55 protein-coding genes and 1 riboswitch (2 of these 56 cut by a window edge) are annotated in these 57,671 nt (G+C 50.1%); of the genes, 33 read left to right on the forward strand and 22 right to left on the reverse strand.

The window, feature by feature from the left end:
• The 3 genes from araD to araB form a co-directional block, all read right to left on the reverse strand.
• Positions 1–670 carry the 5' portion of an L-ribulose-5-phosphate 4-epimerase gene (gene araD, locus GC128_RS03630; protein ID WP_151993135.1) on the reverse strand. The gene continues 26 nt to the left of window position 1, outside the view, so only the first 670 of its 696 coding nucleotides appear in the window; it begins with the start codon at positions 668–670; its stop codon lies off the left edge, out of view.
• A gap of 101 nt (positions 671–771) precedes the next feature.
• A complete protein-coding gene (araA, locus tag GC128_RS03635) occupies positions 772–2,274 on the reverse strand; it encodes an L-arabinose isomerase (RefSeq protein ID WP_151993136.1) in 1,503 nt (500 codons plus the stop codon).
• Positions 2,275–2,284: 10 nt separating this feature from the next.
• Positions 2,285–3,991, reverse strand: a complete 1,707-nt coding sequence (gene araB / locus GC128_RS03640; RefSeq protein ID WP_151993137.1) for a ribulokinase — start codon at positions 3,989–3,991, stop codon at positions 2,285–2,287.
• A gap of 339 nt (positions 3,992–4,330) precedes the next feature.
• Between araB and araC the strand changes: the two genes are divergently transcribed.
• Both araC and GC128_RS03650 read left to right on the forward strand, forming a co-directional pair.
• Entirely contained in the window at positions 4,331–5,176 is an 846-nt protein-coding gene (araC, locus tag GC128_RS03645; protein ID WP_151993138.1) for an arabinose operon transcriptional regulator AraC, read from the forward strand.
• A 216-nt stretch (positions 5,177–5,392) separates the two neighbouring features.
• Complete coding sequence (locus tag GC128_RS03650; protein WP_151993139.1) at positions 5,393–6,166, forward strand: DedA family protein; 774 nt, start codon at positions 5,393–5,395, stop codon at positions 6,164–6,166.
• On the opposite strand, the gene thiQ is transcribed toward GC128_RS03650, so the two are convergent.
• The 4 genes from thiQ to sgrR form a co-directional block, all read right to left on the reverse strand.
• The gene (gene thiQ / locus GC128_RS03655) at positions 6,150–6,854 is read right to left on the reverse strand and encodes a thiamine ABC transporter ATP-binding protein ThiQ (protein WP_151993140.1); all 705 of its coding nucleotides are present in this window, start codon (positions 6,852–6,854) and stop codon (positions 6,150–6,152) included. The two genes, GC128_RS03650 and thiQ, sit on opposite strands and share 17 nt — an antisense overlap.
• 65 nt (positions 6,855–6,919) lie before the next feature.
• On the reverse strand, positions 6,920–8,557 hold the full coding sequence (gene thiP / locus GC128_RS03660; RefSeq protein ID WP_151993141.1) for a thiamine/thiamine pyrophosphate ABC transporter permease ThiP: 1,638 nt from the start codon (positions 8,555–8,557) through the stop codon (positions 6,920–6,922).
• Entirely contained in the window at positions 8,533–9,516 is a 984-nt protein-coding gene (gene thiB, locus GC128_RS03665) for a thiamine ABC transporter substrate binding subunit (protein ID WP_151993142.1), read from the reverse strand. Before thiB ends, thiP begins: the two co-directional genes overlap by 25 nt.
• 36 nt (positions 9,517–9,552) lie before the next feature.
• Positions 9,553–9,652: riboswitch (TPP riboswitch) on the reverse strand.
• 25 nt (positions 9,653–9,677) lie between these two features.
• Positions 9,678–11,366, reverse strand: a complete 1,689-nt coding sequence (gene sgrR / locus GC128_RS03670) for an HTH-type transcriptional regulator SgrR (RefSeq protein ID WP_151993143.1) — start codon at positions 11,364–11,366, stop codon at positions 9,678–9,680.
• Between the two features lie 88 nt (positions 11,367–11,454).
• Here sgrR and sgrT point away from each other — a divergent pair, with 88 nt between their 5' ends.
• Both sgrT and GC128_RS03680 read left to right on the forward strand, forming a co-directional pair.
• Entirely contained in the window at positions 11,455–11,616 is a 162-nt protein-coding gene (gene sgrT / locus GC128_RS03675; protein WP_151993144.1) for a glucose uptake inhibitor SgrT, read from the forward strand.
• A 141-nt stretch (positions 11,617–11,757) separates the two neighbouring features.
• Positions 11,758–12,936, forward strand: coding sequence for a sugar efflux transporter (locus tag GC128_RS03680; RefSeq protein ID WP_151993145.1), 1,179 nt, complete (start codon positions 11,758–11,760; stop codon positions 12,934–12,936).
• 44 nt (positions 12,937–12,980) lie between these two features.
• Here GC128_RS03680 and hemW read toward each other — a convergent pair whose 3' ends face one another.
• From hemW to GC128_RS03705, 5 genes are read right to left on the reverse strand one after another with little or no spacing between them, the layout of a single operon-like run.
• The gene (gene hemW / locus GC128_RS03685) at positions 12,981–14,117 is read right to left on the reverse strand and encodes a radical SAM family heme chaperone HemW (protein WP_151993146.1); all 1,137 of its coding nucleotides are present in this window, start codon (positions 14,115–14,117) and stop codon (positions 12,981–12,983) included.
• On the reverse strand, positions 14,110–14,703 hold the full coding sequence (locus GC128_RS03690) for an XTP/dITP diphosphatase (protein WP_151993147.1): 594 nt from the start codon (positions 14,701–14,703) through the stop codon (positions 14,110–14,112). Before GC128_RS03690 ends, hemW begins: the two co-directional genes overlap by 8 nt.
• A 28-nt stretch (positions 14,704–14,731) precedes the next feature.
• Complete coding sequence (gene yggU, locus GC128_RS03695) at positions 14,732–15,022, reverse strand: DUF167 family protein YggU (RefSeq protein ID WP_064513708.1); 291 nt, start codon at positions 15,020–15,022, stop codon at positions 14,732–14,734.
• Positions 15,019–15,573 carry a YggT family protein gene (locus tag GC128_RS03700; protein ID WP_151993148.1) on the reverse strand — a complete coding sequence of 185 codons (555 nt, stop codon included), beginning with the start codon at positions 15,571–15,573 and terminating at the stop codon, positions 15,019–15,021. Before GC128_RS03700 ends, yggU begins: the two co-directional genes overlap by 4 nt.
• Positions 15,574–15,598: 25 nt before the next feature.
• Entirely contained in the window at positions 15,599–16,303 is a 705-nt protein-coding gene (locus tag GC128_RS03705) for a YggS family pyridoxal phosphate-dependent enzyme (protein ID WP_151993286.1), read from the reverse strand.
• 15 nt (positions 16,304–16,318) lie between these two features.
• On the opposite strand from GC128_RS03705, the gene GC128_RS03710 reads away from it, so the two are divergent.
• From GC128_RS03710 to GC128_RS03720, 3 genes are read left to right on the forward strand one after another with little or no spacing between them, the layout of a single operon-like run.
• Complete coding sequence (locus GC128_RS03710; RefSeq protein WP_151993149.1) at positions 16,319–17,323, forward strand: type IV pilus twitching motility protein PilT; 1,005 nt, start codon at positions 16,319–16,321, stop codon at positions 17,321–17,323.
• 54 nt (positions 17,324–17,377) lie between these two features.
• A complete protein-coding gene (locus tag GC128_RS03715; RefSeq protein ID WP_151993150.1) occupies positions 17,378–17,560 on the forward strand; it encodes a type II toxin-antitoxin system HicA family toxin in 183 nt (60 codons plus the stop codon).
• A 23-nt stretch (positions 17,561–17,583) separates the two neighbouring features.
• Positions 17,584–18,045, forward strand: a complete 462-nt coding sequence (locus GC128_RS03720) for a type II toxin-antitoxin system HicB family antitoxin (RefSeq protein ID WP_151993151.1) — start codon at positions 17,584–17,586, stop codon at positions 18,043–18,045.
• On the opposite strand, the gene ruvX is transcribed toward GC128_RS03720, so the two are convergent.
• The 8 genes from ruvX to metK form a co-directional block, all read right to left on the reverse strand.
• The gene (ruvX, locus tag GC128_RS03725; protein ID WP_034457792.1) at positions 18,042–18,461 is read right to left on the reverse strand and encodes a Holliday junction resolvase RuvX; all 420 of its coding nucleotides are present in this window, start codon (positions 18,459–18,461) and stop codon (positions 18,042–18,044) included. The genes GC128_RS03720 and ruvX overlap by 4 nt on opposite strands.
• Positions 18,461–19,024 (reverse strand): YqgE/AlgH family protein, encoded by a 564-nt coding sequence (locus GC128_RS03730; protein ID WP_151993152.1) that lies wholly within the window; start codon positions 19,022–19,024, stop codon positions 18,461–18,463. Before GC128_RS03730 ends, ruvX begins: the two co-directional genes overlap by 1 nt.
• A 78-nt stretch (positions 19,025–19,102) precedes the next feature.
• Positions 19,103–20,050, reverse strand: a complete 948-nt coding sequence (gene gshB / locus GC128_RS03735; protein WP_151993153.1) for a glutathione synthase — start codon at positions 20,048–20,050, stop codon at positions 19,103–19,105.
• Positions 20,051–20,202: 152 nt separating this feature from the next.
• Positions 20,203–20,934 carry a 16S rRNA (uracil(1498)-N(3))-methyltransferase gene (rsmE, locus tag GC128_RS03740; protein WP_151993154.1) on the reverse strand — a complete coding sequence of 244 codons (732 nt, stop codon included), beginning with the start codon at positions 20,932–20,934 and terminating at the stop codon, positions 20,203–20,205.
• 53 nt (positions 20,935–20,987) lie between these two features.
• Positions 20,988–21,695, reverse strand: coding sequence for a deoxyribonuclease I (gene endA / locus GC128_RS03745; protein ID WP_151993155.1), 708 nt, complete (start codon positions 21,693–21,695; stop codon positions 20,988–20,990).
• 92 nt (positions 21,696–21,787) lie between these two features.
• Entirely contained in the window at positions 21,788–22,303 is a 516-nt protein-coding gene (locus tag GC128_RS03750; protein ID WP_151993156.1) for a SprT family zinc-dependent metalloprotease, read from the reverse strand.
• A gap of 72 nt (positions 22,304–22,375) precedes the next feature.
• Positions 22,376–23,770 carry a sugar porter family MFS transporter gene (locus GC128_RS03755; protein ID WP_151993157.1) on the reverse strand — a complete coding sequence of 465 codons (1,395 nt, stop codon included), beginning with the start codon at positions 23,768–23,770 and terminating at the stop codon, positions 22,376–22,378.
• A 407-nt stretch (positions 23,771–24,177) separates the two neighbouring features.
• On the reverse strand, positions 24,178–25,332 hold the full coding sequence (gene metK / locus GC128_RS03760) for a methionine adenosyltransferase (RefSeq protein WP_034457781.1): 1,155 nt from the start codon (positions 25,330–25,332) through the stop codon (positions 24,178–24,180).
• A gap of 471 nt (positions 25,333–25,803) precedes the next feature.
• Between metK and GC128_RS23340 the strand changes: the two genes are divergently transcribed.
• The 4 genes from GC128_RS23340 to speB all read left to right on the forward strand — a co-directional run bounded on the left by GC128_RS23340 (position 25,804) and on the right by speB (position 29,260).
• Positions 25,804–25,899 (forward strand): hypothetical protein, encoded by a 96-nt coding sequence (locus GC128_RS23340; protein ID WP_420535598.1) that lies wholly within the window; start codon positions 25,804–25,806, stop codon positions 25,897–25,899.
• 103 nt (positions 25,900–26,002) lie between these two features.
• Complete coding sequence (yqgB, locus tag GC128_RS03765; protein ID WP_147295624.1) at positions 26,003–26,149, forward strand: acid stress response protein YqgB; 147 nt, start codon at positions 26,003–26,005, stop codon at positions 26,147–26,149.
• Positions 26,142–28,118 carry a biosynthetic arginine decarboxylase gene (speA, locus tag GC128_RS03770; protein ID WP_151993158.1) on the forward strand — a complete coding sequence of 659 codons (1,977 nt, stop codon included), beginning with the start codon at positions 26,142–26,144 and terminating at the stop codon, positions 28,116–28,118. The genes yqgB and speA overlap by 8 nt, the downstream gene beginning before the upstream one ends.
• A gap of 221 nt (positions 28,119–28,339) precedes the next feature.
• Positions 28,340–29,260 (forward strand): agmatinase, encoded by a 921-nt coding sequence (gene speB / locus GC128_RS03775; RefSeq protein WP_034457777.1) that lies wholly within the window; start codon positions 28,340–28,342, stop codon positions 29,258–29,260.
• A 142-nt stretch (positions 29,261–29,402) separates the two neighbouring features.
• Here speB and loiP read toward each other — a convergent pair whose 3' ends face one another.
• Positions 29,403–30,161, reverse strand: a complete 759-nt coding sequence (gene loiP / locus GC128_RS03780; protein WP_151993159.1) for a metalloprotease LoiP — start codon at positions 30,159–30,161, stop codon at positions 29,403–29,405.
• 265 nt (positions 30,162–30,426) lie between these two features.
• Here loiP and tkt point away from each other — a divergent pair, with 265 nt between their 5' ends.
• The 20 genes from tkt (at position 30,427) to GC128_RS03880 (ending at position 55,231) form a co-directional block, all read left to right on the forward strand.
• Entirely contained in the window at positions 30,427–32,418 is a 1,992-nt protein-coding gene (gene tkt / locus GC128_RS03785) for a transketolase (protein WP_151993160.1), read from the forward strand.
• Between the two features lie 118 nt (positions 32,419–32,536).
• Complete coding sequence (yncE, locus tag GC128_RS03790; protein ID WP_151993161.1) at positions 32,537–33,607, forward strand: 7-bladed beta-propeller protein YncE; 1,071 nt, start codon at positions 32,537–32,539, stop codon at positions 33,605–33,607.
• Positions 33,608–33,695: 88 nt separating this feature from the next.
• A complete protein-coding gene (locus tag GC128_RS03795) occupies positions 33,696–35,699 on the forward strand; it encodes a TonB-dependent receptor domain-containing protein (RefSeq protein ID WP_151993162.1) in 2,004 nt (667 codons plus the stop codon).
• Between the two features lie 355 nt (positions 35,700–36,054).
• A complete protein-coding gene (cmtB, locus tag GC128_RS03800) occupies positions 36,055–36,498 on the forward strand; it encodes a PTS mannitol transporter subunit IIA (RefSeq protein ID WP_151993163.1) in 444 nt (147 codons plus the stop codon).
• A gap of 22 nt (positions 36,499–36,520) precedes the next feature.
• Positions 36,521–37,903, forward strand: a complete 1,383-nt coding sequence (locus GC128_RS03805; RefSeq protein ID WP_151993164.1) for a PTS mannitol transporter subunit IICB — start codon at positions 36,521–36,523, stop codon at positions 37,901–37,903.
• 14 nt (positions 37,904–37,917) lie between these two features.
• Positions 37,918–39,192, forward strand: coding sequence for a zinc-binding dehydrogenase (locus GC128_RS03810; RefSeq protein ID WP_151993165.1), 1,275 nt, complete (start codon positions 37,918–37,920; stop codon positions 39,190–39,192).
• Between the two features lie 2 nt (positions 39,193–39,194).
• Entirely contained in the window at positions 39,195–40,166 is a 972-nt protein-coding gene (gene glpX / locus GC128_RS03815; RefSeq protein WP_151993166.1) for a class II fructose-bisphosphatase, read from the forward strand.
• A 15-nt stretch (positions 40,167–40,181) separates the two neighbouring features.
• On the forward strand, positions 40,182–40,691 hold the full coding sequence (locus tag GC128_RS03820; protein WP_151993167.1) for an MltR family transcriptional regulator: 510 nt from the start codon (positions 40,182–40,184) through the stop codon (positions 40,689–40,691).
• Positions 40,688–41,395, forward strand: coding sequence for a nucleoside/nucleotide kinase family protein (locus tag GC128_RS03825; RefSeq protein ID WP_151993168.1), 708 nt, complete (start codon positions 40,688–40,690; stop codon positions 41,393–41,395). Before GC128_RS03820 ends, GC128_RS03825 begins: the two co-directional genes overlap by 4 nt.
• Positions 41,396–41,710: 315 nt before the next feature.
• Positions 41,711–42,730 (forward strand): erythrose-4-phosphate dehydrogenase, encoded by a 1,020-nt coding sequence (gene epd / locus GC128_RS03830; RefSeq protein WP_151993169.1) that lies wholly within the window; start codon positions 41,711–41,713, stop codon positions 42,728–42,730.
• Between the two features lie 48 nt (positions 42,731–42,778).
• On the forward strand, positions 42,779–43,942 hold the full coding sequence (gene pgk, locus GC128_RS03835) for a phosphoglycerate kinase (protein WP_151993170.1): 1,164 nt from the start codon (positions 42,779–42,781) through the stop codon (positions 43,940–43,942).
• A gap of 101 nt (positions 43,943–44,043) precedes the next feature.
• Positions 44,044–45,123 carry a class II fructose-bisphosphate aldolase gene (gene fbaA / locus GC128_RS03840; RefSeq protein ID WP_064513655.1) on the forward strand — a complete coding sequence of 360 codons (1,080 nt, stop codon included), beginning with the start codon at positions 44,044–44,046 and terminating at the stop codon, positions 45,121–45,123.
• Positions 45,124–45,588: 465 nt separating this feature from the next.
• Positions 45,589–46,527 carry a transcriptional regulator TdcA gene (gene tdcA / locus GC128_RS03845; RefSeq protein ID WP_151993171.1) on the forward strand — a complete coding sequence of 313 codons (939 nt, stop codon included), beginning with the start codon at positions 45,589–45,591 and terminating at the stop codon, positions 46,525–46,527.
• A gap of 100 nt (positions 46,528–46,627) precedes the next feature.
• Complete coding sequence (gene tdcB / locus GC128_RS03850) at positions 46,628–47,617, forward strand: bifunctional threonine ammonia-lyase/L-serine ammonia-lyase TdcB (protein WP_064513651.1); 990 nt, start codon at positions 46,628–46,630, stop codon at positions 47,615–47,617.
• An 86-nt stretch (positions 47,618–47,703) separates the two neighbouring features.
• Positions 47,704–49,035 carry a threonine/serine transporter TdcC gene (tdcC, locus tag GC128_RS03855; RefSeq protein ID WP_151993172.1) on the forward strand — a complete coding sequence of 444 codons (1,332 nt, stop codon included), beginning with the start codon at positions 47,704–47,706 and terminating at the stop codon, positions 49,033–49,035.
• Positions 49,036–49,065: 30 nt separating this feature from the next.
• A complete protein-coding gene (gene tdcD, locus GC128_RS03860) occupies positions 49,066–50,274 on the forward strand; it encodes a propionate kinase (RefSeq protein ID WP_151993173.1) in 1,209 nt (402 codons plus the stop codon).
• A gap of 30 nt (positions 50,275–50,304) precedes the next feature.
• A complete protein-coding gene (pflB, locus tag GC128_RS03865; RefSeq protein WP_151993174.1) occupies positions 50,305–52,599 on the forward strand; it encodes a formate C-acetyltransferase in 2,295 nt (764 codons plus the stop codon).
• Positions 52,600–52,757: 158 nt separating this feature from the next.
• On the forward strand, positions 52,758–53,612 hold the full coding sequence (gene mscS, locus GC128_RS03870) for a small-conductance mechanosensitive channel MscS (RefSeq protein ID WP_151993175.1): 855 nt from the start codon (positions 52,758–52,760) through the stop codon (positions 53,610–53,612).
• A gap of 140 nt (positions 53,613–53,752) precedes the next feature.
• On the forward strand, positions 53,753–54,388 hold the full coding sequence (argO, locus tag GC128_RS03875; RefSeq protein ID WP_151993176.1) for an arginine exporter ArgO: 636 nt from the start codon (positions 53,753–53,755) through the stop codon (positions 54,386–54,388).
• A gap of 108 nt (positions 54,389–54,496) precedes the next feature.
• Entirely contained in the window at positions 54,497–55,231 is a 735-nt protein-coding gene (locus GC128_RS03880) for an oxidative stress defense protein (RefSeq protein ID WP_151993177.1), read from the forward strand.
• A gap of 113 nt (positions 55,232–55,344) precedes the next feature.
• Here GC128_RS03880 and argP read toward each other — a convergent pair whose 3' ends face one another.
• On the reverse strand, positions 55,345–56,244 hold the full coding sequence (gene argP, locus GC128_RS03885; RefSeq protein WP_064513636.1) for a DNA-binding transcriptional regulator ArgP: 900 nt from the start codon (positions 56,242–56,244) through the stop codon (positions 55,345–55,347).
• Positions 56,245–56,412: 168 nt separating this feature from the next.
• On the opposite strand from argP, the gene rpiA reads away from it, so the two are divergent.
• Both rpiA and serA read left to right on the forward strand, forming a co-directional pair.
• Entirely contained in the window at positions 56,413–57,072 is a 660-nt protein-coding gene (rpiA, locus tag GC128_RS03890) for a ribose-5-phosphate isomerase RpiA (RefSeq protein WP_134184591.1), read from the forward strand.
• 280 nt (positions 57,073–57,352) lie between these two features.
• Positions 57,353–57,671, forward strand: partial view of a phosphoglycerate dehydrogenase gene (serA, locus tag GC128_RS03895; RefSeq protein ID WP_151993178.1) — the 5' portion only. It continues 920 nt past the right edge of the window; only the first 319 of its 1,239 coding nucleotides appear in the window; its start codon is at positions 57,353–57,355; its stop codon lies off the right edge, out of view.

The following is a 57,671-nucleotide window of genomic DNA, read 5'->3' on the forward strand; positions in this document are numbered from 1 at the left end:
CATGCTTACGCAAATAATGTTTATCCAACAGTGTCTGTTGCATATCCGGTAATTCAGGCGAAAGTTGGCGGCAGAATATGCCCATATAGGCCACTTCTTCCAACACGATAGCATTGTGTACCGCATCGACCGGGTCTTTTCCCCAGGCGAACGGACCGTGGGAATGCACCAGTACACCGGGCATTTGTGCGGCGTCGATTCCACGTTCAGCAAAAGTTTTCACAATTACTTCGCCGGTTTGCCATTCGTAATCGCCATTGATCTCTTCATTGGTCATTTTGCGGGTGCAAGGAATGGTGCCGTAGAAGTAATCCGCTTGGGTGGTGCCCGTTGCGGGAATGGATTTCCCGGCCTGCGCCCAAATGGTCGCGTGGCGCGAGTGGGTATGGACGATACCGCCGATGTGCGGAAATTGCAGGTACAGCAGGCGGTGGGTTGGTGTGTCGGACGAAGGTTTTTTATTGCCTTCAACCACTTCACCGGTTTCGAGGCTCACGACGACCATATCTTCTGCCATCATCACGCTGTAATCGACACCGGACGGTTTGATGATCAGCACACCGCGCTCGCGATCCACCGCGCTGACGTTCCCCCAGGTTAGGGTGACCAGATTATGTTTCGGCAGCGCGAGATTCGCTTCGAGTACCTGACGTTTGAGATCTTCTAACATATTAAGTCCCGGTCAAATTAGTGTCGAATGGCGCGTGCGCTTATCCGACCGACTTGAAGTTGTAGGGTGGATAACGCACGCGCCATCCACCGTTCTCCTGACTAACGTTTGTAGCTGTAATAAACCTCGTTCCAGCGCAGCGAATCTTTAAACGCCGGCAGACGAGTGTCGTTATCAATAACCGCCAGTTCGATACCGTGCAGTTCGCTGAACAGGCGCATATCGTCAAGCGTCAGAGACTGGCTGAACACGGTATGGTGCGCACCACCTGCCAGGATCCATGCTTCAGAAGCGGTTGGCAGATCCGGCTGCGCTTTCCACAGTGCATTCGCCACAGGAAGTTTCGGCAACTGGTGCGGTGCTTCAACGGTATCAACGCAGTTCACCAGCAGACGGAAACGATCGCCCAGATCAATAAGGCTCGCGTTAAGTGCCGGACCAGTTTGGGTGGAGAAGATCAAACGTGCAGGATCGTCCTTGCCACCTATCCCCAAGTGTTGAACATCGAGGATTGGTTTTTCGGCAAGAGCAATGGATGGGCAAACTTCCAGCATATGGGAACCGAGCACCATATCGTTGCCGTTTTCAAAGTGATAGGTGTAGTCCTCCATGAAAGAGGTGCCGCCCTGCAGACCGGTTGACATCACCTTCATGATGCGAAGCAGAGCGGCGGTTTTCCAGTCGCCTTCGCCCGCAAAGCCGTAGCCTTGCTGCATCAGGCGTTGCACTGCCAGGCCCGGAAGTTGTTTCAGGCCGTGCAGGTCTTCAAAGGTGGTGGTAAAGGCGTTGAAACCGCCATATTCGAGGAACTGTTTCATCCCTAATTCGATGCGTGCAGCATCAATGACGTTTTGGCGTTTATCGCCGTTGATTTGCGCGGCGGCTGTCAGGCGATAGCTGCTTTCGTATTCGTCGACCAGCGCATTGACGTCACCGTCGCTAACAGCATTCACGACCTGAACCAGGTCGCCAACGGCGTATGTATTGACTGAGAAACCGAATTTCATCTGCGCGGCAACTTTGTCGCCATCGGTCACCGCCACTTCACGCATGTTGTCGCCAAAACGCACCACTTTTAGCTGACGAGTATCTTGTTTTGACACCGCCTGGCGCATCCAGGAACCAATGCGTTGATGGGCTTGCGGATCTTGCCAGTGGCCGGTCACCACTGTGTGCTGCTGGCGCATACGCGCGCCGATGAAACCGAACTCGCGACCGCCATGCGCGGTCTGGTTCAGGTTCATAAAGTCCATATCAATGCTGCCCCATGGGATTTGCGCATTGAACTGGGTATGGAATTGCAGCAGCGGCTTGGTCAGGATGCTCAAGCCATTGATCCACATTTTTGCCGGCGAGAAGGTGTGCAGCCACACCACCATCCCTGCGCACTTATCGCTGTAGCTGGCATCGCGGCAGATAGCGGTAATTTCATCCGGCGACGTGCCCAATGGTTTTAACACCAGTTTGCACGGCAGTTTGGCTTCTTTGTTGAGCGCATTCACAACCTGCTCGGCGTGTTGATTCACCTGACGCAACGTTTCCGCACCGTAGAGATGCTGGCTGCCAATTACAAACCACACTTCATATTGTTCAAAAATGTTCATCGTCATGTCCTTAATGGGTCACAGTGGCCTGAGCTACACGAGTAACCGCAGCTGGGGCAGAAGGGAGATAGTGTTGTTCCGCGCTAATCGCCCATTGCTGGTAACGGCGATAGAGCTGTTCAAAGCGCTCGGCGCGTTGAGAATCGGGTTGCAGTGTGCTTTCAATCTGGCTGGCCATGGCGAGTTGGGCACGGGAAATATCTGCGTGAATACCCGCGGCAACAGCGGCAAAAATGGCCGCGCCTAATGCACAGCACTGGTCAGAAGCGACAATCTGTAGCGGGCGATTCAGTACATCAGCGCAGACCTGCATGATGACCGGGGATTTTCGTGCAATTCCGCCAAGTGCCATCACGTTAGTGACGGGAATTCCTTGCTCGGTGAAGCATTCCATAATCGCCCGGGCACCAAACGCGGTCGCGGCAATGAGCCCGCCGAATAGCGCTGGTGCGTCTGTTGCCAGGTTTAAATCGGTGATTACACCTTTCAGGCGCTGGTTGGCATTCGGGGTGCGACGGCCGTTAAACCAGTCGAGCACTACCGGCAGATGTTCAAGGGAAGGATTCTTCGCCCAGGCTTCAGTAAGCGCTGGCAGCAACTGCTTCTTGCTGGCGTTGATTTGCTCGCGCAGTTCCGGATGCGCAAGCGCCAGTTGTTCCAGCGGCCAGCCCAGGACACGGCCAAACCAGGCGTAGATATCGCCGAACGCCGATTGCCCGGCTTCGAGGCCGATAAAATCAGGAATCACGCTACCATCAACTTGCCCACAAATACCTTTTACTGCGCGGTCGCCAACGGTGGATTTGTCGGCAATCAAAATGTCGCAAGTAGAAGTGCCGATAACTTTCACCAGCGTGTTCGGCTGTGCACCAGCCCCAACGGCACCCATATGGCAGTCAAACGCACCACCGGAAACTACCACGCTTTGTGGCAAACCAAGGCGCTCAGACCATTCGGCGGAAAGGTTGCCCACCGGAATATCCGCAGTCCATGTTTCGGTAAACATCGGGTAAGCCAGATTCTGGTTAATCACCGGATCCAACTCATCAAAGAAACTCGCCGGAGGCAGACCGCCCCAGCTTTCATGCCACAAGGATTTATGCCCGGCGCTACAGCGACCACGGCGAATATCCTGTGGTTGTGTGGTACCGGAAAGCAGCGCCGGGACCCAGTCACACAATTCAATCCAAGACACAGCAGCTTGCGCTACTTTTTGGTCGGCACGGGTAACGTGCAGGATTTTTGCCCAGAACCATTCGCTGGAGTAAATGCCGCCGATATAACGGGAATAGTCATTTTTCCCAGGCTGGTGGCACAAGCGGGTAATCGCTTCGGCTTCTTCAACCGCAGTATGATCTTTCCACAACACGAACATGGCGTTCGGGTTGTCGGCAAATTCTGGGGTGAGTGCCAGCACATTCCCGTTAGCGTCAATTGGCGCGGGAGTTGAACCGGTACTGTCAACGCCAATACCACAAACCCGGGCGCGCTGTTCAGCCGTCAGTTCGGCGAGAACGGTTTTAACCGCGCGTTCCATGGACTCAATATAGTCTCGTGGGTGATGGCGAAACTGGTTATTTGGGGCGTCGCAGTATTGGCCTTCTTGCCAGCGCGGATACCACTCCACACTGGTCGCAAGCTCTGCACCATTTTCACAATCAACGGCTAAAGCGCGAACGGAATCACTACCAAAATCGAGGCCCAGCGCAATCGACATTTTTAAACTCCCTGACCTGTTATCTATGGAAATGACATTAGTTTTTATGCAGAAAAACAGTCAGGTCGTATTCGCTGTAGTTATGGAGAAATGTGCTGTTCCGTTGAGAAGTGTGACGCCCCGCAAATAATCGATGTGGATATTTCTGCTACTTTTATAAACACTTTGGTTATCTTCACAAAACCCCCAGGTTGTCAGATAAAAAGCATAGGTGCAGGTAAATTGCGGCTTTATGATGAGAATCGGACGGTTTACGGTTCAGACAGTGTTGCCCTGGCAAGGAATAGCACGGATATGGACAAATTGTTTCTACACCCTTCTTGAATAGCGAGCTTGTAGATGGCTGAAATGCAAAATGACCCACTGTTGCCGGGGTACTCTTTTAATGCCCATTTAGTCGCGGGATTAACGCCGATTGAAGCCGAAGGGCCGCTGGATTTTTTCATCGACCGCCCGTTAGGAATGAAAGGTTACATCCTGAATTTAACGGTGAAGGGTGAAGGAGTTATCAATAATCAGGGTAAAAACTACGTTTGCCGCCCTGGCGATATTCTATTGTTCCCTCCGGGTGAGGTGCATCACTATGGCCGCGCTCCGGATAGCAAAGAGTGGTATCACCAGTGGGTTTACTTCCGCCCGCGTGCGTATTGGCAGGAGTGGCTAAACTGGGACCCTATCTTTGCGCATACCGGTTTCTTCCGTCCTGATGACGCCCATCAGCAGAATTTTTCACAGTTGTTTGGCCAGATAATTGAATCCGGGCAGGCAGAAGGGCGCTACGCCGAATTACTGGCGATTAACCTATTAGAGCAGCTGTTGTTGCGGCGTATGGAAGTGCTGAGCGCATCCCTCAATCCACCGCTTGATAACCGCGTTCGCGATGCCTGCCAGTACATCAGCGACCATCTGGCCGATAACCATTTTGATATTGCAGGTGTGGCGCAGCATGTTTGTTTATCGCCTTCACGTCTGTCGCATCTGTTCCGCCAGCAGCTTGGTGTCAGTGTTTTAAGCTGGCGCGAAGACCAACGCATCTTGCAGGCAAAACTGTTGTTGAGCACGACCCGCATGCCGATTGCCAGCGTCGGGCGCAATGTCGGCTTTGAAGACCAGCTCTATTTTTCTCGCGTCTTTAAGAAATGTACCGGTGCCAGTCCGAGTGAATTCCGTGCAGGCTGTGAGTAGGTACTACTATTTATCTATCCCCAAAATAATTCTCGTTGTGGAAAGGCTACCAGACTGTAAGTCCTCAGGAGCATAGCAAACTATGTGACTGGGGCGAGCGGGTGCAGTCAACGCATCTACAGCGTGAAGAATGAAGGGGATATTCATACAATTGATGTCTTGACGGTTGTCTCATCACTCAGGAGAATCGCCCACTCGTTTCTCGACGGATGCTTTATGGAAGCTTTGCTGGAACACTTTATTACTCAGTCAGTGGCGTATTCACTTTTCGCGGTGATGCTGGTGGCCTTTCTGGAATCACTTGCGCTGGTCGGGCTAATCCTTCCTGGTACAGTCATGATGGCAGGGCTTGGCGCGCTGATTGGTGGCGGTCAGGTGGGCTTTTATCACGCCTGGGCTGCCGGAATTGTCGGTTGCCTGTTGGGCGACTGGATTTCGTTCTGGCTGGGAGGCCGCTTTAAAGGGCCACTGCATCGCTGGTCGTTTATGAAAAAGAACAAAGCGCTGCTGGATAAAACCGAGCATGCGCTGCATCAGCACAGCATGTTTACCATCCTGGTCGGCCGTTTTGTTGGCCCGACACGCCCGCTGGTGCCGATGGTCGCAGGCATGCTAGACCTCCCGGTTTCTAAATTTATCATCCCGAACATTATTGGCTGCATTTTCTGGCCACCCATCTACTTCTTGCCGGGGATTCTGGCGGGTGCCGCGATTGATATTCCTGCGGATATGCAAAGTAGCAGCTTTAAATGGCTCTTGCTGCTAGTAGCACTGGGGCTGTGGCTGGCGGGATGGTTGTGTTGGCGCTGGTGGCGCAGTGGTAAAGCAAGTACTGACCGTTTAACTCAGTACTTGCCGCGATCTCGTTTGCATTGGTTAGCACCAACAATGACGGTGCTGGCTGTGGGGAGCTTTGTTGCAATCCAGATGCACCCGATGATGCCGATTTACCGCAGTATTCTTTGGAAAGTGCTCACCGGGCACCACTAATGCCCAACAGTGCTGATGCGCTGGCTTCTCCACTCAGTAAGGTTGCCGTGTCGCCATCCCAGGCGATACGGCCATCGACCACCACAAGACTTCTTTCAGCGATTCGCGCTGCATCTTCAATACTGTGTGACACCATCAATAGCGTCAGTTGCTGCTGGCGGCATAGGTTATCAAGCAGTTGCAGCATCTCCTGGCGTAGTGCCGGGTCGAGTGCTGAAAATGGCTCATCGAGCAGCAAAATCGGTTGTTCACGTACCAGACAGCGGGCGAGGGCGACACGCTGGCGCTGGCCGCCAGAAAGTTGCGCTGGCAGCCTGTCGAGTAAATCGCTTATCGCCATTTGGTTGGCAATTGTTACCAGACGTTCGAGCTGTGCGGCATTAAGCTTCAGGCCAGGATTTAACCCCAGCCCAATGTTCTGGCGCACAGTCAGGTGGTTAAAAAGATTGTTCTCCTGGAACAGCATCGACACCGGGCGCTGTGCGGGTGCCGTCGCCGTATGGTCATTGCCATTAAGCATAATCTGCCCGCTGGCAGGCGTGAGAAAACCGGCAATCAAACTCAGCAGCGTACTTTTCCCCGCCCCGCTAGGCCCCAACACCGCAACGCGCTCTCCGACATTAATTTGCATCGAAAAGCGCATCGGTAAATGGTGATAGAGCCAGGTTATATCAGTTAGCGTTAGCATTCCCTTCATCCTTCAAGTTGCAGGTGTGTTGGCTGCTTTCTTTCATCCAGGTATGTTCCCTTGCTTCATTCACTTGCCGCCTTCCTGCAACCTGAATCATTTTGGGAATGGCGTCCCGGAAGTTTTTCAATCAATGTGAATAAAGCAAAGCACAGTATCAGCAGGATTAGCGCGGTAGCGGCACCATCCTGGCTGCGATATGAACCAATTTGCTGATATAGGTAGAACGGTAGCGTGCGGAAATCTTCATTACCAAACAGCGCCACTACGCCAAAATCACCAATCGACAGCACGCAGGCAAATGCCAGCGCTTGCGCAAGTGGGCGCTTCAGGGCGCGCAACTCGATATAACGCAGGCGGTTTAAGCCGCTGATATTCAGCGACTGGCACAGCTTGTTGTAGCGTTCAGCCACGTCCAACATAGGGTTTTCCAGCACTTTCAGGGCGTAGGGAACCGCCATTAATGCATTGGTGAAAATCACAATGCCATCGGCGGATTGCGGCAAACCTACAGTGTTATTGAGCAGCAGGAAAAAGCCCGTCGCCAGCACGATACCCGGCATCGCGAGGATTAACATGCCGCTCAATTCCAGCGTTTGCCCGGCAAATGCGCGGTTGCGCAGGCGTAATTCTCGTGAACTCCATAGCAGCATTACCGTGATAACTACGCTTATCAATCCCGCGCCGACTGCAATTCTTAACGAGGTGAATAATGCCTGCCAGAGAATCGGCTGTGACAGCACGCTGTTAAAACCGCTGTTGATGCCATCAATGATGACCGCCAGCAGCGGAGGCAACAGCAGCAACAGTGCGAGTGAAATTAACAATCCGTCGCACAGTTTCCGGCGCAGGTTATCTTGTGGGTCACGCCAGCCCTGCATTTGGCTGATACCCACAGGAATGGCTTTACTGAGTCGTTGGCTCATCAGCACCAGGCCAAGACAGCAAACCATTTGTACTATTGCGAGCAGTGCCGCACGAGCAGGGTCGTAGTCATAACTGAGTGCCTGGAAGATGGCCAGTTCAATGGTGGTTGCCTGCGGCCCGCCGCCGAGCGAAAGCACGGTGGCAAAACTGGCGAAGCAGAGCATAAAAATAAGCGCGGCGGCGGGGAGAATCTGGCGGCGTAGCCACGGCCATTCGACAAAACGGAAGAAGTTCCAACCCTGCATGCCAAGCTGTGCGGCGACCTGTCGTTGTTCGCTGGGGATATTTTCCAGCGCCTGAAGCAGCAGGCGTGTAGCCATTGGCAGGTTGAAAAAGACGTGGGCCAGCAAAATGCCTTTCAGGCCATAGGGTGAGAACCCCCATTCGATGCCAAGCCAGGCGCACAGTGAGGCCAGCCAGCCTTCACGGCCATACACCGTCAGAATACCGAACACTGCCACCAACACTGGCAAAACCAGCGTCATGGCGCACAGACGTAACAGTGCTAATCGCCCAGGGAAACGGCGTCGGTAAAGCGCACGGGCAAGAAAAATGGCCGGGAACACCGAAAGGGTGGCTGAAAGAAATGCCTGCCAGAAGGAAAAGCGAAGTACGTGCCACAAATAGCTATCCTGCACCAACGCGCGGATATCGGTTTGCGGCGCGTTAAACCACAGCGCCAGAAAAGCCGCCAGGGCTACGGCTACCACGAGAGTGGCGGCGCATAGCCCTGGAATCAGCCAGACGGGAATTAGCGGCTGACGGAGCGTTGCCATTCACTGATCCAGCTGGCGCGATGGGAAGAGACGTCTTGCGGGCTAAATTCCAGCGTGGTCTGCGGTTTTACCAGACCATTAAAGCCTTCTGGCAATTTCACGTCTGTGACCGGGTACATCCAGTTGCCGATTGGAATGGTGTTCTGGAACTCAGGCGTGGTAATGAACTTCATGAATTTCGCTGCCAACTCTGGCTGCTTGCTTGAAGCCAGGCGACCCGCAACTTCCACCTGCAAGTAATGCCCTTCGCTGAAATTGGCTGCCGCGTAGTTATCTTTTTTCTCTTCGATGATGTGATATGCCGGAGAGGTGGTGTAGCTCATCACCAGGTCGCTTTCGCCTTTAAGGAACAGACCGTAGGCTTCAGACCAGCCCTTGGTGACGGTAACGGTTTTTTTGGCCAGTTTCGCCCAGGCTTCAGGCGTTTTGTCGCCATATACTTTTTGCATCCATAACAGCAGGCCGAGACCTGGGGTGCTGGTGCGTGGATCCTGGTAAATCACTTTCCATTTTTGGTCACTTTCGACCAGTTCTTTCAGGCTTTTCGGCGGGTTTTTGAGTTTGTTTTTGTCATACACAAAAGCGAAATAGCCGTAATCGAACGGCACAAACGTATTGTTATTCCAGCCACCTGGGATTTTTAGTGAACCAGTGTCAATGTTGCTCGGCGCGAACAGTTTGGTTTGCGCAGCCGCTTCCAGCAGATTGTTATCCAGCCCCAGAACCACGTCGGCTTTGCTGTTTTTACCTTCCATGCGCAGTCGGTTAAGCAGTGACACGCCATCTTCGAGTGCGACGAATTTCAGCTCGCAATTGCAGTCTGCTTCAAAGGCTTTTTTTACCGCAGGGCCTGGGCCCCAGTCGGCAGCGAAAGAGTCGTAGGTGTAAACAGTCAGCAGGGGTTTGGCGAAAACAGGGGCGGCGACGAGCGCCAGTAACGGCAGGAATTTTTTGAACACTTTGCACCTCTTTAAATTAGGGGTGGCAAAGGACTTTGAGAATTGAGCCTCAAATCCCTTCGCCGGCGTTATCCGGATCAGGTTCGACGGGTATCATCTCAGCCAGACTTTCGTCTTAGCACCCCGTTGAGAACGCGTGCATTGTAATGATTTTGTGAAACTTACGAAAGCTCTTTACCTGTATTCACAGATTGCGGTTCCGGTGGTGCAAACCACGCCGATTTAAAATCAAACCAGCCCAGTGTGTTCATTCGCACGCCGCGCATACTGCGCTGCCCTTCAATGCGCAACCAATGGTGGATTAATGGCAAAATATCATTGTTTTCAACTCGCTTTTGGCACCATTCTGGCAGAGAAAGCTCGCCGTTGTGCCATTTCCGGGTATCGGTTTCCCAGTCATTTTCGATGCATTTTTGAATCAGAGGGACTTCATACAGATGCGAATAAAGGGAGAATTCTAAAGGCAGAGTGAAGTTTGCGCTGTTAAGCCAGATATCGCTTTCTGCATCGCCCTGGTGCCACTCCTCATAGCTGACTTCCTGCACCACAAGCTTAACGCCTGCGCGAGCCAGCAATTCTTCCATCACTTTACTGATCATGCGGTGTTCAACGTGGTCGCGGTAAAACGTCAGCGTTACAGATTCCAGACCATCAGGTTTTTCGAGCACCGGTTGTGGGCGAGCGTGGTGCCAGCGCGGCAGCAAACCGTACGCCGGGAACCAGTACTGCTGATTTTGCTCGCCCGCGCTATACAGCAGGTGAATTGGTGCCAGAACGTGACTCAGCCAGCGGCGCACTTCTGGATTGCTGCCCGATTTTGAACGGCTATCGAACAGAATGTAATAACAGCCTTCTTCAAGGCGGCTTTCAATCGCTTTCTCGCTGTCGGGCATCCCTGAGAGTTGCACCGCGCAACTCATCTCTTCGCCAATTTCCGGCAGTACCCAGAAATTTACCTCGTCAATCAATGCGCGATAGCCGAAGTAATCATCGTAAGCCTGAATCTTCAGCTGGTTAGTGTTATTGCGCACAACAGAGTACGGCCCAGTACCGACGGGCTGGCGGGAAAAATTGCTTAGGGTTTGCCATTCACGCGGCAGAATCATCGCGTTAACACTGCCCAATAACCAAGGTAGCCATTGGTCGGGTTGCGAGAGCGTGATATCCAGCGTCCATGCAGTTGGAGAGGTGATTTGCGTGATGTGCGAATACAGCGGCAAACTATTAATGCGTTGCAGGGAAGTCATCACATCAAGCATATCCAGCTCACGTCCATGATGGAAATGAACGCCGGGGCGCAGATAAAAACGCCAGTGTAATGGGGAAATTTGCTGCCAGTGATGGGCGATATCTGGCTCCAGTTCCCCATTTTCCTCATTTATGCGGATTAACCCACTGAAAATTTGCCGGGCAATATGGGTTTCTGAACGACGTAAAGCCGAGCCTGGTAATAGATTTAACAGTGGACGGTAATAGAGAACGCGAAGGATATGCCGCCCTTGACGGAAGCTGCGGCCAAGATGGGAAATCAACATTTGGCGTACTGCGGCTTTATCACCAACGATCTGCACCAGTTGATCAATCCTGTCTTGCTCAAGAAGATCTTCAGCCCGCTGTTGTTGCAGTGCAAGGCCGGTATACAGGAATTCCAACTGTGAACGCTTGCCGCGCCCGACCTCTGCTTTCCAACTGAGCCAGCCCGTTTCCTGCATTGCACTAAGCAGCGTACGCATATGGCGACGGGAGCAATTCAGCAGCTCTGCCAGCTCATTGAGCGTGGTTTCCTGCGGCTTACCTTCAAAGTTTTGCCATAAACGTATGAACTGTTGTTGCAGACGACTGCTGGACATAAAAGAGGAACTCCCGTCAGAAACTCATCAATTTAACTTTCCTCATATTACGCCAATAATCATCAACGTTGAAAGCGAGGAGGTGCATATGAAACGGTCACCAGTTATTAAGTTTTATCATCAGTATTTTGCCGCAACACAAAATGTTTCCGCTGGATGGCTGGCTCGCCTGACAGCATCGCAACGACTGAAGATGCTCGAGGACTTAATGCAGTGGGAAATTACCGTTCCCGAGACCGGGAAGCACTAACTCGTTGATACATGTGTGACTGAGAATTGGTGAATTTCACCTGGCCAGCAGATTGTTCCTGCTGGCTTTTTTATACCCGTCATTAGGGTATAGTTTACGTTTTGCACACCCAATGAGCGCTCGAACAAAAGGAATTTCTGCATGCTGTGGTTTTTGACACGAGGACGACGCCTCAATCCGGTATACGCTGCGTTTATGGCAGTAGCTTTTATGATGGGGATTGCGGGGGCTCTTCAGACGCCAACTCTTAGCCTTTTTTTAACGCGCGAAGTGCAGGTGCGACCTTTCTGGGTCGGGTTGTTTTATACCGTCAATGCGATAGCCGGGATCCTGGTCAGTCTCGCGCTGGCAAAACGTTCCGATAGCCGGGGCGACCGTCGCAAACTGATTATGGTTTGCTGTGTGATGGCCGTAGCAAACTGCATTTTGTTTGCTTTTAACCGCCATTACCTGACGTTAATTACTATTGGCGTCATGTTTGCCTCAATTGCAAATACCGCCATGCCGCAAATTTTCGCTCTTGCTCGTGAGTATGCAGATAACTCAGCACGTGAAGTGGTGATGTTCAGCTCAATCATGCGTGCGCAGCTCTCCCTTGCGTGGGTTATCGGGCCGCCATTATCGTTTATGCTGGCGCTAAACTACGGTTTTACCACTATGTTTCTTATCGCGGCCGGGATTTTCGTTATCTCGCTCGCGCTAATATTCTTCGCACTTCCTTCAGTTGCAAGGATTGAGCAGCCCGCGGATGTTGCCCTTACGCAAGTCAGCGGCTGGAAAGATAAAAACGTCCGTATGCTGTTTATCGCCTCAATGCTGATGTGGACCTGCAACACCATGTACATCATTGATATGCCTCTGTGGGTCAGTAGTGATTTAGGGTTGCCTGAATCGCTGGCGGGGCTTCTGATGGGAACGGCTGCGGGACTTGAGATCCCGGCAATGATACTTGCAGGCTATTACGTGAAGCGCTTTGGTAAGCGGCGCATGATGGTGATTGCTGTGGCGGCTGGCGTGTTGTTCTACGTCGGCTTGATTCTATTCCATAGCCGCACGGCGCTGCTGTTGCTCCAGCTTTTTAACGCGGTGTTTATCGGTATCGTCGCGGGTATTGGAATGTTGTGGTTCCAGGATTTAATGCCGGGCAGGCCGGGTTCAGCAACCACACTATTCACCAATAGTATTTCAACGGGTGTTATTCTGGCGGGTGTGCTACAGGGAGCGCTGGCGGAAAGTTTTGGGCACCATTCGGTGTACTGGCTGATTGCCGGGCTGTCGGTGCTGGCGTTGATTTTGACCAGCCGGGTGAAGAATATTTAAGCCGAAATAATGTCGGATGACGCTGCGCGTCATCCGACAGCTAATCAGTCGGCCAGAAAAATCTCTAATAACGAATTCAAAAACAGCTTTCCGTGCTCGGTAATCTGCCAAAAATCTTCTGTCTCAACCAAATAATCCTTCGCAATCGCTTCGTCTAACTGCGCACGAATCACCGACTCATCGAGTCCGGTATACAGGCTAAATTCGTTGCGTGGCGCTGCTTCCAGCAAGCGGAAACGGTTCATAAAGAACTCGAATGGCTTGTCGGCTTGTTCAACATCGTGCTGCTTATCGAGGTATTTACCTTCCATATAACCGCGCGGATGGCGTGTTTTTGCGGTGCGCAAAATACGGCCGTCTGGAAATGTAACTTTACCGTGCGCACCGCAGCCAATCCCCAGGTAATCACCAAAGCGCCAGTAGTTCAGATTGTGCTGGCATTGGTAACCCGGTTTTGCATAGGCTGAGGTTTCATATTGCTGATATCCCGCAGCGGTCAACAGCTTGTCGCCTTGCTCGAAAATATCCCATAGCGCATCGTCATCCGGCAATTTCGGCGGGCGTGAGCTAAACAAAGTATTCGGCTCAATCGTCAGCTGATACCACGAAAGATGCGGAGGATTGAGCTCAATCGCCTGGCGCAAATCGTCGAGCGCCTCTTCCAAAGATTGATCCGGCAGGCCGTGCATGAGATCCAGGTTAAAGCTGCGCAAGCCAAGCCCGCTAGCCAGATGTGCTGCACGTTTCGCTTCGCCTGAATCGTGAATACGCCCCAGGCGCTTGAGTTTCGGTTCGCTGAAACTCTGCACACCGATAGAAATGCGGTTCACGCCGGCGCGCTGGTAACTCACGAAACGGTCTGCTTCTACCGTCCCGGGATTAGCTTCCATTGTGATTTCCGCCTCTGCTGCCAACGGCAGGCGAGCACGCACACCGTCGAGCAGGTTTTGCATCGCCTCGCCTGAAAGCAGACTCGGCGTACCGCCACCAATAAAGATGGTCTTTATTTCACGTCCTTGTGCCATTGGCGCGTCATTTTCCAGATCGCGCAACAGGTGGGTGACATACTCGTCGTGCGGTACGTCGCCTTTGAGTGCATGAGAGTTGAAGTCACAGTAGGGGCACTTCTGTACGCACCACGGGATGTGAATATAGAGACTCAGAGGTGGCAAATTAGCCATTTTTCATTGCTTCCAGTAACAGTTTTAGTGCGCGTCCGCGGTGGGAAATCGCACGTTTTTCATCACGAGTCAGTTCAGCGGCAGTTTTGCCTTCACTCGGGACAAAGAAAATAGGGTCGTAGCCGAAGCCACCTTCACCCGCAGATTCACGGGTAATCTGGCCTTCCCAACTGCCGTGGCAAACCAGCGGAGTGGGGTCTTCTGCATGGCGCATATAGACCAGCACGCAATGGAATCGTGCTTTGCGCTGATCGTCCGGCACATCTTTCAGTGTAGCCAGTAACTTTTCCAGGTTCTGCTGATCTGAGGCATCAACACCTGCATAGCGTGCGGAGTAAATCCCCGGAGCACCACCCAGTACATCAACAGCCAGACCGGAGTCATCGGCAATTGCAGGCAGGCCGGTAACTTGTGATGCATGGCGTGCTTTCAGAATCGCATTCTCGATAAACGTCAGGCCGGTTTCTTCGGCTGACTCAACGCCCAGCTCAGTTTGCGCCACGACATCCAGACCAAAATCGCCCAGTAAATCGGCGAGTTCACGCACTTTACCGGCGTTACCGGTCGCGAGGACAACTTTTTGCATAGTGAGAAAATCCTGTGAAATTGGCTAATTATTCGAGCAAAGCCGCGACTTCCGTCGGGATGTGTTGCGGGTCGATAATCTTAATTTGTTTATGACGGCCCAGTTCGCCTTTCTCAAGCAGCACCTGGCTTTTGGCAACTTTGAACTGCTTAGCCAGGTATTTTACCAGATGAGCGTTGGCTTTGCCGTCTATCGGCGGGGCGGTGATGGCGACTTTTAGCTCGTCGCCATGCAGCCCGATAATACTATCCCGGCTGGCTTTAGGCTGAATATACAGCCGTAAAACCAGCCCGTCAGAGTTAAGACTCACTGCACTCACAGCAAATACCAAAGCCCCGGGAACAAGTCCATGCCGAGGTAATTCAGCGCATAGAGAATCAAAATGACGATCATCGCTGAAAAATCGATGCCACCCATGGCTGGAAGCACGCGGCGAATTGGCGCCATCATTGGCTCAGTTAGTTGCATCAAAACGTATTCAATTGGGCTGCGGCCCTGGCTTATCCAGCTCATCAGCGAGCGGATAATAATCACCCAAAACACCAGCGTACCGGCGGATTTCAGCAGTGATAACAAGCCAACAAGCAAGTTCATCGGGTCAAGCGACAATGCGCCAACCTGAATGAGCAGCAAAACCGGGTACTTCAATGTGGTGAGAATAAACGCCACCAGCAAAGAGGCGGTATCAATTGGCCCAATCGACGGAATTACCCGGCGCAGTGGCCCGACAATCGGTTGAGTAATCTTGACGATAAACTGCGCAAAAGGATTATAAAAATCACAACGTGACCACTGCATCCAGATGCGAATCAGCAGCACCATTACATACAGTTCAATCAGCGTTTTGACCAGGAAAGTCAACGTCAGCATGGCGTTCCTCAACAATTATAATGAATTAACGAGCAGGGTAATCCCGCGCGCCGAAAATAGCGGTTCCAATGCGCACCATGGTGCTGCCTGCAGCAATCGCGGCGTCCATGTCATCGGTCATGCCCAGGGACAACGTATCAACCGTTGGATAACGGTTTTTGAGCGATGTGAAAGCGTCTGCCATTTTCTGGCAAACCGCTAACTGATGCTCGTAATCAGGTTCAGGGGCAGGAATAGCCATCAAACCTCGTAACACCAAATTCGGCAGAGCAGCGACATCAGCCGCCAGTGCATCGAGCTCACTGAGCGCTATGCCGGATTTGCTTTGCTCATCACTAATATTAATTTGAATCAGTACGTTAAGCGGTGGCAGCTCAGTTGGGCGCTGTTCGCTCAGGCGAGTTGCAATTCGCAAACGATCGACGGTGTGGCACCAGTCAAAATGTTCAGCAACCAGACGGCTTTTGTTCGACTGCAATGGGCCGATAAAGTGCCATTCCAGTGGGGTCTCACCGTTTTCGGCAAAGTAACGAATTTTGTCCACGCCTTCTTGCACGTAGTTTTCACCAAAAATTCGTTGTCCAGCAACACCGGCTTCTGCGATGGCACTCGCAGGCTTAGTTTTGCTGACTGCAAGCAGAGTAACTTCTTCTGGAGCACGGCCGCAGCGTTCAGTTGCCGCCAGGATTTTGTTCTGAACCTGTGCCAGATTGTGCGCTATCTCGTTCATAGGTTGAAAAGTGATATGGATATCGAAGAAATTGTGGCCCTTAGTGTAAAGCATAATGTCTCTGATCTACACCTGTGTACGCAGCTTCCTGCTCGCTGGCGCAGGCAAGGGCGGCTTGAACCTCTGCCCGAAAGCGCGCCAGCTCCCACAGTGTTGCTGGATGCCTGGCTGACAAACGGGCAACGAGAAGAGCTGGAAGAGCATGGGCAATTTGATTTTGCTGTCACCCTCGCGAGCGGTACGCGGCTGCGCGCCAATGCTTTTCGCCAGTTGCAGGGGGACTCACTCGCACTACGGATACTCGCTTCCCACACTCCAAAACTTGAATCGTTAAACGTTCCTGCCATTGTCCCGGAATTACTAAAATCTGCTGATGGATTGATTCTGGTAACGGGGGCCACAGGCAGTGGGAAATCCACCACGCTTGCCGCAATGGTAGACCACCTAAATCATCAGCTCGACGGGCATATTCTCACACTGGAAGATCCTATCGAGTTTGTTCACTACTCGCAGCGTTGTTTGATTCAACAGCGGGAGCCTGGTCGGCATTGCCGATCGTTTGCCGCAGGTTTACGTGCGGCACTGCGCGAAGATCCTGATGTCATTTTGTTGGGCGAATTGCGTGACAGCGAAACCATCCGCCTTGCACTCACCGCCGCAGAAACCGGGCATCTGGTATTAGCCACACTCCATACTCGCGGGGCAGCGCAAGCCGTGGAGCGGCTGGTGGATGTGTTTCCCGCAGAAGAAAAAAACATGGTGCGTAGCCAACTGGCGGGCAGTTTAAAAGCAGTGCTGGCGCAGAAATTATTGCCTGATAGCCGTGGAGGGAGGGCGGCAGTGTTCGAATTACTGGTTAATACACCCGCCATGGCGAGCCTTATCCGCGAAGGTAAGACGCACCAGTTACCGGGGCATATTCAAACTGGGCAGCAGTATGGCATGCAAAGTTTTGCTCAAGGTGAAGCGGTGTTACGTGCGGAAGGTCGTATTGCCGATGGGGAAAAAAATGATGGTTAAAATTATTGCCTCTGTGTGTATTCGTGTGTATTGTTTTTCCATCAGGAGAAAACCATGAATTCTTCTGACCTTATTAAGGAACTGAAGGCCGCAGGATGCGAACCCGCCAGAAATTCTGGAGGCAGCCACTGGATCTGGTGGTCGCCAAATACTGGGAAAACTTTCCCAGTTCCGCATCCAAAGAAAGATCTTCCCATCGGTACTGTCAGATCCATTCGTAAACGCGCGGGAATATGATTCCCAACTCACGGAGATTACCTATGTTTTTTTCTGTTGGCGTGGAGATGCCTGCAAACGAGAACGAAGCGTTCGGTCTGGTTGTGCCGGCGTTATGCAATGATGAGTTTGGCTGTGTATCAGCGGCAGATTATCAGGATGAAATCGCAGAAATGGTACGCGAGGCCATTTTGTTAATCGCGGATGAAATGGTAAAGCGTGGCGTCGACATTACGCAGATTAAAGATGCCGGGCCATTCATCTACGCGGCAAATCCAGAATATGCGTATTGTAATCAGTGGCTGCTAGTTGATGTTGATTTGTCGGCCCTGGAAGGAAAACAACAGCGGATAAACATTACTCTGCCGGATACGCTACTTATGCGAATTGATAACCGTGTAAAACAGCCATCATCGGGTTACCGGGATCGCAGTCATTTTCTGGCGGTCGCAGCAAGGCATGAGCTGATTAATGAGTCTTCAGACATGCCTGACAAAAAAGACTAAGGATTATAGTCAAACCAGCTTTCAAGGATGATAACCGCCGATGCAGAGTCAATACTGCCTTTATTGAGGGCGCGGAAACCACCGTGCTCGAACAACCCAGCGCGTGCTTCCACGGTGCTGAGGCGTTCATCCTGCAAAGAGACTTTTACGCCAAAGCGGCCATGCAGGCGGTTGGCAAATTTACGTGCACGTGCGGTGAGTGGTTGCTCGGTGCCATCCATATTCAGTGGCAAGCCTACGACGACTTCATCGGGTTGCCACTCTTTGAGGATTTTCTCGATAACGTTCCAGTCGGGTGTGCCGTCTTGTGCTTTCAGTGCAGTTAAGGGGCGTGCCGTCCTGGTAATGCGTTGGCCGATGGCGACACCAATACTTTTGGTACCGAAATCAAAGGCTAATAAAGTTCCACTGCTCATCAGGCGTGTCCCGCTTCACTTGGCATGTTATGGATATCAATGCCGATTAATTTTGCGGCTTCACGCCAGCGTTCAGAAATCGGGGTGTGGAAAAGAATAGAGGCATCTGCCGGAGCTGTTAGCCACGCATTGTCCAGAATCTCTTGTTCCAACTGCCCTTTTTCCCACGAGGAATAACCTAGGGCGACAATCACATCCGCAGGCTGTTTTGCCGTGCCGATGGTTTCCAGGACATCGCGAGATGTGGTGATCACCGTGTCATCTGAAATACGGATACTGGAGGCGAAACAGTCTGGGGCGGAATGCAAAATAAAACCACGGTCTTCCGCCAGCGGGCCGCCAATAAAAACAGGCTTATCAAGGCGAATAGCTGGATCACGTGGCTCCGGGTCGATCTTTAGTTTTTGCAGGACACCGTCAACCTTGAGATTTTCGAGGGGTTTATTAATGATTATCCCCATAGCACCGTCTTCGTTGTATTCGCAAATATAAACGACAGCACGCTTAAACAATGGGTCCTGGAGCGCCGGCATGGCAATTAGAAAGTGATGCTGTAAATTCATTGTCAGAGGTTCTGGTTCCGGTTGAAAAAGCGAGCAGTCAGTTTATCACTACTGAGCGGGCTAAGCCCGCTCACAGGACTATTTCGCCAGACGTGTCTCGATAGCATCAAACAACATGCCAGTAATAGAAACCGGGAATTCTGCTTCGATTTCACGAATACAGGTTGGACTGGTGACGTTAATCTCAGTCAGGCGATCGCCGATGATATCCAGGCCAACAAAAATCAACCCTTTAGCTTTAAGAGTAGGGCCAACACGACGGGCAATTTCCCAGTCGCTTTCGGTCAATGGGCGCGGTTCGCCACGGCCACCTGCTGCCAGGTTGCCACGAGTTTCGCCACCTTGTGGAATACGCGCCAGGCAATATGGAACAGGTTCCCCATCTACCACCAGAACACGTTTGTCACCATCGACAATGGCAGGCAGGTAATTCTGCGCCATGCAGTAACGGTTGCCGAGTTCAGTCAGCGTTTCCGCGATAACACCAATGTTAGGGTCACCTTCTTTAACACGGAAAATTGAAGCACCACCCATGCCATCTAACGGCTTGAGGATGATGTCACCGTGCTTTTGCCAGAACGCTTTAAGCTGCGCTTTGTTGCGGGTCACCAGTGTTTCTGGCGTCAAATCAGCAAACCAGGCGGTGAACAGCTTTTCGTTACAGTCGCGCAGGCTTTGCGGTTTGTTAACGATCAAAGTGCCTTGTTCTTCGGCGCGCTCAAGAATATACGTCGCGTAGATAAATTCGGTATCAAACGGAGGATCTTTACGCATCAGGATGACGTCGAGATCGGCAAGCTGGATGTCTTGCTCACTACCAAATTCGTACCATTTATCGTAGTTCTGCTCGACGCTGACCAGGCGGGTGCGTGCGTGTGCTTCACCGTTGATCAAATACAGATCGGCCATTTCCATGTAATGCAGTTCATAACCACGGCGCTGTGCTTCCAGCAGCATGGCAAAGCTTGAGTCTTTCTTGATGTTAATGTTTGCGATGGGGTCCATCACGATGCCGAGCTTGATCATTGTTTTTCTCCATTAAAGCTGGCTACAGGGCGTTATCGTTGCAGGCAGTCTGGGTGCGGACAGCGCGCAGTATTCGCAGCGTACATTAGTACGTGAGAATGCGAGCACTGCCCAAGGCCAGAATGGCAAAAAAGATAGCCTTGTACCAGTTTTTAGCCCAGGTCGCCAAAACGCACTTGCAGCGCAGTAATGGCTGTGAGCGCGGTAGTCTCAGTGCGTAGAACGCGAGGTCCCAACAGAATATCAGTAAACTGATGACGTGCGGTCATGGCAATTTCATCAGCCGTTAAACCGCCTTCCGGGCCAATTAGCAGGCGCACACGTTCAACAGGTTGCGGCAATGTATTAATACTGGCGCTGGCACGAGGATGCAGATTGAGCTTCAGACTCGCATCTTCTTCAGCACACCACACTTCAAGATCCATCGCCGGGCGCACTTCTGGCACGATATTTCGACCGCATTGCTCGCAGGCTGCAATAGCAATTTTCTGCCACTGGCCGAGCTTCTTATTCAGGCGCTCGGCATCCAGTTTTACGCCACAGCGTTCGGAAAACAAAGGCGTAATCACGTTCACACCCAGCTCGACTGCTTTCTGAATAGTGAATTCCATCTTTTCACCACGCGACATCACCTGGCCGAGATGTAGATGAAGTGGGGACTCACGGTCATCAACATTTGCGCTCAGGACTTTGACACGCACGCTTTTTTTATCGGCCTGAACAATTTCAGCCTCAAAAATCTGATTGCTGCCGTCAAACAATTGCAACGCGTGGCCTGCACTCATGCGCAGTACGCGGCCAACATGGTTTGCTGCATCTTCGCAAAGCGCGATGTCCTGGCCGACGGAAAGGAGTTCAGGGTGATGAATGCGGGGTATACGCATGGTTTTTAATATCCAAAAGCGGGAATAGTGATAACAATTCCCGCTAGTGTAGGTTAGCTGTTTTGTGCCTGGCAAGCCCGCAGCACATAAGGGTTATGATTGCCCTGAACTTTAGCGATACGTTCGTCGCGTTCACACTCCCAGGTAGTGACTGGATATTGCTTATTCCACGCCTCAAACAGTTGGGTTTGCTGGCGAGAAAGGTTGAGCTGATATTGGTCACGCATATAGAAGTATGTGCGGGCGATGGCACCACGGGCACGCGCTGGTGGCTCGGCAATCTTTTCTTTGAAGTCCACTTTCATTGCGCATTGCCCATACTGGCCTTCGCCGCCATTCCACTGGCTATACATAAAGTTGTTACGGTCAGCATTCACTTCACCAACAGCCGGTTGCAGGTTATGCATATCGCTTTCCATCTTGCGATATTCCGGGTCTTTAGCGCAGTTTTTACGGCCACCATCTTGCCAGCACTGGCGCTGGTGGCCGAATTGCCAGGCTGGAACAACATGTTCCCATTCGATACGTGAGGCGCGGTTTTCATTTTTACGCACTTTGTAGCCGCATGACTCTAGATCGGGAACACCCTTTTTCCCTTCCCAGTTAATTTTACATCCACAATAGAAGTCGCCTGGCGCGTCGGCATTCACTTTGGCACCGGCCGCTTTTGCCTGAGAGAAATTATTGATACCGGCGCTGAACGTGGAGAAAGAGCAGAGGGCTGCAACAAGTGCAACAGCCAAAGAAATTTTGCGAGACATTTCCAGAATCCTTTTTAAAACGTGCTCGCACCGTACTTGAAGCTTTATTGGGATTCAATAAGCTAAATCAGGAAACTTTATGAATAATATTTTTAATTACAGGAGGTTGTAACGTCGGGTTTTAACAGGTCGCCACATTGCACGCAGCGGTATTCTGATTCGCCGCGCAGGACTTTGTTATGACGGCGCACCGTCAATTGATGTTGTTGGCAACGGCAGCGATACGGGAAGGTATTTTTGCGAACGGATTGCACTTCAAACTTATGTGTCCGGCGGGCAGGAACGCCAAGCACTGTTTCCATCATCCATTTCCACTCTTTGCCATGTGGCGCTGCGCGGCCAAAGTGTTTCCACACCAACAAATGAGCCAGTTCGTGCGGCACCACCTCATCAATAAAGGTTTGCTGGTTTTCCATTAACAACACCGGGTTGAGGCGGATTTCGTAGCTATCCATCCATGCGGTGCCCGCAGCCGTGCCTCGCTGCTGATATACCAGCTTCGGTTCAGGATAGTTACGGCCTAAGTGCAGATTTGCCTGTTGAAGCTTTTCCCGTAGGCAACGCATAACGGCTTGCTGGATGGCGATGGGGAGTCTTGGGGATTTCATAGCGGCAAAGAATAGTGCGAGGTGGTGCAGGGTGCAAGCCCTTCTCCCGTTAAGGAGAAGGGCGGCTATTGCTTAGTTGTGAGCACCAATCTCACGTAACCGGCGGCCTTTCATCAGGTTACGTTCGATGTGTTCCAGGGAAACGTGTTTAGTTTCCGGAACCAGCCACACAGTGAGAACAATAAAGAACAGGTTCAACGCGGCGTATACCCAGAAGGTATTCGCATTGCCCAGCGTGTTAAGCATGGTCAGGAACGTTGCACCCACAATCATGTTCGCAATCCAGTTGGTGGCGGTTGAGCAGGTGATACCGAAATCACGCCCTTTCAGCGGCTGGATTTCAGAACACAGTACCCAAATCAGCGGACCGGCGCTCATCGCAAAACCAACGATAAACATCAGCAGCATGGCGATAGCGAAGTATTGCGCTCCCTGGGAATGAATGCCGACGTGCAGCATCGTACCGAGAATGCCCATGCCCACGGCCATAACCATGAAGCCCAGTACCAGTGTAGGTTTACGGCCCCAACGGTCTACCAGACCAATCGCAATGAAGGTTGCCAGTACGTTGATAAGACCAACAATGACGGTGCCCCACATTTGCTGAGTGGTGTTGGTGAAGCCTGCAATTTCGAAGATTTTCGGTGCGTAATACATGATGACGTTCATACCGGTGAACTGTTGCATCACCTGAAGCAGAACACCCAGGAACACGGCACGACGGAAGTGGCTGTTTTCTTTAAACAATGACCATCCGCTTTGTTTCACCTTCAGGCTTTCACGGATTTCTTCCAGTTCGCGTTTTGCTTCGGCACTGGTGTCACGTAAGCGCATCAAGACACGCTCAGCATCATGGAAGCGACGTTTTGCGGCGAACCAACGTGGACTGTCTGGCAGGAAGAAGACGCCTACAAGCAAGATCAACGCAGGAATGGTGATAACACCCAGCATCCAGCGCCATGAGCCGTTATAGCTGAAAGCTGTATCGGAAAGGTAAGCGCCAAGAATACCGATGGTAATCATCAACTGGTACATCGAGATCATGCTGCCACGGATTTTCTCAGGAGCAATTTCTGACAGGTAAAGTGGGGCGGTATAAGACGCAACACCGACTGCCAGGCCGAGCAATACACGGGAGAGAATCAGAATTTCAGTGTTCGGTGCAAAAGCCGAGCACAGTGAACCTGCAACGAAAAGCACTGCGCCAATCATCAGGCTGTATTTACGCCCGATGCGGAAGGAGAGCCAACCACTGCCAACGGCACCGACAGCTGCACCAAACATCATCGAACTCACAACCCACTCTTGCTGGTGCGCAGTTATCTGGAAATCTTTAGCGATAAACGGTAACGCACCGGCAATCACGCCAATATCAAGGCCAAATAACAAACCGGCCAGGGCTGCAAGAAAACAGACAAAAAAGGTCATGCTTTTGTTCGAGCGCCCTTGTTTTTTTATTTCAGGCATAGTGCTCTCCAGTTGAATAATTTGGGGGATATCTCGCTATTAAGGTTAGGTTAACGCGACGTAAAATTGTGTGATTCAACTCACGTTAGTGTAATCGGTTACACTAATGTCAAGAACTGTATGTGTAATTTATTTAATTAAAACAGTAAATTGAGTGTAGAAAATAAAACCAAAATTTTCCATGCAAGACTAATCTGAAATGTTTTGTAACTAGCGCAGCAACAAAATGTTGTCATGCAGAACTGTCTTAATTAATGCCTTGTTAACGCCAATGTAACCGTTTCCACTGGTGTTGTTTGTTACGAGAGATTTTGCGGGAAGAGGATTTAAGTACTGAAGGGGAGTAAAAAAAGAAAAAGGCCAGCGAAGCGCTGGCCTTTAAAGTTTGATGGTGAACTGGCGAGGAGTTATTTCAGGCCAGCAGCATCACGCAACAATTCTGCTTTGTCGGTTTTTTCCCAAGGGAAATGCTCACGACCAAAGTGACCGTATGCTGCGGTTTCTTTGTAGATTGGGTGCAGCAGATCCAGCATCTGAATCAGGCCGTACGGACGCAGGTCGAAGAACTCACGTACCAGCAGGGTCAATTGCTCGGTAGAGATTTTCTCAGTACCGAAGGTTTCAACCATGATGGAAGTTGGCTCAGCAACGCCGATTGCGTAAGAAACCTGGATTTCACAGCGGTCAGCAAGGCCAGCTGCAACGATGTTTTTCGCCACATAACGTGCCGCATACGCTGCAGAACGGTCCACTTTAGATGGATCTTTACCAGAGAATGCACCGCCGCCGTGACGAGCCATGCCGCCGTAGGTATCAACGATAATTTTACGACCGGTCAGACCGCAATCACCCATTGGGCCACCGATAACAAAACGGCCTGTTGGGTTGATGTGGTATTTAGTGGAAGCATTCAACCATTCTGCTGGCAGAACTGGCTTGATGATCTCTTCCATCACAGCTTCTTGCAGCGTTTTAAGCGCAACATCTTCTGAATGCTGAGTAGACAACACAACCGCATCGATGCCAACGATTTTACCGTCGTCATACTGGAAGGTGATCTGGCTTTTTGCATCCGGACGCAACCATGGCAGTGAGCCATTCTTACGAACTTCAGCCTGGCGTTGAACCAGACGGTGTGCGTAAGTGATTGGCGCTGGCATCAGCACGTCGGTTTCGTTGGTCGCATAACCAAACATCAGGCCCTGGTCGCCTGCACCTTGCTCCAGCGGGTCAGTACGGTCAACGCCCTGATTGATATCCGGGGACTGCTTACCGATAGCGCTCAGCACTGCGCAAGAGTTGGCATCAAAGCCCATATCAGAATGCACGTAGCCGATTTCACGAATCGTTTGACGAGTGATCTCTTCGATATCAACCCAGGCGCTGGTGGTGATTTCACCGCCAACCAGAACCATGCCGGTTTTCACGTAAGTTTCGCAAGCTACGCGCGCTTTTGGATCCTGTTCCAGGATCGCATCAAGCACCGCATCGGAGATTTGGTCAGCGATTTTATCGGGATGCCCTTCTGATACAGACTCGGACGTAAAGAGGTGTTTGGCCATGTTTTATTCACCCTAAGAGAATTAGGTTAGTGCAGACTGCTGTTTATCGGCGCTCGAACCAGTGCGATGTACTGGTAACTTGAGTTTTCACCACAGGTTTCATTTCAGGCAGTCTAACAGTTAATCGGTATAGATGGATTAACATCTGGACGTCTATTCTAGGTTATCCATTAATCAGATTACCAGTGATTTTTACGCCTGCAAGTCTGCGCAAATAATCTCGGGTGGCAAATTTTACTGACAGTGCCGCAATCCAGGGATTTTTACTTTGCAATTTGTGTCTGTTATCGGTATAAAGCGGCGCGCGCGGCTCATTCAACAAGCACACAGTTTTTGTGTTGCCCACTTCCAGCCGGGTTGAGCAAATTTCTGAGCTTTGGCTTGTCGCATACCCAAACCGTATGCGTGGAGGTGATACGATTGAAAAACCGCTTTAATTCGCAAACTCTGGCGACCGTCCAGGTCGTGCATATGCTCCTCGCATCCAGCAATTCTTTGCTACAGCTGCATTCCTGCCGATGTTATACCCATCTTGGCGCATCGATGGATTCTCGGGCCGGTTTTTAAACCCTCGAAAATTCAGAACTTGGGCTCTCTTGTCATCGATAAGAGTATTCTCGTGGTTTCGCCGCTCCGCGCAACGGAGTTCGGTTACGTGTTTTACTATGATATGAAAAAGAAACCGGTCGCACAGTTAGTCTGTCAGCGTCTTATGCTGCTTTTACGCGCTGTTAATGGGTTGTTATTGCGGGATACCCCTGCGATAGTAGTCAACTGTTTTGCACATTCGTTTAAATTTGAGGTTCGCCATGTCTGACAAAATCTCTTCTGTTTCGGGTTCGTCAGTGGGCGAGCAGGATGTACACCGCTCCATGCAGGAGGTTGCCATGAGTTCCCAGGAAGCCAGCAAGATGCTGCGTACTTACAATATTGCCTGGTGGGGTAATAACTATTACGACGTCAACGAACTCGGCCACATTACCGTTTGCCCGGACCCGGATGTCCCGGAAGCGCGTGTTGATCTCGCTGAACTCGTAAAAGCCCGTGAAGCACAGGGGCAGCGTTTACCTGCACTGTTCTGCTTCCCGCAGATTTTGCAGCACCGCCTGCGTTCTATAAATGCAGCGTTCAAACGTGCTCGTGAATCCTATGGCTACAACGGCGACTATTTCCTCGTTTATCCAATCAAAGTGAACCAGCACCGTCGCGTAATTGAATCACTGATTCATTCCGGTGAACCTCTGGGCCTGGAAGCGGGTTCTAAAGCGGAACTGATGGCGGTTCTGGCCCATGCCGGTATGACGCGTTCAGTTATTGTGTGTAACGGCTATAAAGACCGTGAATACATCCGCCTGGCGTTGATCGGCGAGAAGATGGGCCACAAGGTTTATCTGGTCATCGAGAAGATGTCAGAAATCCGCATCGTACTGGAAGAAGCAGAGCGCCTGAATGTCGTGCCACGTCTTGGCGTGCGTGCGCGTCTGGCGTCACAAGGCTCCGGCAAATGGCAGTCTTCTGGTGGCGAGAAATCCAAATTTGGCCTGGCAGCAACGCAGGTTCTGCAACTGGTTGAAATGTTGCGTGAAGCCGGACGTATCGACAGCCTGCAATTGCTGCACTTCCACCTCGGCTCGCAAATGGCAAACATTCGCGATATCGCCACTGGCGTGCGTGAATCAGCGCGTTTCTATGTTGAGCTGCACAAGATGGGCGTCAACATCGAATGCTTCGATGTGGGCGGCGGTCTGGGCGTGGACTATGAAGGCACGCGCTCGCAGTCCGATTGCTCTGTCAACTACGGCCTGAACGAATACGCGAACAACATCATCTGGGCGATTGGCGACGCGTGTGAAGAAAACGGCCTGCCGCACCCAACGGTTATCACCGAATCTGGCCGTGCTGTGACCGCGCACCACACCGTGCTGGTGTCTAACATCATCGGTGTTGAGCGTAACGAATACACCACGCCAACGGCTCCGGCTGCAGATGCGTCCCGTGCGCTGCAAAGCATGTGGGAAACCTGGGGCGAAATGCATGAGCCGAACAACCGTCGCTCGCTGCGTGAATGGCTGCACGATAGCCAGAATGATCTGCATGATATCCATACTGGTTACTCAGCGGGGAGTTTCTCCTTGCAAGAACGTGCCTGGGCGGAGCAGCTTTATCTGAGCATGTGCCATGAAATTCAGCGTCTGCTCGACCCAAGTAACCGTGCGCACCGCCCAATCATCGATGAACTGCAAGAGCGTATGGCGGATAAGATTTACGTCAACTTCTCGCTGTTCCAGTCGATGCCGGATGCGTGGGGCATCGACCAGCTTTTCCCGGTGTTACCGCTTGAAGGGCTGAACCAGGTTCCTGAGCGCCGCGCGGTACTGCTGGATATCACTTGTGACTCAGACGGTGCTATCGATCACTACATCGACGGTGACGGTATTGCGACGACCATGCCGATGCCAGAATACGATGCAGAAAATCCACCGCTGTTGGGCTTCTTCATGGTTGGTGCATACCAGGAAATTCTGGGCAACATGCACAACCTGTTTGGCGATACCGAAGCGGTTGACGTGTTTGTCTTCCCTGACGGCAGCGTAGAAGTGGAGCTTTCTGATGAAGGCGATACCGTTGCTGACATGCTGGAATATGTTCAGCTTGATCCGAAAACCTTGCTGAAGCATTTCCGCGATCAGGTTAAACAAACCGATTTGGATGCAGCATTACAGCAGCAGTTCCTCGAAGAGTTTGAGGCTGGGTTGTATGGCTATACTTACTTAGAAGACGAGTAAATTACTCGGCGTACTTCGAGTCGCAGGGGTGTTGGCTGCACTCACTTACCGCCTACCTGCAACGCGAATTACTAGAGTAATTAGTATACAAATAAGGCTACATTCGGCGATAATCTGCGCCAACAAGCAGTCTGAATGAATACAGTCCCTTCCTCGTCGGGTTTAACGACGCGGAGGGGACTTTTTTTTGCTAATCATTACCATCATCGTGAGGTCAAACCATGAGCACCTTAGGCCATCAGTACGACAATTCCCTGGTATCCAATGCCTTCGGTTTTTTACGTTTTCCGCTGAACTTTATGCCGTACGACAGCGATGCTGATTGGGTTATCACTGGCGTTCCTTTTGATGCGGCAACGTCTGGCCGTGCAGGTGGACGCCATGGCCCTGCGGCAATCCGTCAGGTGTCTACCAACCTGGCATGGGAAGGTAACCGCTTCCCGTGGAATTTCGACGTGCGTGAGCGCTTGAATGTTGTGGACTGTGGCGACCTGGTTTACGCCTTCGGTGATGCGCGTGACATGAGCGAACGTCTGCAAGCTCACGCAGAAAAACTGCTGGCTGCCGGCAAGCGAATGCTCTCTTTCGGTGGTGACCACTTTGTGACTTTGCCGCTGTTGCGCGCCCACGCGAAGCACTTCGGTAAAATGGCACTGGTGCATTTCGATGCGCACACCGATACCTATGCGAATGGTTGCGAGTTCGACCACGGCACCATGTTCTACACCGCACCTAAAGAAGGTTTGATCGACCCGAACCACTCTGTGCAAATTGGTATCCGTACTGAGTTCGATAAAGACAACGGTTTCACCGTGCTGGATGCCGGCCAGGTTAACGACCGCACTGTTGATGACGTGCTGGCTCAGGTTAAGCAGATTGTTGGCGATATGCCGGTTTATCTGACCTTTGATATCGACTGTATCGACCCTGCTTTCGCACCAGGTACAGGTACCCCGGTTATCGGTGGTTTGACGACTGACCGCGCCCTGAAACTGGTCCGTGGTTTGAAAGACCTGAACATCGTTGGTATGGACGTTGTGGAAGTGTCTCCGGCTTACGATCAGTCTGAAATTACTGCGTTGGCTGGTGCGACGTTGGCGTTAGAAATGTTGTATATCCAGGCAGCTAAGAAAGGCGAGTAATCAGGCTATTTTACTTGCCATTTTGAACCCGGGCAGTGCTCGCCATCCTCACGTACTGAGTGTACGCTCCGGTGGCTGCGCGCGGTCCGGGTTCAAACTGTCTGCGACAATAACGCCTGAAGTGCTTATTAGTTGACTGAAATTACTTCAGCCCATCCGCCGCCATACGGTCGCGAATATGTTGCGCACGTTCGGCTGAAGCGGGGTGGTCATCAAGCATTGAGCTTTGGCGGCCTTCTTCTGCTTTCGCTAACTTCTCAAAACTGGTTGCCAGGCCAATTGGGTTGATTCCACGTTTCCTCAACAAATCATACGAGTAGTCATCAGCTTCAGACTCCTGACGCTGGGAGAACTGTGCGTTCACGAGCTTCTCACCCAAATCACCCAGTTGTGACTGCGATAAACTACCAATCACACCGCCCGCTGATGCTGCTGCAACGCGAGCTGCGTTAGTACCCAACGCAACCTGCATCCCTTTCTTCACATGGCCGAGCGCGACGTGACCCATTTCGTGGCCGATAACTGCTTCGACTTCGTTATCGTTCATCATGTCCATCAGGCCGCTATATACGCGGATACAGCCGTTAGCCATCGCAAAGGCGTTCACATCTTTGGTGACATACACCTTGTAGTTCACCGGCATGCCGTTGATGTTGTCGCCCAGGGCTGAGGAAATTTTGCTGAGACGTTTAGCATATTCGCTGCTGCCTGGTGCGATGCTGGCTTTGCTGTCGAGCTCCGCACAAGATTTGTCACTCAACTCTTTCACCTGCGCATCACTTAATGTGTACGCCTGAAATGCTTCCGCACCGGAAGCGAGCAGACCGTTAGAGTCCATGTTCTGGCAGCCGCTCAGTAGGGCAGCAACGCTCAGGCTTAATAAAATTGGGCGCAATTTCATGCCAATATCCTTAATTAGTGATAACTGCTCAGAGGTGATTTAGCCACAAACCATTGGCTAGCCGCTTCAGTATAAAGAAGTTAGCCAAACTCGCGCAGCAACTTGCGCAACATGCGAGCAGGTTCCAGAGATTTCTTAACCAGACAAAAGGATGCTCCATGTACATGGCACATCGCTTGCGGTACATTGATGGCAATTTTTTGGGCGTAGCCCATAACGCATAGTAGTCAAGGCCTGACCTTCAACCATCCGATCTGGAGTCAAAATGTCCTCTCGTAAAGAGCTTGCCAATGCTATTCGTGCACTCAGCATGGACGCAGTACAAAAAGCCAAATCCGGTCACCCGGGCGCCCCTATGGGTATGGCCGACATTGCCGAAGTCCTGTGGCGCGATTTCCTGAACCATAACCCGCAGAACCCTGCATGGGCTGACCGTGACCGCTTCGTGCTGTCTAACGGCCACGGCTCAATGCTGATCTATAGCTTGCTGCACCTCACAGGTTATGACCTGCCGATTGAAGAACTGAAAAACTTCCGTCAGCTGCATTCCAAAACTCCGGGTCACCCGGAAGTGGGCTACACCGCGGGTGTTGAAACCACGACTGGCCCGCTGGGTCAGGGTGTTGCGAACGCAGTGGGTATGGCAATTGCTGAACGCACCATGGCAGCACAGTTCAACCGTCCAGGTCACGACATCGTTGACCACTTCACCTACACCTTTATGGGTGATGGCTGCATGATGGAAGGTATTTCCCACGAAGTTTGCTCTCTGGCGGGTACGCTGGGTCTGGGTAAACTGGTTGCCTTCTATGATGACAACGGTATCTCTATCGACGGCCACGTTGAAGGCTGGTTCACCGACGATACCGCAAAACGCTTTGAAGCCTACGGCTGGCACGTAGTGCGCGGCGTTGACGGTCACGATGCAGACGCAATCAAACGCGCTGTTGAAGAAGCTAAAGCCGTTACCGACAAACCTTCACTGCTGATGTGCAAAACCATCATCGGTTTCGGTTCTCCAAACAAAGCCGGTACGCACGATTCCCACGGCGCACCTTTGGGTGACGCGGAAATTGCACTGACCCGTGAAGCTCTGGGCTGGAAACACGCGCCATTCGAAATCCCGTCTGAGATTTATGCTCAGTGGGACGCGAAAGAAGCAGGTCAGGCGAAAGAAGCGGCATGGAACGAGAAATTCGCTGCATATGCTAAAGCCTTCCCACAGGAAGCTGCTGAATTTACCCGTCGTATGAAAGGCGACATGCCTGCTGATTTCGCAGCTAAAGCGCAAGAGTTCATCAAGAACCTGCAAGCTAACCCTGCGAAAATTGCTAGCCGTAAAGCGTCTCAGAACACCATCGAAGCATTCGGCCACCTGCTGCCTGAATTCCTCGGCGGCTCCGCTGACCTCGCGCCTTCTAACCTGACTATCTGGTCTGGCTCTAAAGCAATCAATGAAGATCTGGCCGGTAACTACATCCATTATGGTGTACGTGAATTCGGTATGACGGCGATTGCGAACGGTATCGCGCTGCACGGTGGTTTCCTGCCATACACCTCTACCTTCCTGATGTTTGTTGAATATGCACGCAACGCGGTGCGTATGGCAGCATTGATGAAGCAACGCCAGGTGATGGTCTACACCCATGACTCTATCGGTCTGGGCGAAGATGGCCCAACTCACCAGCCTGTAGAGCAGCTTGCTGCCCTGCGCGTGACGCCAAACATGAGCACATGGCGCCCATGTGACCAGGTTGAATCTGCGGTGGCGTGGAAATACGCTGTAGAACGTCACGACGGCCCGACCGCGCTGATCTTCTCCCGTCAGAACCTGGCACAGCAGGATCGTACCGAGCAGCAGCTGGCGGATATCGCTCGCGGCGCATACGTTCTGAAAGATTGTGCAGGCACGCCTGAGCTGATTCTGATTGCAACCGGTTCTGAAGTTGAACTGGCTGTTGCAGCCTGGGATCAACTGACTGCTGAAGGCATCAAAGCGCGTGTGGTTTCCATGCCGTCTACTGATGCGTTCGACAAACAGGATCCAGCGTACCGTGAAGCTGTGCTGCCGAAAGCAGTCGCTGCACGTGTTGCTATCGAAGCCAGCATCGCTGACTACTGGTACAAATATGTTGGCCTGAATGGCGCGGTTGTGGGCATGACCACCTTTGGTGAGTCAGCTCCAGCAGAGCTGCTGTTCGAAGAGTTTGGCTTCACTGTAGAAAACGTAGTGAAACAAGCTAAAGCCGTTCTGTAATACGTAGTACCTCTAAGGCCAGCAAAGATTGATTGCTGGCCTTTTTTTCATCTATTGTTGATAACGCAATTGAAAATCATTATCATTCACATTCGTAAATAAATGTGAATCTAAGTAAATGAATCGACATACTTTGTACGGATACCAGAAATCGGGCTTCATTGCTTTAACCGTCGCACTATTCATGAGCTCAATGAATGCGGGTGCTAAACCTCTGCCGGAAAAGGAGTTTCTTACGGTTCCCGCGGGCAACGGGGTTTACGAACTGGCATTCGACGCCTCGCAAAACGTTCTTTTTGCCGCATCGGCACCTTCCTTCGACAAAGATAAAACCCACGGCCTGGTCTACAAACTGAATCCAGACACGCTGGCATCAACCGGGAACATCACTACCGACAGACGAGCCTTCGCCACGGTGCTGGATGAAACAAACCATATTCTGTACATCGGTAACACGCTTGAAGGCTCTGTGACATTGATGGATACGCGCAGCGGCAAAGAGATTAAGACCGTGCAACTGAGCGACCTCAGTAATCCGAAAGAGATTATCCACACCCGCGAAATGGTGCTGGATAAAAAGCACCAGCGTTTATATGTCTCGGGCGTTGCTCAGAAAGGTATTATTTGGGTTATCGACACGCAAAAACAGCAGCATGTTGCCACCATTGAAAATATGGGGGAATATCCAACCGGGCTGGCAATCGATGAAGAAAAAGGACGAGTTTATAGCGTCAACGGCAGCGGGGAATTAATCACGCTTGATGCCAGCGATAATAAGATCCTTTCTCGCGTTAAAGTCGAACCGCAGAAAAAACACTTCTTCCTGAATATTGCTCTGGATAATAATAAAGAGCGTGCGTTTATTACCGACCCCGATTTGCCTGATGTGTTGGTGGTTTCACTAAAAGACGGGAAAATCATTGATCGTATTAAGGTGATTAACTCTCTGGCAGTGATGTACAACAGTGGCCGCAACGAAGTTTATATCACTCACCGTAATGCACAGCTGATAAGCGTTGTCGACGGCGACACTTACAAAGTAAAAGCCAGCATTGCGACGTCGGCCTTGCCTAATAGCCTTGCGCTTTCAGCAGATGGCCACACTCTTTACGCCAGCGTGAAGCAGGGTGAAAAAGAGATAGGCAAAAAACCGGATTACATTATTAAAGTCAATCTCGACAAAATCTAATCCACTTTTAATTAAAAGAACAATAAAGCCCTGTGGTGAAAATTCACAGGGCCAGCAGGCTTTTTTCAATATCTCAGGTAATTAAAAAATGAGAAACAATAAGCGTTTGGCATTAGCAGGGATCGTTGCGCTGGCTGGAGGCACAATGCTTCCGGTTCAGGCGGAAGAAAATAAAACATCGATTAGCGAGTCTGAAGATCAAATGGTCGTGACGGCATCGGGTTTTTCTCAGCAAAAGAAAGAAGCTCCGGCCACGATTTCCGTTATTGATCGTCAACAGCTCGATGAAAAACCAAATCGTAATGTCGCCGAAGCGATTCAGGATTTACCCGGCGTTAATGTGGGTTCGGGTTCGAGCGATATGTCATCCGGCAGTATTATGATGCGCGGCATGGACTCGAGCTATACCGCTTTTATGGTGAATAGCGTGAAGCAAAATACCGGTGAAGCGCGTCCATATGGCCAGGATATTGGTTCGGAAGTTAACTTCCTACCGCCGATGGAAGCTATCGAGCGTATTGAAGTGATTCGCGGGCCAATGTCATCGCTATATGGTTCCGATGCCATTGGCGGTGTGGTGAACGTTATCACCAAAAAACCTTATGGCGTGCAGGACTGGACCGGCGCGCTGGCAGCCAATACTTTCCTTCAGGAAGACAGCTCATTCGGTAATACCAACCAAATGAATTTGTTCGCAATGGGGCCGATTGTGCCCGACGTGCTGGGTATTAGCGTTGCTGCCGACTGGTTAAATCGCCGCGACGACGAGCGCAATAATTACTTCAGCAAGAACGATCGTAAATCTATTGATATGACCGTTGGCCTTGCGGCCAATGAAACAAACTTATTTGATCTGAACGTTGTCTCCGGCGAGCAAAAGAAAAACCGCGATAATGCACCGTGGATGTGGAAGTTTGATCGTGATGCGGTGACGCTAAGCCATAGTGGTTGGTACGCTGAAGACACTATCGCGACAAAAAACTACATCAACTACGAGAAAGGGCGCTCAAAATACAGCCTGGATGGCGATGCTCCACAGTACATTGAGACCGAAAACTACGTTGCCAACAGCCAGACGACTTTCACATTCGATAATCACAAAATCACCGTTGGGGCTAACTTCACGCGTGAAGAACTTAACGACCAGTTCGCTGTTTCCAGTAAAGAAGCGCCTGGCGTTGAACCGGTGACCAAAATCAGTCGCAATGGTTGGGCGCTGTTCGCTGAAGATGGTTGGCAAATTGACGACTTTACGTTGACCACATCCGCACGTTTGGATCGCGACAACTATTTCGGCACACACATCACGCCAAAACTTTATGGCAACTGGGCGATTACGGATGCCTGGGCTCTGAAAGGCGGTGTATCCGCAGGCTATAAAAAACCTGAGCTGCGCGAAACCTCCGCTGATTTTGTTACGCCACGTGGCTCATTACCGCCGTACCCGTATTTGACCGTAGGTAACGATGACCTGAAACCAGAGAAAAGCGTCAACTCCGAACTCGGCCTGTACTGGGCAGGAGAGAAGCTGGCGTTAGACGGCACGGTTTTCTATACACAATTCAAAGATAAAATCTCCGAAGAGACGATTTGCGAAACGACGGGGACTAACCAGTGCCAGATGAACGGCTATAAAGCAGACTCCATCAGCAAATACTTTAACGTCGGCAAAGCCGATGTCTATGGTGTGGAGCTTAATGCGGACTGGCAGATGACTGAAACGGTAAAAGCTAATGCAAACTACACCTATAACCACAGCGAGCAGAAAACAGGCGTAAATAAAGGCTACGCGTTGAATGACTACCCGAGCCATATGGCAAACGTGTCGCTGACCTGGTCGGCTACCGAAGCGTTGGATTTGTGGAGCAAAGCGAATTATCGCAGTAGCAACCGCGATACTGGCGATCATATTGACTACGAAGCCTGGACGATGGTTGATCTCGGCGCGCGTTATCAGTTAAACAAGCACACGCAGTTGATGGCGGGGATTTACAACCTGTTTGATGCCGATCCACAACGCATCACCCAATGGGGTGATTACGGGCTGGTCGAAGGGCGTCGCTATAATCTTGGGGCGCGTATCGAATTTTAATTGAACGCTTGTCATGCAAAATAGCCAACCAGTTTAACCACTGGCTGGCTTTTTACTTTTAAAGAAGTGGAATTTTACCCGTTGCGTAATATCTCAAAAACAAACTCAATCAAGTCCTTTAATGTGATCTGAATTGCAAAAATGGTATTTATCAGGATTGTGTATTTGTGGTGTATATCAAATTATTGCTATTGACAATATCTGTTAATTTTATTTCTTGAGGTTAATTCTTTGAATTAATTGATTAAAATATTTTCACTTAAAAACACATCGCTTTCCAGCACTCATTTGATTTATTTCTCCCGCCGTCATATTTTGATTGAAAATAAAAACACCCTACAAAAAGGAAATCAGTATGCGGTTAATAGATTATTTTCCTGATGCTGCCATATCCATAAAAAACTCTGCCGACGATTGGCAGCAGGCAATAGATTATTCAATGGAAGTGCTATTGCAAAAAGGCTATGTCACTCCTTCTTATATTGAAGCAATAAAAAATACCACTCTAGAAACCGGGCCGTATTATATTTTGGCTCCATTGGTTGCAATGCCTCACGCCAGGCCAGAATGCGGAGCCATAAAAACCGGTTTATCCCTCACGCTTTTAAAAAACACGGTATGTTTTGGTGAAAATAAAGAACCGGTAAAATTATTGATAGGGTTGTCGGCGGCTGATTCTGATGAGCATATTGGTGCGATACAGGCATTAAGCGAAATGTTTTGTGAAGAATCAAAAATTGAAGCTTTGCTGAATGCGAATACCGATCAGCAACTCAAGGATATTATCATTCAAGAGTAATCATTCTCTCGTCAGGATAAATATGAAAAATAAATCGGTTCGTGCCAAAGTCCAGGCTTTTGGCGGATTCCTTACAGCTATGGTTATCCCCAATATCGGCGCTTTTATTGCGTGGGGTTTTATTACCGCGTTATTTATTCCAACCGGTTGGATGCCCAACGAACATTTCGCCAAAATAGTTGGCCCGATGATCACCTATTTACTGCCGGTGATGATTGGCTCGACCGGCGGTCATTTAGTGGGTGGCAAACGCGGTGCAGTGATGGGCGGTATTGGCACCATCGGCGTGATTGTCGGTGCTGATATTCCAATGTTTATCGGTGCGATGATCATGGGGCCGCTCGGCGGGTGGGTGATTAAAGTCATCGACAGGAATCTGGAGAAGCGTATTCCACCGGGTTTTGAGATGGTGATTAATAACTTCTCTTTGGGTATCGCGGGCATGCTGCTTTGCCTTTTTGCCTTCGAGATTATTGGCCCGGCGGTGCTGGTGGCGAACAACTTCGTCAAAGAGTGCATTGAAGCGTTGGTCAGCACGGGATATTTACCGCTGCTTTCTCTGATTAACGAACCGGCGAAAATTCTTTTCCTCAACAACGCGATTGATCAGGGCGTCTACTATCCGCTGGGGATGCAACAGGCGTCGGACACCGGGAAATCGATCTTCTTTATGGTGGCGTCGAACCCAGGGCCGGGGCTTGGCTTGCTACTGGGGTTTGCGGTGTTTGGCAAAGGAATGGCAAAAAAATCCGCTCCTGGCGCGATGATCATTCACTTCCTCGGCGGCATTCACGAACTCTATTTCCCGTATGTTTTGATGAAACCGCTGACGCTGATTGCCATGATTGCCGGTGCTATGTCTGGAATTTACACCTTTAACATGCTCGGCGGCGGCCTGGTAGCTGGCCCAAGTCCGGGTTCTATCTTCGCATACCTGGCACTGACGCCGCGCGGAGCCTTCTTCGCCACCATCGCGGGTGTGACTGTCGCAACGGTTGTGTCGTTCGTGATCACCTCAGTGATCCTGAAAATGGACACCAGTAAAGAAGTCGAGAAAGAAGATAACTTTGACGAAACAGCAAACGCCATGAAGGAGATGAAGCAGGAAGGTGCATGGAACACCGCACCGGTGAAACTGGTCGCTTTCGTCTGTGATGCAGGAATGGGATCGAGCGCCATGGGGGCAACGACATTCCGCAAACGCCTACAAAAGCAGGGCATGGAAACCGAAGTGAAACATTACGCGATAGAAAACGTGCCTGCGAATGCCGAGATTATCGTGACTCACGCAAGTCTTGAAGGCCGCGTAAAACTGGTGACCAATAAACCGCTGATACTGATTAATAATTATATTGGCGACCCGAAACTTGATGCGTTATTTAATGAGTTAACCGCTAAGTCTTAATAATAAGGATTCCTATGAAAACGAAAGTTGCCGCCATCTATGGCAAGCGGGATGTCCGTATCCGTGAGTTTGAATTACCCACAATTACCGATGATGAATTATTAGTGAGCGTTATTTCAGACAGCGTTTGTTTGTCGACATGGAAAGCGGCATTACTGGCCAGCGATCATAAGCGTGTGCCGGATGATTTAAATAACCATCCAGTGATTACCGGCCATGAATGCGCGGGCGTGATTGTTGAGGTAGGAAAAAACCTGACTGAAAAATATAAAGCAGGTCAGCGTTATGTTCTTCAACCGGCAATGGGATTGCCAAGCGGATATTCAGCCGGATACAGCTATGAACATTTTGGCGGTAACGCGACTTATATGATTATCCCGAAATTAGCGATTGATATGGGATGCGTTTTACCTTATCGCGGATCTTATTTTGCGGCGGCATCTTTAGCCGAACCGATGTGCTGTATTATTGGTGCCTATAAAGCTAACTATCACACCACGCAATATGTGTATGAACATCGCATGGGAATTAAACCCGGTGGAAACCTGGCGTTATTAGCCTGCGCCGGGCCGATGGGCATCGGCGCAATTGATTATGCGATTAACGGCAATATCAAACCGGGCAAGGTCGTCGTGGTAGATATTGATGAAGCGCGACTGGCGCAGGCGCAAAAACTGCTGCCGGTGGAATTAGCGGCGAAAAACGGTATCGAGCTGATTTATGTGAATAGCAAACAACTTGCAGATCCGGTTGCGGCGCTGCGTGAGATGACGGGAGGCGCAGGTTTCGATGATGTATTTGTCTACGCCGCCGTGCCTGCGGTCATTGAGCTTGGCGACGATCTGCTGGCTGACGACGGCTGCCTGAACTTCTTCGCCGGGCCAACCGATAAAAACTTCAAAGTGCCGTTTAACTTCTACAACGTGCATTACGGCAGCACGCATATCGTCGGGACTTCCGGCGGTTCCACGGACGACATGCTGGAAGCTATCGAGCTGGCCGCCAGCGGAAGATTGCAGCCTTCATTTATGGTCACGCATGTCGGCGGCCTGGATGCCGTGCCAGAAACGGTGATTAACCTGCCGGATATTCCAGGCGGCAAAAAGCTGATTTACAACGGCGTCACGATGCCGCTGACGGCGATTACCGATTTTGCTCGCTTAGGGGAAACCGATCCTTTATTCCGCCGTCTTGCGGAACTGGTGGCAGAAACCCACGGCGTGTGGAACGAAGCCGCAGAAAAACATCTGTTAGCCCATTTTGGCGTTGATATCGGCATGGAGGCTTAAGCATGAAAACGCTGGCTTATCCGTTCTTTCGCACCACGGAACAGGCGGCTCTGGCTGCCTGGCCGCTGATTGGCTGCGGAGACAAGAATCGTATTGATGGTGTTGCGGTGCAGGCAATGCGTGATGCGCTCAATCAGATTGATATGCAGGGGAAAATTGTTATTGGCGAAGGGGAGATTGACCACGCGCCGATGCTCTATATCGGCGAAATGTTAGGTCACGGCCAGACCCCGAAAATTGATATTGCCGTCGACCCGATTGAAGGCACGCGCATGGTGGCGATGGGGCAAAACAACGCGCTGGCGGTGATGGCCTGCGCGCCCGTCGGCACGTTGCTCCACGCGCCTGATATGTATATGAAGAAACTGGTGGTCGGCAAGAAAGCGAAAGGAGTAATCAACCTGGCGGCGACGCTCGAAGAGAACCTGCGCAATATTGCCAAAGCGCTGGGCAAACCGCTCGAGCGGCTGCGAATGGTGACGCTCGATAAACCGCGCCATCAGGATGCAATAGCCGTCGCCACAAGCCTGGGCGTGAAAGTGATTGCTCTGCCGGACGGCGATGTCGCCGCCAGCGTGATGACGTGCCTGCTGGAAAACCAGTACGACGTGATGTACAGCATCGGCGGTGCGCCGGAAGGCGTGATTTCAGCCTGTGCGGTAAAAGCGCTGGGCGGCGAAATGCAGGTCGAGCTGATGGATTTTTGCCAGGCCAAAGGAGAATCGCCAGAACATCGCCTGATTGCTAACTCAGAACACCGCCGCTGTGCTGAAATGGGTGTCGAGGTTAATCGAATTTATAACCTAAATGAAATCGTCAAAAGTGATGAGGTTTTATTCTCGGCAACTGGTGTTACTGGTGGCGATATTCTACAAGGCGTGCGTGAAGACGGTGATGTGGTGCGTACACAAACGCTCTTGATTAATGGTATAGAGCGTACTTGTAATATTATAGACTCCCTACATCACCATTAATGTAATGAGCTATTGATGACCATTTTGAACGAAGATGATGTGCTTGAAAGGCTTGAAGCGCAAAGTGATCTGCCCTCGTTTATGCGGGTGGCTCACGATATTTTGCTTTCCGGTATCAGGCAATTTCTGCCTTCGTTATTTGTCGATAATGATGAAGAAATAGTCGAGTACGCTGTTAAGCCTTTGCTTGCCAGAAGCGGGCCGCTTGATGATATCGACGTTGCGCTGCGCTTGATTTACGCTCTGGGTAAAATGGATAAATGGCTTTACGCCGATATTACCTGTTTTAGCCAGTTTTGTGATTTTGTGCAGCACAGCAAAGAGACTGTACAGTTTCATGATGATGTTACTTACGATTTCATTGCGAACCTTAATTCAATAACCCAAAACGCAACGCTATTTAATGCAATTAAAAGCATGAAGTATTCGGATTTCTCTATTTATTCCGAAGTGCGTTATGGGAATCTGGTGAAAACGGCGTTATCTCTGGCGGTGACTTCATTATTGAAGGAGCTAGTCTGGTGAATGTCACATTGATAATAAATGGGTTGGAGACGCAAGCCCGTTTTAACGGCGAAGAAGTCGAAGCATTGCATAAGCCATTGCTTAAGCAATTGGCCGAAAAGCAAAAGCAGTTAAGCCGTAGAATGGTGGTGTTTTTAGTCGCCCCTCCGGGAACCGGAAAATCGACGCTGGTGGCATTTTGGGAATATTTGTCCGCGCAAGATTCGGCATTGCCTGCCATTCAGGCGTTGCCGATGGACGGGTTCCACCACTACAACGACTATCTACAGGCTTTCAATCTCAAGCAGCATAAAGGTGCGCCGCAGACCTTTAATGTGCAGAAGCTGACTCACGCGTTGCGCGATTTGCATAAGCCCGAGAGCCATTGGCCGCAGTACGATCGTAATTTGCACGATCCGGTTGAAAACGCGATTGCGGTAAAAGCGCCGATTGTCGTGGTCGAAGGAAACTGGTTGCTGCTTGATCACCCAGAATGGCAAGCGTTACGAGAACTTTGCGATTACTCAGTCTTTATTTCAGCTGCGCCGGAAATGCTTTCAGAGCGCCTGATTGGCAGAAAAGTGCGTGGGGGCTTGACCCGGGAACAAGCAGAAGCATTTTTCCAGGCGACTGACGGGCCAAATATATTGCGTGTGCTGGAAGACAGTCAGTCCGCAGACATGCAGTTACGTATGAACGATCAGGGCGGTTACCGTCATAGCTAATATCAGCAAGGGTCTGTAAAACGGCCCAGCCTTTTTCATCATGCTTAATTCACTTGGTTACTATTCGTCCTTAGCCTTTAATTCGTTGCAGTTATTCCATCGAAAATGTGACCTGCGTCAGAAGATTAGTTGCCTGTCCTGGGGTAACGTTCCATTTATTCCCTGTTTCGCTTACCATAGCTGAAGCGTTTCAGTCGACTAAATGTTCGACAATTAAGCAAACAAATGCAGTTTCAATAGTGCGAGGATTCCCCTCAGACGATTGCTGGATTACTCTGTCAGCCACTTAGTCTCAGGGATTCTGGCAGGAGAGATATGACCGTACGCATAGCAATTAATGGCTTCGGTCGCATTGGGCGCAACGTGGTACGTGCTTTGTACGAATCCGGTCGCCGTGCGGAAATTACCGTCGTAGCAATCAATGAACTGGCTGATGCTGCGGGTATGGCGCATCTGTTGAAGTATGACACCAGCCATGGCCGCTTCGCCTGGGACGTCCGTCAGGAGCGCGACCAGTTATGGGTAGGTGACGACGCCATCCGTATTTTGCACGAACCGGAAATTGCTAATTTGCCGTGGCGTGAACTGGGCGTTGATGTGGTGCTCGATTGTACCGGTGTGTTTGGCTCCCGTGCAGACGGTGAAGCTCATCTGGCAGTCGGTGCTAAAAAAGTCCTCTTTTCTCATCCAGGCGGTAACGACCTCGACGCCACCGTTGTTTACGGTGTGAATCATGAAAGTGTGGTTGCTGAGCATCGCATTGTTTCAAATGCCTCTTGCACCACAAACTGCATCATTCCAATAATCAAACTGCTTGATGATGCTTACGGTATTGAGTGGGGCACCGTGACCACCATTCACTCAGCCATGCATGATCAACAAGTTATTGACGCCTATCATCCAGACTTGCGCCGCACTCGAGCTGCCAGCCAGTCTATTATTCCCGTTGATACGCGTCTTGCTGCTGGTATCGCACGTATTTTCCCGAAATTTAACGATCGTTTTGAAGCAATTGCGGTACGTGTTCCTACCATCAACGTCACCGCAATCGATTTAAGCGTGACGGTGAAAAATGCAGTTAAATCCAATGAAGTCAACAAGTTGCTGCAAAAAGCAGCACGAGATTCATTTCATGGTATAGTTGACTATACGGAATTACCGTTGGTCTCGACTGATTTTAACCACGATCCGCATAGTGCCATTATTGATGGCACACAAACCCGGGTCAGTGGGCAACATCTGATTAAAACTCTAGTCTGGTGTGATAATGAATGGGGCTTTGCTAACCGAATGCTCGACACGACGTTAGTCATGGCCGCAAGTGGTTTCAGGTAGAGCGCATATGCGTTCGCAAAACTTTAAGAATCAACGAGAGGATTCACCATGTCTGTAATTAAGATGACCGATCTGGATCTGGCTGGTAAGCGCGTTCTGATCCGTGCAGATTTGAACGTACCAGTTAAAGAAGGGAAAGTGACATCTGACGCACGTATCCGTGCATCACTGCCAACTATCGAACTGGCCCTGAAGCAAGGCGCTAAAGTGATGGTAACTTCTCACCTGGGTCGTCCGACTGAAGGCGAGTACAACGAAGAATTCTCTCTGCTGCCGGTTGTTAACTACCTGAAAGACAAATTGTCTTCCCCGGTTCGTTTGGCTAAAGATTACCTCGACGGCGTTGAAGTTGCTGAAGGTGAGCTGGTTGTTCTGGAAAACGTTCGCTTCAACAAAGGCGAAAAGAAAGACGACGAAACTCTGTCTAAAAAATACGCTGCACTGTGTGACGTATTCGTAATGGACGCTTTCGGTACTGCTCACCGTGCACAGGCTTCTACACACGGCGTTGGCAAATTTGCAGACATCGCTTGTGCAGGCCCGCTGCTGGCTGAAGAGCTGAGCGCATTGGGTAAAGCACTGAAAGAACCCGCTCGTCCAATGGTTGCTATCGTTGGCGGTTCTAAAGTTTCTACCAAACTGACTGTTCTTGATTCCCTGTCCAAAATCGCTGACCAGCTGATTGTTGGTGGTGGCATCGCGAACACCTTCGTTGCTGCTCAAGGCCACAACGTAGGTAAATCTCTGTACGAAGCAGACCTGGTTGACGAAGCTAAACGCCTGCTGACTATCTGTGATATCCCAGTACCTGCTGACGTTCGCGTTGCAACTGAGTTCTCTGAGACTGCTACTGCAACTCTGAAATCTGTAAACGACGTGAAATCTGACGAGCAGATCCTGGATATCGGTGATGCATCTGCAGAACAACTGGCTGAAATCCTGAAGAATGCAAAAACCATTCTGTGGAACGGCCCGGTTGGCGTGTTCGAATTCCCGAACTTCCGTAAAGGTACTGAAATCGTTGCTAATGCAATTGCAGACAGCGAAGCATTCTCTATCGCAGGCGGCGGTGACACTCTAGCAGCAATCGACCTGTTCGGTATTGCTGACAAGATCTCCTACATCTCCACTGGTGGTGGCGCATTCCTCGAATTCGTGGAAGGCAAAGTCCTGCCAGCAGTAGCGATGCTCGAAGAGCGCGCTAAGAAGTAATGATTCCGGGCAGGTTTAACCTGCCCGTTGATTTTATGCCACTGTAAAGTATGCGGCGGCACAAACGTTTTTTCTAAATGCGACGATACAGGACGACAAACATGTCTAAGATTTTTGATTTCGTAAAACCAGGTGTTATCACCGGTGATGACGTACAGAAAGTTTTCCAGGTAGCAAAAGAGAACAACTTTGCTCTGCCAGCAGTTAACTGCGTAGGCACCGACTCTATCAACGCCGTTCTGGAAACTGCTGCGAAAGTTAAAGCTCCAGTTATCGTTCAGTTCTCTAACGGTGGTGCTGCATTCATCGCTGGTAAAGGCGTGAAAACTGACGTTCCTCAGGGCGCTGCAATCCTGGGTGCTATCTCTGGCGCACATCACGTACACCAGATGGCTGAACATTACGGCGTGCCAGTAATCCTGCACACTGACCACTGCGCTAAGAAATTGCTGCCGTGGATCGATGGCCTGTTAGACGCGGGTGAAAAACACTTTGCAGCAACTGGCAAACCACTGTTCTCTTCTCACATGATCGACCTGTCTGAAGAGTCTCTGGAAGAAAACATCGCGATCAGCTCTAAATACCTGGAGCGTATGTCTAAAATGGGCATGACTCTGGAAATTGAACTGGGTTGCACCGGCGGCGAAGAAGATGGCGTAGATAACAGCCATATGGACGCTTCTGCTCTGTACACTCAGCCAGAAGACGTTGATTACGCTTATACCGAACTGAGCAAAATCAGCCCACGTTTCACCATCGCTGCTTCTTTCGGTAACGTGCACGGTGTTTACAAACCAGGTAACGTGGTTCTGACCCCGACTATCCTGCGCGATTCTCAGGATTATGTTTCTAAGAAACACAACCTGCCGCACAACTCCCTGAACTTCGTATTCCACGGCGGTTCCGGTTCTACTGCTCAAGAAATCAAAGATTCCGTGAGCTACGGTGTTATCAAAATGAACATCGATACCGATACCCAGTGGGCAACTTGGGAAGGTATCCTGAGCTACTACAAAGCTAACGAAGCGTATCTGCAAGGTCAGTTGGGCAACCCGAAAGGCGAAGACCAGCCGAACAAGAAATACTACGATCCGCGCGTATGGCTGCGTTCTGCACAGACTTCTATGATCACCCGTCTGGAGCAAGCTTTCAAAGAACTGAACGCAGTAGACGTTCTGTAATTTGAAGCGCTAAACGCTTGAATCTGGCCCGCCTCGTGCGGGCTTTTTTGTACCCTAAAGAAAATTTTATTTTCAGCCTTAGCTTAAATAACCAGCATTTTGATTTGAAATAAACTGATAATAGAAACACTATTTTCTGATGCGAGATCTTTCTGAGCGTTATTTATTTCAGCAACTTTATGAGATTATTTTATTTTTATTATAAGTAACTATAAAAGTGGGAGTTATTTGTACAGATACGATTTTATTATCACCATAACTTTATTTTATTACTCCAGCTAAGGTTGACCTTAGTCATGTAAAAGGCAAATGGTGAATGTTCAACGTGTTGATTTTAAAGAATTAAATACGTTTGTTTGCTTTGCGTACGATTAACGCTCTGGTAATTGTGAGTCACGGCACACTACAACTCATACATAATTCGATATGATCTGCTGCATGGAACGTTAATAGGCGCAGATTCACATGGACAATAATACCTTACCTAAGACACAACACCTGCTTGTTTTTCAGGAAGTGGTGAGGAGTGGATCATTTGGTTCTGCGGCCAAGCAATTGAGCCTGACCCAACCTGCCGTCAGTAAAATTATAAGTGAGATGGAAAGCTATTTCGGCCTAGAGCTTATTATTAGAAAAAATACCGGCGTTAAATTAACTGAAGCAGGGAAAGTATTGCTGACTCACGCAGAAACCATCACCCGTGAATTACGTAATATGTGTAGTGAAATGAATCGTATGGTAGGCAATAGCGTTGTGGATGTGTCGTTTGGCTACCCGTCGCTTATCGGTTTTACTTTTTTGCCTGGCATGATGAAAGAGTTTAAACAGCTTTTCCCACAGGCACAGGTTTCAATGTTCGAAGCCCAGCTTTCCTCTTTCTTGCCCGCTATCCGCGATGGTCGCCTGGACTTTGCGATTGGCTCATTGAGCGACGAAATGCTGCTTCAAGATTTGCACATTGAACCCTTGTTCGAGTCAGAATTTGTTTTGGTTGCCGACCGAACGCGGGTAGTGAAAGGGACAACCACGCTTAGCGCATTAAGCCATGAGCAATGGGTTTTGCCACAAACGGAAATGGGATATTACAGCGAGCTTTTGACAACACTGAAAAAGAACAATATTAAAAGCGAGAACATCGTAAAAACGGACTCAGTAGTCACAATTTATAATCTGGTACTCAATGCTGGTTTCCTCACTGTTATTCCACGCGATATGATTTCTCCATTTGGGTCAAATCAATTTATTAAAATTCCGGTTGAAGATAAATTACCTGTCGCACGTTATGCTGCCGTTTGGTCTAAGAATTATCGAATTAATAGATCTGCTGCTACATTAGTTGAGCTTGCCAAAAAACATTCATTGCGTAGCCAATTTCAATTTAATCAATTAACTGAGGTTGCTTAGCCTAATTCAGTAATTGATAAATATATAACTCATTCAAGGTGATTGATTTAATAAGCGGTCACCTCCTGTATTGTTTTAGCTTTTTAATGTTGAGGTCAACATGCATATCGACTATGAACTTCCTGTTACTATTATTGATGTTCTTGAAGCGAAGAAAAGACTCGCTGGATATATATATAAAACAGGAATGCCCCGTTCTAATTATCTCAGCGAATGCTGCAAGGGCGAGATATTTTTGAAATTTGAAAATATGCAGCGTACGGGTTCATTTAAAATACGTGGTGCTTTTAATAAACTTAGCTCCTTAACTGAAGAAGAGAGAAAAAAAGGGGTAGTGGCTTGCTCTGCTGGCAACCACGCGCAAGGGGTTTCACTTTCCTGCGCTATTCTGGGAATCAATGGCAAGGTGGTGATGCCTAACGGTGCACCGAAATCTAAAGTGGCAGCAACTACCGATTACTCAGCACAGGTAGTGATGCACGGTGATAACTTCAACGACACCATCGCTAAGGTTAGCGAAATTGTTGAGATGGAAGGGCGTATCTTCATACCGCCGTACGATGATGAACATGTTATTGCCGGGCAAGGCACCATCGGCCTCGAGATTCTTGAAGATTTATATGATGTAGATAACGTTATCGTGCCGATTGGCGGTGGTGGATTAATCGCAGGTATTGCGTTGGCGATTAAATCAATCAACCCGACAATTAATATTATCGGTGTGCAGGCTGAAAATGTGCATGGTATGGCCGCATCGTTTTATAAAGGTGAGCTGATGGCACACCGTACTTCAGGGACATTAGCCGATGGTTGTGATGTTTCCCGTCCTGGTAGAATAACTTATGAAATCGTGAAGAAATTAGTTACCGATATTGTATTGGTCAGTGAAGATGAAATTCGTAACAGTATGGTGGCGCTAATCCAACGTAATAAAGTTGTTACTGAAGGCGCTGGCGCACTGGCCACTGCGGCTTTATTAAGTGGCAAGTTGGATCATTATATTAAAGGGCGTAAAACAGTAAGCATTATCTCCGGCGGAAACATCGATCTCTCGCGTGTTTCGCAAATCACAGGATCAGCAGATATTTGATATAGCCAACTAATTCGGGTTGTACTCAGGATAATAAATGTGTAACCCGAAATATAATGGATATTGAATTATTAAGGAACTCTATTATGAGTAATACTGATGCAACCCTTATTGGCCAAAAAGCTGTATCGCAATGGCGCAAATCTGATACCACCTGGACATTAGGCTTATTTGGCACCGCAATCGGTGCCGGGGTTTTATTCTTCCCGATCCGTGCAGGCTACGGCGGTTTAATTCCAATATTGATCATGCTGTTCCTGGCTTATCCCATTGCATTTTATTGCCACCGCGCATTAGCACGCCTGTGTCTGTCGGGCAGCAACCCTTCTGGAAATATTACCGAAACGGTAGAAGAGCATTTTGGTAAGACAGGTGGTGTGGTCATTACCTTCCTGTACTTCTTTGCCATTTGCCCGTTGCTGTGGATTTACGGCGTTACGATTACCAACACCTTTATGACTTTCTGGGAAAACCAGCTGCAACTCATGCCGCTAAACCGCGGTGTGGTGGCGCTGTTCTTGCTACTGTTGATGGCTTTTGTTATCTATTTTGGCAAAGACCTGATGGTCAAAGTCATGAGCTATCTGGTGTTCCCGTTCATTGCCTGCCTGATCCTGATTTCCGTCTCGCTGATCCCTTACTGGAACTCTGCGGTTATCGATCAGGTGAGTCTCAGCGATATTTCGTTTACCGGCAGTGACGGTATTCTTGTGACCGTATGGCTCGGTATTTCTATTATGGTTTTCTCCTTTAACTTTTCGCCGATTGTCTCTTCGTTTGTGGTTTCCAAACGCGAAGAGTATGAGAAGGACTTCGGCAGGCAGTACACCGAAGACAAATGCTCGAAAATTATCTCCCGTGCCAGCATGTTGATGGTAGCTGTTGTAATGTTCTTCGCCTTCAGCTGCTTATTCACGCTTTCACCGCAAAATATGGCCGAAGCTAAAGCGCAAAACATTCCGGTGCTTTCTTATCTGGCAAACCACTTCTCATCGATGTCAGGTTCGAAGTCTACCTTCGCCACTACGCTTGAGTATGGTGCGTCTATTATTGCCCTGGTCGCTATCTTCAAATCCTTCTTCGGCCACTATCTCGGCACACTCGAAGGGCTTAACGGTCTGGTTCTTAAGTTTGGCTTTAAGGGCGATAAAACCAAAGTCTCCGGGGGCAAACTCAATCTCATCAGTATGGTCTTTATTATGGGGTCGACCTGGGTTGTGGCTTATGCCAACCCGAACATCCTCGATTTGATTGAAGCTATGGGTGCGCCGATAATTGCCTCTCTTCTTTGCCTGCTGCCAATGTATGCCATTCGCAAAACCCCTGCGCTGGCGAAATATAAAGGCAGAACCGAAAACATTTTTGTCACAGTAATTGGTTTGCTGACCATTCTTAATATTGTCTACAAGCTTATCTAATTACTTACTCAGGACGAGTGGAATTTAAAAATGAATGAATACCCGGTAGTGTTGACGATTAACTGTGGTTCTTCTTCGGTTAGGTTTTCAGTGTTAGATGCAGAAACTTGCGATGTGCTTTTATCGGGAATTTGCGAAGGTATTAATGCCGAGCGTGCATTTTTAACGGTTAATGATGGAGAGCCAGTTATTCTGGCTCACCAGAATTATGAAGAGGCACTTGCTGTAATATCTGCGGAACTTGAGAAACGTCATTTAATTGATAGTGTGGCTTTTGTTGGCCACCGTATTGCTCACGGTGGTTCTTTATTTAGCGAGTCGGTATTAATTACCGATGACGTTATAGAAAAAATTCGCCAGGTTTCACCTTTGGCACCACTGCACAATTATGCCAATTTACACGGCGTGGAATCTGCACGGCTTCGTTTCCCTGGCATTCCTCAAGTCGCGGTATTCGATACTAGTTTCCACCAGACGCTAAAGCCCGAAGCTTATTTGTACGGCCTGCCATATCGTTACTTTGAAGAGTACGGTGTGCGCCGCTATGGGTTCCATGGCACTTCACATCGTTACGTGGCTCAGCAGGCCTGTGAGTTATTAGGCCTCAAGCCAGAAGATTCGGGGTTGGTGATTGCTCACTTAGGAAATGGAGCTTCGGTTTGTGCGGTTCAGAATGGTGCGAGCGTCGACACCTCAATGGGCATGACGCCACTCGAAGGGCTGATTATGGGCACACGTTGCGGAGACGTGGATTTTGGCGCAATGGCCTGGCTTGCTCGTCAGACAGGACAATCGATGGATGATCTTGAGCAGGTCGCCAACAAAGAGTCAGGGCTACTGGGTCTGTCGGGCCAGTCATCTGACTTACGTACGCTGGAAAATGCCTGGCACAACGGTGATATACGGGCGCAATTGGCGATTAAAACCTTTGTTCATCGAATCGCCCGAACCATTGGTGCGCATGCCGCGGCATTAGAAAGTTTTAATGGCGTTATTTTTACCGGTGGCATTGGTGAAAACTCCATTCTTATTCGCCGACTGGTTTCAGAACGGTTACGGGTATTTGGGATTGAACTGGATACTGAAAGAAATAATCAGCCTAACCGAATCGGACAACGAATTATTTCCAGCGATAGTTCAGCAATTATTTGCGCCGTTATTCCGACTAACGAAGAGAAAATGATTGCACTTGATGCCCTGCAAATAGGTCAATCATGCCGCCTCGCAGAATATGCCTGAATTAATAATATGCTTTAAAGGAATGAAGTAATGAAAGTCGATATTAATATTACCAGCGATAATTATTCCCATGCCTGGCAGCAATTCTCGGGTGATGAATGGAAAACAACTATTAATGTGCGGGATTTTATCCAGCATAACTACACCCCGTATGAAGGTGATGAATCATTTTTAGCGGGAGCCACTCCTGCAACCACGGTGCTGTGGGAAAAGGTGATGGACGGCATTCGTATCGAAAATGCCACTCATGCCCCGGTGGATTTCGATACCAATATTGCCACCACGATTACCGCCCATGCGCCGGGCTATATTCTCAAAGAGCGTGAAAAAATTGTTGGTTTGCAAACCGATAAACCGCTGAAGCGTGCTCTCCATCCGTACGGCGGTATCAATATGATCAAAAGCTCATTTGAAGCTTATGGTCGTGAAATGGATGCAGACTTCGAATACCAGTTCACCTCACTGCGTAAAACCCACAACCAGGGCGTATTTGACGTTTATTCACCGGATATCCTGCGTTGCCGTAAATCGGGAGTGTTGACCGGTTTACCGGACGGTTACGGGCGTGGACGTATCATCGGTGATTACCGCCGTGTGGCGCTTTATGGGATTGCGTATCTGGTACGCGAGCGTGAATTGCAGTTTGCCGATCTACAGGGCCAGCTTGAGCGCGGTGAAAACCTGGAGGCCGTGATACGCCTACGCGAAGAGTTGTCTGAACATCGCCGCGCACTGTTACAAATCCAGGAGATGGCGGCGAACTATGGTTTTGATATTTCACGCCCTGCCAACAATGCACAAGAAGCGCTGCAATGGCTCTATTTTGCTTATCTGGCTGCGGTGAAATCGCAAAATGGTGGAGCGATGTCACTGGGCCGCACCACAACGTTTATCGATATTTATATTGAACGCGATCTGAAATCGGGATTGCTGACTGAGCTGCAGGCTCAAGAGCTGGTCGATCACTTCATTATGAAGATCCGCATGGTGCGTTTCCTGCGCACACCGGAATTTGACTCGCTGTTCTCAGGTGATCCTATTTGGGCAACGGAAGTTATCGGCGGGATGGGGCTTGATGGCCGCACGCTGGTGACCAAAAATGCCTACCGTTATCTGAACACGCTTTACACCATGGGGCCTGCGCCGGAACCGAATCTGACTATTCTGTGGTCGGAAGCGTTACCGAAACCTTTCAAAGTGTATGCGGCTAAAGTTTCCATCGAAACGTCATCGCTGCAATATGAAAACGACGACCTGATGCGCTGCGATTTCGAGAGTGACGACTACGCGATTGCCTGCTGCGTCAGCCCGATGGTTATCGGCAAACAGATGCAGTTTTTTGGTGCACGCGCCAACCTCGCCAAAACGCTGCTGTACTGCATCAACGGCGGGATGGACGAAAAACTGAAAATCCAGGTCGGCCCGAAAATGCCAATGTTGTTGGACGATGTTCTGGATTATGAAACGGTGATGAGCAGCCTCGATCACTTTATGGATTGGCTGGCGGCGCAATACATCACGGCGCTCAATCTCATCCACTATATGCATGATAAATACAGCTACGAAGCCTCGCTGATGGCACTGCACGACCGGGATGTTTATCGTACAATGGCATGTGGTATTGCCGGGCTTTCGGTGGCGGTGGATTCGCTTTCCGCTATCAAATACGCGACGGTGAAACCGGTGCGCGATCAGAACGGACTGGCGGTTGATTTCGTTATTGAAGGCGAGTACCCGCAATACGGCAATAATGACGATCGTGTTGATGTCATTGCTTGCGATCTGGTTGAACGTTTTATGAAGAAGATCCAGGCGCTGCCAACTTATCGTAACGCGGTGCCGACTCAGTCGATCCTGACGATCACCTCGAACGTGGTCTACGGGCAAAAAACGGGTAACACGCCAGATGGTCGCCGTGCCGGAATGCCATTTGCACCAGGGGCGAACCCAATGCACGGGCGGGATCGGAAAGGTGCTGTGGCTTCATTAACGTCGGTCGCCAAACTGCCGTTCAGTTACGCCAAAGATGGTATCTCTTACACCTTCTCGATTGTTCCTGCGGCGCTGGGAAAAGACGACGCGGTGCGCCAGTTAAACCTGGTAGGATTGCTGGATGGTTATTTCCATCACGATGTGCGAACTGAAGGCGGCCAGCATCTGAATGTAAACGTCATGAACAGGGAAATGCTGCTTGATGCCGTTGAGCATCCGGAAAACTACCCGACGCTGACCATCCGCGTTTCCGGCTATGCGGTGCGTTTTAATGCTCTGACACGTGAACAGCAACAGGACGTGATTTCTCGCACCTTTACGCACTCGATCTGATACCACGCTGCATTTATTCACTCTCCTGAACCCGCCTCGTGCGGGTTTTTTTCGGCCAAATTTGTGACTAACTTGGCACATTCGCTTGTTTTGTTTACCCTTTAAAGTCTCTGTTGTGCCTTTCAGGCGCAAATTTCAGTAATGACAAGGAACCGTGAATGGAAGATCTCAACGTAGTAGACAGTATTAATAATGCTGGAGGCTGGCTGGTACGCAACCAGGCGTTACTGCTGAGCTATGCGGTCAACATTGTGGCGGCGATTGCGATAATCATCGTCGGGATGATTGTGGCTCGCGTGGTTTCTAATACTATTAACCGTGTGATGTTGGCGCGTGGTATTGATGCGACGGTAGCTGATTTCCTTTCCGCTCTGGTGCGTTACGGCATCATCGCATTTACGTTAATTGCTGCGCTCGGGCGCGTTGGCGTGCAGACTGCTTCCGTTATCGCGGTACTCGGTGCCGCAGGTTTAGCCATTGGTCTGGCGTTACAAGGTTCGCTTTCTAACCTGGCTGCTGGCGTGTTGCTGGTGACTTTCCGTCCATTCCGCGCGGGTGAATATGTCGATCTCGGCGGTATCGCCGGAACCGTGCTGAACGTGCAGATTTTCTCCACCACTTTGCGCACTGTGGACGGCAAAATCGTTGTGGTGCCAAACGGCAAAATCATCGCCGGCAATATTATTAACTTCTCCCGCGAACCGGTGCGCCGCAACGAATTTATCATCGGCGTCGCGTACGATTCGGATATCGACCAGGTGAAGCAAATCCTGACAGATATCATCAACAGCGATGAGCGCGTGCTGAAAGACCGCGAAATCACCGTGCGTCTTAACGAGCTTGGGCCTTCTGCAATTAACTTCGTGGTGCGTGCCTGGAGCAACAGCGGTGACCTGCAAAACGTCTATTGGGATGTGCTGGAACGCGTTAAACGCGAGTTTGATGCGCAGGGAATTAGCTTCCCTTATCCGCAAATGGATGTGAATTTCAAACGCGTGAAAGAGGCTGCGTAACAGTGATTTTCTGGGGCCAGTTCAGGCTGGCCCATTCTTCATTAGTAATACTTATGAACCATTAAAATTATCCATTTCCTCTAATAATTTTACCCCATTACACTCCTCTTTAATTGCTGAACATTAAAGAGTGAATCATCGTGTTATCTTATTTTTTTCAAGGCCTTACATTGGGTGCTGCGTTAATCCTACCGCTGGGACCACAAAATGCGTTTGTGATGAACCAGGGCATTCGCCGCCAGTATCATCTGATGATTGCCTCCCTCTGTGCAATTAGCGATGTACTGCTGATTTGCGGTGGGATATTTGGCGGTAGCGCGCTGCTGATGCAGTCGCCATGGCTGCTGGCTATCGTCACATGGGGCGGTGTGGCATTCCTCATTTGGTATGGCTGGGGCGCATTGCGTACCGCGATGAGTAGCAGCGTTGAGCTGGCGTCAGCTGAGGTTATGAAGCAAGGGCGCTGGAAAATTATTGCCACCGTGCTGGCGGTGACCTGGCTTAATCCGCATGTTTATCTGGACACTTTTGTGGTGCTGGGGAGTCTCGGCGGGCAACTGGCTGATGAACCGAAACGCTGGTTTGCATTAGGTACCGTGAGTGCGTCTATCCTGTGGTTTTACGGCCTGGCAATGCTGGCGGCATGGCTGGCACCGCGTCTGCGTACCGCGAAAGCTCAGCGCATTATTAATGGCGTGGTTGGCGTGGTGATGTGGGTTATTGCCTTACAACTGGCGGCAGATGGCATACGCCATATCACTACCCTGATAGGCTAATTAGCCTTTATCTGATAGACAACTGACTATTCCAGGCTAAGCTTGCTGCCAGACGTCCGTGTATTTTGCGGGCGTAATGACAGTGGAATGTAGCATGGAGGAATTACAGTGAAGTTTAAAACCCTGGCATTAGCCGCTTTAGTGGGATTAGGTTCGGTTCCGGCTTTGGCCGATGAGTTGCCAAATGGCCCACATGTCGTGACATCCGGCACCGCAAGCGTGGATGCAGTTCCTGACATTGCTAAGCTCGCAATCGAAGTCAATGTGTCAGCCAAAGATGCTGCATCAGCTAAAAAACAGGCTGACGATCGTGTTGCACAATACCTTACATTCTTGCAGCAAAGTGGCATCGAGAAGAAAGACATCAATGCTGCCAATCTTCGTACTCAACCAGAATATGAATACCTGAAGGATGGTAAAACGCAGCTTAAAGGCTACATTGCCGTGCGTCAGGTGGATGTCACGCTGCGTAAACTCGACAAAATGAACGAGTTGCTTGATGGCGCATTAAAAGCAGGTCTTAACGAAATTCGTTCTGTTTCTCTGGGTGTTGCGAATCCGGAAGCATACAAAGACAAAGCGCGTAAAGCCGCTATCGACGATGCCGTTCGCCAGGCAAAACTGCTGGCCGAAGGTTTTAGCAGCAAGTTGGGCCCAGTTTATAGCGTGCGTTACCATGTCTCTAACTACCAGCCAGCACCGATGGTGCGGATGATGAAAGCTGACGCCGCTCCACCAGTATCGGCCCAGGATACCTACGATCAGCAAACTATTCAGTTTGATGATCAGGTTGATGTGGTATTTGAGCTCGAACGCGCTAAGAGCGAGCAGCCAGCACAATAAATGGTAGATGGCGCTTGCGCTTATCCACCCTACAAAACTGCAAAAATGTAGGTCGGATAAGCGTTAGCGTCGTCCGACAAAAAAGAAGGCCGCTAAATATTAGCGGCCTTCTTCTATTCTGCGTCCTGTCGTAGAACTTTATGCCCGTACTCGAGAAGTGCATCGGTGACATTGCGCATCATGCGGCTTTCAGGCGCGAAGCGGTGCCAATACAGCATTCGACGCTGCATCAGGCCCGGCGTCAGGTCAATCAGCTCGCCGCTGTTAATCTCTCTTTCAATTTGCAGATGCGGAATCATGCAGCATGTGGTGCCTTGGCGCGCCAGTTGTACGAAGGCTTCAGACGAGTTAACGATATGGCATGGTACGCTGCCCGGTGACAAATCGAAGTTCTGCTGCAAGAATGCCTGGTGCATATCGTCGAGATGGTCAAACGCGACAGCAGGGGCTTTTAGCAGGGCAGAACGCGTGACGCCGTTCGGGAAATAGCGAGCGGCAAAATCTTTCGAACCGACAAACAGATAATCCAGCGCACCCAGCCTGTCGACCAGACAGCTTGGCAACGGTTGTGGCTGAATGGACACCGCACCGACCACTTCACCGCGACGCAGGCGTTCCTGAGTACGGGTTTCATCTTCCACCTGAAGATTCAGGCGGATAGGGGAGTCGGCAAGCACAGGCGCGAGTGCTGGCAGCAACCAGGTTGCCAGACTGTCGGCGTTCACCGCAAGCGAAAGTAACAGTGGTGTCGAACCTGTCTGCTCATCGCCTAACCACTCTTCTTCGAGCAGTTCTACCTGGCGCAACAATGCCAGTAACTTTTGCCCTTGTTCGGTTGGACGAGGTGGCACAGTGCGCACTAACAATGGCTGGCCGAACATATTTTCCAGTTGCTTGATACGTTGTGAAACGGCTGATTGAGTGATGCAGAGCTTTTGTGCCGCACGCTCAAAACCACGTTCACGAATAACTGCATCCAGCGCCTGTAGTGTTCTATAGTCCGGGCGTTTCATTATTGTTAGCTAACTCCTGTTTTTGTTATCCCAGCACTATGACATAAATTTGCACTCGATCCAGACCAAAACCACAAAGATCGGATGAGTTCAGCCATTCACGGGGACAATCTCATGGCGCTTGCACTATAATGCGCGTCAGTTTTCACAGCACACAGGCAAAAAACCATGACGCAGGATGAACTGAAAAAAGCAGTCGGCTGGGCAGCATTACAATACGTGCAACCAGGCACTATCGTTGGTGTGGGTACCGGCTCAACGGCCGCACACTTTATTGATGCTCTCGGGACTATCAAGCATCAAATTGATGGTGCTGTTTCTAGCTCCGACGCTTCTACCGCCAAACTGAAAAGCCTTGGTATCACTGTTTTTGATCTTAACGAAGTTGACTCACTGGGCATCTACGTTGATGGCGCAGATGAGATCAACGGCCAGATGCAAATGATCAAAGGCGGTGGTGCCGCTCTTACCCGAGAAAAAATCATCGCGTCTGTGGCGGAAAAGTTTATCTGTATCGCTGATGCGTCTAAGCAGGTCGGCATCCTTGGTAACTTCCCGCTGCCGGTTGAAGTGATTCCAATGGCGCGTAGTTGTGTGGCTCGCCAACTGGTCAAACTGGGCGGTCGCCCTGAATACCGCCAGGGCGTGGTGACCGATAACGGCAACATCATTCTTGATGTTTATGGCCTGAGCATTGCCGAGCCAATTGCATTGGAAAATGCGATTAACGGCATACCTGGTGTCGTGACTGTCGGCCTGTTTGCTAACCGTGGCGCGGATGTTGCGTTGATTGGTACTGCCGATGGCGTGAAAACCATTGTGAAATGATCTGGTTGGGGCGTGACAAGCGCCCCATACCCGAATAAAAAATGACAAAATAATCTAACGCCAAATTTGGTGACATATGTCACATTATTAACAACTGTCTGCTTTTCATTCCTGGTTCTCTCTTCTACTTAGCATTTTCTGCTGCCTGTTATGGCTTATTCCTTTTTTGACCAGATGAGTGCGCAATCGTTTATATTGCCCCGCCCGTATTTTTTGATATTTTGGCAGAAGGGTGTCTTATCACACAGCACAACATCAGTTCTAAAAATAGGGTCGGGAAATGGCAAAAGTATCACTGGATAAAGACAAGATTAAATTCCTGCTGGTGGAAGGCGTACACCAGAAAGCCGTGGATAACCTTCGCGCAGCAGGCTATACCAACATCGAATACCACAAAGGCGCGCTGGACAGCGAAGCCCTGAAAGAGTCGATCCGTGATGCGCATTTCATTGGTCTGCGTTCCCGCACTAACTTAACTGAAGATGTTCTGGCTGCAGCTGAAAAGCTGGTGGCTGTGGGCTGTTTCTGCATCGGTACTAACCAGGTTGACCTGAATGCTGCGGCTAAACGCGGCGTGCCAGTGTTTAATGCTCCGTTCT

Origin of the sequence: Buttiauxella massiliensis (genome assembly GCF_902500225.1) — a bacterium.
Lineage (GTDB): Bacteria > Pseudomonadota > Gammaproteobacteria > Enterobacterales > Enterobacteriaceae > Buttiauxella > Buttiauxella massiliensis.

Excerpts from the sequence above, each read along its gene's own strand:
- araA (WP_151993136.1), bottom strand. The coding sequence starts at position 2,274 with ATGAACATTTTTGAACAATATGAAGTGTGGTTTGTAATTGGCAGCCAG.
- araB (WP_151993137.1), bottom strand. The coding sequence starts at position 3,991 with ATGTCGATTGCGCTGGGCCTCGATTTTGGTAGTGATTCCGTTCGCGCT.
- araC (WP_151993138.1), top strand. The coding sequence starts at position 4,331 with ATGGCTGAAATGCAAAATGACCCACTGTTGCCGGGGTACTCTTTTAAT.
- GC128_RS03650 (WP_151993139.1), top strand. The coding sequence starts at position 5,393 with ATGGAAGCTTTGCTGGAACACTTTATTACTCAGTCAGTGGCGTATTCA.
- thiQ (WP_151993140.1), bottom strand. The coding sequence starts at position 6,854 with ATGCTAACGCTAACTGATATAACCTGGCTCTATCACCATTTACCGATG.
- thiP (WP_151993141.1), bottom strand. The coding sequence starts at position 8,557 with ATGGCAACGCTCCGTCAGCCGCTAATTCCCGTCTGGCTGATTCCAGGG.
- sgrR (WP_151993143.1), bottom strand. The coding sequence starts at position 11,366 with ATGTCCAGCAGTCGTCTGCAACAACAGTTCATACGTTTATGGCAAAAC.
- sgrT (WP_151993144.1), top strand. The coding sequence starts at position 11,455 with ATGAAACGGTCACCAGTTATTAAGTTTTATCATCAGTATTTTGCCGCA.
- GC128_RS03680 (WP_151993145.1), top strand. The coding sequence starts at position 11,758 with ATGCTGTGGTTTTTGACACGAGGACGACGCCTCAATCCGGTATACGCT.
- hemW (WP_151993146.1), bottom strand. The coding sequence starts at position 14,117 with ATGGCTAATTTGCCACCTCTGAGTCTCTATATTCACATCCCGTGGTGC.
- GC128_RS03690 (WP_151993147.1), bottom strand. The coding sequence starts at position 14,703 with ATGCAAAAAGTTGTCCTCGCGACCGGTAACGCCGGTAAAGTGCGTGAA.
- GC128_RS03700 (WP_151993148.1), bottom strand. The coding sequence starts at position 15,573 with ATGCTGACGTTGACTTTCCTGGTCAAAACGCTGATTGAACTGTATGTA.
- GC128_RS03705 (WP_151993286.1), bottom strand. The coding sequence starts at position 16,303 with ATGAACGAGATAGCGCACAATCTGGCACAGGTTCAGAACAAAATCCTG.
- GC128_RS03710 (WP_151993149.1), top strand. The coding sequence starts at position 16,319 with ATGGATATCGAAGAAATTGTGGCCCTTAGTGTAAAGCATAATGTCTCT.
- GC128_RS03715 (WP_151993150.1), top strand. The coding sequence starts at position 17,378 with ATGAATTCTTCTGACCTTATTAAGGAACTGAAGGCCGCAGGATGCGAA.
- GC128_RS03720 (WP_151993151.1), top strand. The coding sequence starts at position 17,584 with ATGTTTTTTTCTGTTGGCGTGGAGATGCCTGCAAACGAGAACGAAGCG.
- ruvX (WP_034457792.1), bottom strand. The coding sequence starts at position 18,461 with ATGAGCAGTGGAACTTTATTAGCCTTTGATTTCGGTACCAAAAGTATT.
- GC128_RS03730 (WP_151993152.1), bottom strand. The coding sequence starts at position 19,024 with ATGAATTTACAGCATCACTTTCTAATTGCCATGCCGGCGCTCCAGGAC.
- gshB (WP_151993153.1), bottom strand. The coding sequence starts at position 20,050 with ATGATCAAGCTCGGCATCGTGATGGACCCCATCGCAAACATTAACATC.
- rsmE (WP_151993154.1), bottom strand. The coding sequence starts at position 20,934 with ATGCGTATACCCCGCATTCATCACCCTGAACTCCTTTCCGTCGGCCAG.
- endA (WP_151993155.1), bottom strand. The coding sequence starts at position 21,695 with ATGTCTCGCAAAATTTCTTTGGCTGTTGCACTTGTTGCAGCCCTCTGC.
- GC128_RS03750 (WP_151993156.1), bottom strand. The coding sequence starts at position 22,303 with ATGAAATCCCCAAGACTCCCCATCGCCATCCAGCAAGCCGTTATGCGT.
- GC128_RS03755 (WP_151993157.1), bottom strand. The coding sequence starts at position 23,770 with ATGCCTGAAATAAAAAAACAAGGGCGCTCGAACAAAAGCATGACCTTT.
- metK (WP_034457781.1), bottom strand. The coding sequence starts at position 25,332 with ATGGCCAAACACCTCTTTACGTCCGAGTCTGTATCAGAAGGGCATCCC.
- GC128_RS23340 (WP_420535598.1), top strand. The coding sequence starts at position 25,804 with ATGCTCCTCGCATCCAGCAATTCTTTGCTACAGCTGCATTCCTGCCGA.
- yqgB (WP_147295624.1), top strand. The coding sequence starts at position 26,003 with ATGAAAAAGAAACCGGTCGCACAGTTAGTCTGTCAGCGTCTTATGCTG.
- speA (WP_151993158.1), top strand. The coding sequence starts at position 26,142 with ATGTCTGACAAAATCTCTTCTGTTTCGGGTTCGTCAGTGGGCGAGCAG.
- speB (WP_034457777.1), top strand. The coding sequence starts at position 28,340 with ATGAGCACCTTAGGCCATCAGTACGACAATTCCCTGGTATCCAATGCC.
- loiP (WP_151993159.1), bottom strand. The coding sequence starts at position 30,161 with ATGAAATTGCGCCCAATTTTATTAAGCCTGAGCGTTGCTGCCCTACTG.
- tkt (WP_151993160.1), top strand. The coding sequence starts at position 30,427 with ATGTCCTCTCGTAAAGAGCTTGCCAATGCTATTCGTGCACTCAGCATG.
- yncE (WP_151993161.1), top strand. The coding sequence starts at position 32,537 with ATGAATCGACATACTTTGTACGGATACCAGAAATCGGGCTTCATTGCT.
- GC128_RS03795 (WP_151993162.1), top strand. The coding sequence starts at position 33,696 with ATGAGAAACAATAAGCGTTTGGCATTAGCAGGGATCGTTGCGCTGGCT.
- cmtB (WP_151993163.1), top strand. The coding sequence starts at position 36,055 with ATGCGGTTAATAGATTATTTTCCTGATGCTGCCATATCCATAAAAAAC.
- GC128_RS03805 (WP_151993164.1), top strand. The coding sequence starts at position 36,521 with ATGAAAAATAAATCGGTTCGTGCCAAAGTCCAGGCTTTTGGCGGATTC.
- GC128_RS03810 (WP_151993165.1), top strand. The coding sequence starts at position 37,918 with ATGAAAACGAAAGTTGCCGCCATCTATGGCAAGCGGGATGTCCGTATC.
- glpX (WP_151993166.1), top strand. The coding sequence starts at position 39,195 with ATGAAAACGCTGGCTTATCCGTTCTTTCGCACCACGGAACAGGCGGCT.
- GC128_RS03820 (WP_151993167.1), top strand. The coding sequence starts at position 40,182 with ATGACCATTTTGAACGAAGATGATGTGCTTGAAAGGCTTGAAGCGCAA.
- epd (WP_151993169.1), top strand. The coding sequence starts at position 41,711 with ATGACCGTACGCATAGCAATTAATGGCTTCGGTCGCATTGGGCGCAAC.
- pgk (WP_151993170.1), top strand. The coding sequence starts at position 42,779 with ATGTCTGTAATTAAGATGACCGATCTGGATCTGGCTGGTAAGCGCGTT.
- fbaA (WP_064513655.1), top strand. The coding sequence starts at position 44,044 with ATGTCTAAGATTTTTGATTTCGTAAAACCAGGTGTTATCACCGGTGAT.
- tdcA (WP_151993171.1), top strand. The coding sequence starts at position 45,589 with ATGGACAATAATACCTTACCTAAGACACAACACCTGCTTGTTTTTCAG.
- tdcB (WP_064513651.1), top strand. The coding sequence starts at position 46,628 with ATGCATATCGACTATGAACTTCCTGTTACTATTATTGATGTTCTTGAA.
- tdcC (WP_151993172.1), top strand. The coding sequence starts at position 47,704 with ATGAGTAATACTGATGCAACCCTTATTGGCCAAAAAGCTGTATCGCAA.
- tdcD (WP_151993173.1), top strand. The coding sequence starts at position 49,066 with ATGAATGAATACCCGGTAGTGTTGACGATTAACTGTGGTTCTTCTTCG.
- pflB (WP_151993174.1), top strand. The coding sequence starts at position 50,305 with ATGAAAGTCGATATTAATATTACCAGCGATAATTATTCCCATGCCTGG.
- mscS (WP_151993175.1), top strand. The coding sequence starts at position 52,758 with ATGGAAGATCTCAACGTAGTAGACAGTATTAATAATGCTGGAGGCTGG.
- argP (WP_064513636.1), bottom strand. The coding sequence starts at position 56,244 with ATGAAACGCCCGGACTATAGAACACTACAGGCGCTGGATGCAGTTATT.
- rpiA (WP_134184591.1), top strand. The coding sequence starts at position 56,413 with ATGACGCAGGATGAACTGAAAAAAGCAGTCGGCTGGGCAGCATTACAA.